The sequence below is a fragment of the Nostoc sp. CmiVER01 genome, assembly GCF_034531135.2.
In the GTDB taxonomy this organism is placed as follows: Bacteria; Cyanobacteriota; Cyanobacteriia; order Cyanobacteriales; family Nostocaceae; genus Nostoc.
Genome location: NZ_JAVRBU020000013.1, coordinates 57,672 through 115,342 on the forward strand (window position 1 = coordinate 57,672; position 57,671 = coordinate 115,342).

Consider the following 57,671-nt stretch of genomic DNA (forward strand, 5'->3'; position numbering starts at 1 on the left):
AGAGAATTGGTATAAATAGGAAGATAAAAGAATATCTTCATTACTGGTAATTTATTATCCATGCAGACTCAAAAATCATCTGTCAGTCTCATTCGGGCTACATCTTATGAACGAGAAGCTTTACAAGAATCTTTAGTTACACTGCTGGAACCTTTTGGAGGAATGGCAACATTTGTGAAAAAAGGCGATCGCGTTTTACTCAAACCGAATCTACTTACAGGATCGCGTCCTGGTAAAGAGTGTATCACCCGTGCCGAAATAGTTTACGAAGTTGCCCAGATGGTAATTGAAGTTGGCGGTAAGCCATTTTTGGGCGATAGCCCTGCTTTTGGCAGTGCCAAAGGCGTCGCAGTAGCAAATGGCTATCTGCCTATTTTAGAAGAACTCAATCTTCCCATCATCGATTTTCATGGTCAGCGTTACCAAACTGTTAGTGACAATTTTAATCATCTGCGGCTGTCTAAAGAAGCAATGGAAGCAGATGTAGTGATTAACTTACCTAAAGTAAAATCACACATGCAATTGACATTAACACTGGGTGTAAAAAATTTATTTGGTTGTGTCCCCGGCAAAATGAAAGCTTGGTGGCATATGGAAGCTGGAAAAGATGCGAATAGATTTGGTGAAATGTTAGTAGAAACTGCCAGAGCAATTAACCCTAACTTAACCATATTAGATGGCATTATCGGTCATGAAGGAAATGGCCCCAGTAATGGTGAACCTCGCCAACTGGGAATTTTAGCAGCCGCATCAGATATATTTGCCTTAGATCGGGCAATGATAGAAATCCTTAATGTTCCTCCTGAACAAGTGCCCACAGTTGCAGCTTCCCAAAGGCTAGAAGTTTGTCCAAAACTAGCTGATATAGAGTTTCCATATTTAAATCCTGACTTATTAAAAATAGAAGATTGGCGACTGCCAGAGAAGTTAATGCCCATCGATTTTGGTATGCCCCGCGTAATTAAATCTACGTTTAAGCATCTTTACACCCGATTTATCAAGGAACCAATGAGTGTTTATGGAAGGGAGTAGGGAGTGGGGGAGCAGGGGGAGAAGAACTATTAATTATTGTCCAATCCCCAATGCCCAATCCCCAATTTAATGCAAACTTCGTTACAGCAATTTGATTTATTAGCAGAGTAATCTGTAATTACCCTCCGATTGCTTAACCAGACCGTCCTATGATATTTAGTGGCGGTTTTTTTAGTTGATTAATTTGTTATTCAAAAACTTATACGGATTTATAATTTGTAAATTGGGATTAGGTATTTTGTTCAGACATGAGCAAAGTTTGCCGATAACTCCTAGACCTCTACGCCACCTTCTAAAATATTTTTATATCTATCTATATATAGATTGACAAAATTGCTGTGATATTATTTATATTCAAAAATTGAAATTATAAAATATCTGTTTAGTAGTATCACTGAATCCATTCTGCACACGCAATTGATGCATCTGTATTTATTCGGTAACTATTCTTGGTTACGAAAATTACTCCTATCCATTTCTTGTCTAGCATCAAATTTTTTGTGTATAACTACTGTATAACAATCAAAAGCATTGAATATTTCTCAGTGCAATTGCTGTTTTGTGTCCTGTATCACAAATTAGCAATTCCAGTACAATGACCTTATCAAAGGCATTTTAAGATGTTATAATGATGAAGTATCGGACAAATATGTTTTGCTAATTAATCTTTAAGCAGCGAAAAAATGTAATTTATGATGCTGTCAACTTTGGCTTTGCGTATGCGAACCATTACACCATACAGGGAAACATCTAAAAATATTAATTGCAAAATAAAACATGATTTGTTTAATTTTAATTTTGTATTAAGAACTCCATGTATAAAAAGACTATTATGACAGTTAGAGAACTGGTTTAGATTGTAAGATGCTACACATTCTACAGTTTAAAAATAGCTAACATGGCAATTAAGACTCTCAATCAGAGAGTAGACCTATACAGTGTTACGAACAAATTCAATTTTGTATGAATTCAAATAGCCAGTCTGCCAATACCGACACATATTCCCAACGTTTGGCAGACATTGTGGGAACTGCGATCGCTCTATTAACTCTCATTCTACCCGTATTTGTCATCGCCCACTATTCTTCAACTGATGTTCAAAATAACCAGCAGCCACTGGTTCAAGATTTTAAAGGAAATCAAGATTGATAAAGCTTTTCAGTAGCATTTCACCAGCAAAAAAGCTACAAAAAAGGAGAAAACTAATTTTGAGACAATCTCTCTAGATTTAAATGTAGTTCATCAAGAATAAGCTGAAATCTTTATTGTGTGACTTCGGATTTTAGTTGTCTTGACAGAGTACGGGCAGAAATAAATCCCTCCAACAGCAATTTTAAAGATGTAACAGAATAATACACTCTTGGAAAAAGCGTTGTGAAGTTTCTTCACAACGCTTTTTCCATTTCAATTAGGAATGGCAGAGATGAGGCAATACCGTTCGGTTAAAGAATTTCTTGGTTGAGGCAGGATAGGGTTGCAGGGGGCAATACGCTTGGGTTAAGAAATTTATCCGTTGAGGCAGGCAGGGGGAGCAGGGATGCAAGGGAAGCAGGGGGGGAAGAAAAAAGCTTATCTGAACTGTCAGGAGGAGATAAGAATGGCTGAACATATACCTCTTGGCTCCCCTGCCTCCCCTGCTTCCTACTCCCCGTCCCTCTGCCTCTTTCCAATGCCCAATCTCGTGAAATGAATACGTTGGGAAGAGATCCATATTGCCCTAAAATTCTACACGGGGAGAGAAACTGACTGAGTGTCCCCGTGATTTATTGTTATCAGAGGAGTTTTTTGTGGACTTATCTCGTATTCCTGCCCAACCGAAACCAGGTCTAATCAACGTTCTGATTGAAATTACTGGCAAAAGTAAAAATAAATACGAATACGACAAGGAGTTAGAAGCTTTTGCTCTAGACCGAGTACTTTATTCCTCGGTACAATATCCCTATGACTATGGCTTTGTACCCAATACTTTGGCTGATGATGGCGATCCCCTTGATGGTATGGTCATAATTGACGAGCCAACCTTTCCAGGCTGTGTGATTGCCGCACGACCCATTGGCTTTTTGGAAATGATTGACGGTGGCGATCGCGATGAAAAAATCCTTTGTGTTCCTGACAAAGATCCGCGCTACACTCAGGTCAAATCCCTGAATGACTTAGCGCCACACCGCTTAGATGAAATTGCCGAATTTTTCCGTAGTTATAAAAATTTGGAAAAAAAGGTGACTGAAATTCTCGGTTGGCAAGATGTGGACAAAGTTGCAGCTTTAGTAGAAAAGTCCGTCAAAGCTTATAGAGGATAATAGAGGAGTTAAGAGTTAGGAGTTAGGAGTTAAGAGTTATGAATTTTTATTTCTCACTCCTCACTTCTAAATCCTTACTTTAATAACTTTCACTTGTTACGGATTGTAAAATCTGTCACTAACTCAAACCCAAATGCAGCGCACTCTCCTTTTGGCAAAAATTCATAACTGCACCCTCACGGGAGCAAATATCAACTATGTGGGTAGTATCAGCATTGATGAAATGCTTTTGGAAAAAGCTGGCATCTTACCCTATGAGCAGGTGCAAGTAGTTAATAGTGCCAATGGTCAGCGCTTTATCACTTATGCAATCCCGGCTCCAGCCTATTCAGGAATAATTGAGCTAAATGGGGGTGCGGCACGTCTAGGCATTATTGGCGATCGCTTGATTATAATGACTTACGGGCAGTTTACTCCAGAAGAGTTAAAAAGTTACTCTCCTAAGGTAGTGATTGTGGACGAAAAAAATAGGCTGTTAGAAGTGCGGCACTACGATGATCTGCTCAGTAAGGTCTAATTTCAAGGAAAATGTCAAATTTTGAGTTGTCGGATTCCCAGAGCTACGCACCTGAAAAGTCATCAACCCTGCCGAGTAGCCCAGCAGGTGAATTTATCGTGCAATTTTGGGGTGTAAGAGGTTTGATTCCCACTCCAAGTAGCAATACCAGTCGTTATGGTGGTAATACCGCTTGTGTAGAAATGCATGTAGCCAGGAAACGCTTGATTTTTGATGGCGGTACTGGCTTACGCATACTGGGTAAAACTTGGCAAGAAATGCAACAGCCATTAGAAGCCCATTTATTTTTTACCAACTGCCAATCAAATAGAATTCAAGGGTTTCCCTTTTTTGCTCCAGCATTTATTGGGGAAAATTGTTTCCATATTTACGGCACAGCTGCATCAAATGGAGCCTCAATTAAACAATGTCTGTATGATCAGATGCTCCAGCCACACTTTCCTTATCCTTTACAGGTAATGCAGTCGGAATTGCAGTTTTACAATCTCACTCCAGACATTGACGTGAAGCTAGATGATGTCACTATTACAACTGCATTAATTAATCAAACTCAGAGGTCAGTTGGCTATCGAGTTACTTGGCAAGAGTATAGCGTTGCCTATGTCACAGATTTGCACCAGAATGCCGATCAAGTCGAGCGAAAGCGGATTTTACAGTTCATTCAAGGCGTTGATTTGCTAATTGCCAATGCTACTTACACTCCGCCTACATCTGACAACCATGACTCTGCTGATTTGCTTTGGCAAACTGCGGTGAATGCAGCTCTGAATGCTGGCGTTAAACGGCTAGCCATTTCTCATCATCACCCAGATGATCATGATGATTTTCTTGATCAGGTTCAAGTCGATGTTAAATCTGCTTTTCCTCAAGCAATACTAGCTCGTGAAGGTCTAATATTAGCTGTTGGTAAGTGATTTAGAGTAGTTGTAGCGATCGCCTAAGTTATCTTTAGGGTCATAGCCCTGACTTATGAATTTTATATAGAAAAATTCTGTATAATTACTCGATTTGAGGTATTTATATAGAAAGTTTCCGCATAATAAATAGTTATGCCGTCTCCGTTTCGGGTTAGGGCAGTAATTAAGAAGTTATTCATTAGTGCTAAAGTTCATTCTCCGAAGTAAAACTGTAAATTACAGCATGAGGTGGTAGGCTCCCTATGCAGAATGTTTCTTTACGCCCAGTTACCGTAGAAGATGCGACCTCAGTACAGCTTTACGCTTCGGATGCTCGGCTTGCGGCAACTTGTAATGTGCCTCACCCCTACCCGCCTAACGGTGGACAAGTATTTGTTGAAAGATGTATTCATGCTCGTGAGTCGCGCCAACGATTTCCCCATGCCATTCTTCTTGATGGGCAATTCGTGGGAGTGATCGGTCTGAATCTGCCTGACTTCAAGAATCTAAGTGCTGAAGTAGATTATTGGCTGGCAGTCCCATTTTGGGGGCAAGGAATCATGACTCAAGCTGTTGGTTTAGTTGCTAGTGTAGCGTTTCAAGACCTTGGCTTTCGTCGTTTGTTTAGTGGCTGTTGGTCTAAGAATCCAGCCTCCTGTCGCATTTTAGAGAAGAATGGTTTTACGGAAATATCGAGTGTTGTGAATGATGGTCACTTTGGACAGAAGTTTGCAGGAGAGACAATTCGTAGATTTACCCTCTCATATAACGAATGGCAAACGTATGTGATGACGGTATAACAATCGCGCTGCACCGGAACATTTCAGTATGGTCGGTTAGGATGCAAGTGTTATCTGCGTCCGGTGGGCGCGAAGTTGGGCTGCTTTAGTTACTGAGGCGAGTCAGTGGGATCGCAGTTTCTATTTAAAAAGGATATTTGAAAAGTCTAAATTGTTACTCGCCTTGGCTATTGAAAGTCGCGGCTACACGAGACTTTACCCACCTTTGTAGGTTAAAAACCTTTATAGACTACACGCGCTTTGGGCACAGCATTGCTGTGCCCTTACTATTCCACACAATTAAAATAGGCTATATTGCCCCTACGATGCATTTTGCAACTCGGCTGTGCGGACTGAAAGCTGCTGTGTCTGATTACCTCGTTGCACTTTCACCTGTAATACTTGACCAAGACGACTGTCTTCCACAACGTTCTGCAATTGTTCAGCACTGGTAATAGCTTTACCATCAACTTGAAGAATTACATCCCCGCGCCGGATACCCGCAGATGCAGCTGGAGAATTGGGGACAACTCGCATTACAAAAACACCATTAATTTCTGGTATCTGAATAGGAGAGTTGGGATCGGTATTATTTTGCTTGGCAAGATCGGGTGTCAAGGTTAGCATTTGCACGCCCAAATAGGGGTGAGCAACTTTCCCATCACGTTGCAATTGTCCTGCGATCGCTTTAGCTTTATCAATAGGAATCGCAAACCCAATACCCATCGCATCAGGGCGAATGGCTGTGTTAATGCCAATCACTTCACCTTGGCCATTCAATAACGGCCCACCAGAGTTACCAGGGTTAATGGCAGCGTCTGTCTGAATGAAATCTAAGCGTTTGTCACTAATGCCAACTTGGGCGCTGGAACGTTTCAGAGTACTGACAATTCCCAAAGTAACGGTATTATCAAATCCCAGAGGATTACCAACTGCGATCGCCCAGTCTCCTACTTGGACATTATTAGAAGAACCCAAGGGCGCGACTGGTAAATCGCCACCAGCATTAATTTTGACTACTGCCAAATCTGTAACTTCATCAATACCTTGAACTTTCCCTTCAAAGGTGCGACCATCTTTGAGTCGGACTGTTACTTTATCAGCCTTATCGACTACATGAGCATTAGTCATAACTAACCCGCTCTTGTCAATAATGAAACCTGAACCTAAACCGCGTAACTGTTCAGAAGGAACCTGCTGCGAGAAACCGTCACCAAAAAACCGACGGAAAAAAGGGTCTTCCATAAATGGATCAACCCGACGAGTAATTGTCCGCTCAGTATCAATCCGAACAACTGCTGAACCAACACGATTCACTGCTGCTGTGACAAAGCTACTGCTACCAATCGCACCAGTGGCTGGTGATTGCCGTTGGGCAATCAATTGTGAAGTATCTCCAGTAGTTACTATAGGTGCTGGTTCGGCTTGGGAGGGCAACACTTGCAATGTGCTAACGGTTAGCAGAACTCCTAGCGCGATCGCTAAAACATGAGTACTGAGTTGGCGTAAAGACCTGGGTAATTTGAGAAATCGCATAATCACAACCTGATTTATAAGCTTAATTGTTGCTTAGTCGTGACAAATCTATTTACAGTTATTTTTACAAAATTGACGTTAGCTTTTACTTCAGGTTTCGCCTGCTCTCCTCAATAATGGGGTTAGGGCATTTTGCGAACTACCTGTACTCAACTTAATAGAAAATTTAACCCAAAAGCTATTATGGACATTTACCCTTTACAAGTTCGGTTTTTACCCATCAATAAAACTTTTGGATTGCGAATCAGACAGGCTTACTCTCTGTTTTAACGGTAAAGTATAGATGAACTAACTTTTGAATAAAATTTCATTGCGACTATCTGCGCCTAGCTGGGGTAAAGAGTTGATGGCTGAATGAGGAGTAAGGGCAACAGGAACGGTTAGAGGTAGTTGTAATTGTTTTACAACACTTTGCAACAGTTGATCTTGTCCAGTCCGCAAACCCCAGACATTTGTCCCCCGGTTGATAATAGCAAACCAAACCAAACCGCGATCGCGTGTAGGCATTACTCCCGCTAAGGCGCTCACATCCCGCAGAGTGCCAGTTTTAATCACAGTAGCAAGGGGAATGTGTCTGGAGTGTACTGTCCCCCGATGATCAAATCCAGACATAGGAAATAAGTCAGCGAGATTCAATTGATGAGCCGATGCCTCAACTTGGATAGCCATTAGCATGGCACAAACAGCTCTAGGGGAAATGCGATTTTCCGGCCCTAGTCCAGAACCATTGATTAACTGAATTTCCACTTGTGGCACTCTAGCAAGGTTAGCAGCAGTTGACTGTACTACAGCTGCTCCTCCTACTGAGTCTGCCAGCATCTCTGCCATATCGTTGTTACTGTAAATATTCATTTCCTTGAGCAGTTGCTTCAAAGGCAATGAACGATGACGCAGTAACAAAATCTGTCGGGGGTTTGGTTGCGCCTCAACCTTCACCGCACCAGCAATAACAACTTGAGGCTTGGGCGTTCCCTTAGGCATGATTGAGTGTATATAGATAGCGGGGCGGCCCCAAGTCGCACGATTTAGTGTTTGCTTGAGCATCAAACCTGCTAACATCGGCTGACGTTGGAAATTCATGGCAAACCTGCCATTAATAATCAAATTTCCTTTTACCTGCTTGATGCCCATTTTATTGAGAGTATTACCAAGAGCGATCGCTTCTTCCCAAACAAACATCGGATCGCCACCACCAGTAATCACCAAATCGCCTTGCACAACCCCATTTACCACTGGCCCAGTGGCACTGATTAAGGTATCAAATTGGTAATCTGGCCCCCAGGTTTTCAAAGCAACTAATGAAGTAGCAATTTTGGTTAAAGAGGCAGCTGGCAGAGGTGTTGTACCTTGGTGATTTGCCATCAGCATCGGCCCCGACTGCATCCAAATTCCTTGACTCTGGGCCAGATTTTGCGCTATCAGTTTCGATGTTATTAGCTGTTTCAGATATTCCTGCACCGTAGTAGCCCCAGTTGGATTAGGATCGGGGGCAAGAACTAAGCCAGGGCTACTTTGCCAAGTCAAAGCGTCTAAGGCATCTAGAGGTTTGATTTGTACCCCGGCCATCTCTAGCCAGAGCGACACCAAACCTGAACCCAATAATTCCAGCATATTTTATTCCTCTGTTAAGATGTGACACAGTGTTTACTGTGCTAATATACAAGCTTTTTTGCAAGAATCAGTATTGAGTCATAATAACTGCTGTTTCTCTCATCTGTAAGTGGGGTGAATCGTATTGTTTTCGCGGCTCCTTTAACAATGCCAAAATACCCATTCCTCATAAGATAGCCGCATGGAAATAAAAAATCTCTAGCTGAGGCAATGATATGAATTAGTTTAGTTATAAGAAAATTTTATGGATAGGTATGAAGCGATCGCATCTCATGAAATAAAAATAATTCGTAATTCGTAATGACGCTGGAATACTCGATAACGTAATTCGTAATTGGGCATTACTGATTAGATGTATAAATCTGGGTGTAGAGAGGTTGCAATTGCTAGTCTCTAGAAAAGTTTTGAAATCACCCAAAATCATTTTCATGCCTGAATTCAGTAACGCTCGTAATTGAATTAGTTAAGGATTCATACCCCGACTAATTATAGACCAACGATTTTAGAATTTAGTACGGGACTCAAATCCGAAAATTACGTTAGCGCAGAACGTTCGCTTTTAGCGTTTTGAAGAGAAGAAGTCCGCAAATATAATTACGAATTACGAATTACGAATTAATTAATATTTACTTTCTTTCTGGATGTGCTGCATCCTCTGGTGAAGGAGTACCCATCCGGTTAATTGTGGCAATCATCTGATACAAACGCCCCAAGTCACGTTGATTGAAGTACAAAATGAGTCGGGGTAGTTCAACAGTTTCATCTTGTGCTTCTTGAGGTAATGCCTGACTTTTTTCAATCCGTCCTTGAATAATAATGTCGCTGAAATTAGCATTGAGTTGCTCTACCTGAGCATCTGATATATCTGTCTTCAGACGGATGACTAACTTCCCACCTACATATCGAGAAGAGTGATAAACCTGGTAAAAACGTGTAATAGCATCACAAGCCACATCCACATTATCTGTCACCGTGTAAAGACTGGGGTCTTCAGGACTGACAAGACCATTTTGCACTAGTTGCTTATCAACATATTCGCTCCAAGACCGCCAATAATCACCACCAGGGCGATCAATTAAAACTAGAGGTACAGGGCCAAATTTGCCAGTCTGGCTTAATGTCATGCATTCAAAAGCTTCATCTTGAGTGCCAAAGCCTCCCGGAAACAAGGCTACAGCATCACTTTCTTTAAGGAGAAACAGCTTGCGGGTAAAGAAATATTTGAAGTGAACTAGCTTAGGATCACCTTCTATAAAAGGGTTCGCCTCCTGTTCAAAGGGTAACTGAATATTTAATCCAAAAGAATTTTCTCGCCCAGCCCCTTCATGACCCGCCTGCATGATTCCACCGCCACCGCCGGTCATCACCATAAATCCTAATTGAGAAACAGCACGACCAAACTCAACGGCCATTTCGTATTCTGGTGTATCTGGTGCTAGACGCGCGGAACCAAAGATAGTGACTTTGCGAACGTGTCGGTAATCATAGAAAAGCTGAAAACCGCGCTCCATATCTGCTAAGGCAGCCGACAAGATTTTCCAATCAAGACGTTCAATTTCGGTATCAGCTAGACGAACAATAGTGGCAAGTGCTTGCTGAATAAATTGCCGATTTTTTAATGTCGGTAAGCGAACGATCAATTCAGCGATATCCGCCTGTAAAGACTCTAATGTGTCAAAAGACGCAGATGAGGTCATGAGAACTGCTGCAACAATGGCACTATATTTTACGTGAACTACTCACACTCTAGCAAGCGGGAATAGGCTTCTGATGTACATTTAGCATACTTAGAACTGATTTTGATGTAGTATTGGTCATTACTCAAGCTGAGATGCCCATCTTTTCACATTAGAACTCGGAAGTTCGTTTTCAAGCTTGGGTTTTACTTTCTCCCTCATCTCTCTCATCTCAATTCAATCCCAGTTCTTCCTTCAACGCCTCCGGCACATTAACTGCTGTCTCTAATCCCCGCACACCTTCCCACTGCTGCTTTTTACCCCAGGTCATTTTTTCCATGTTGGCATCGCTGAGGTCAGCCCCACCGAGAATGGCATAACTTAGATTACTGTGGCTAAGATCCGCACCATTGAGGATAGCACCACTGAGGTTACTGCCACTGAGGTTAGCATTGTTAAGGTTGGCATAGCTGAAGTCTGTACCGAACAGGATAGCGTCGGTGAGGTCAGCACCACTGAGGTCGGCTTCGCTAAGAATCACCCCACTAAGATCGGCTTCGTTGAGGATTACCCGACTCAGGTCTACACCACTAAGGTCTGCTCCTAAGAACATTGCACCGTTGAGTCTAGCGTCGTTAAGCTTGGCACCGTTAAGTTTGGCATAGCTGAGGTCAGCAGCGATGAGGATAGCATCACTAAGGTTGGTACTGAAAAGAATTGTGTCGCTAAGGTTAGTACCGTTAAGGATGGCGTGACTCAAATCAGCACCACTGAGGTCGGCACGACAGAGGTCAGCATGGTTGAGGTTGGTACTGCGGAGGTTGGCTTCACTAAGATTCGCACCAAAAAGGATAGCGTTACTTAAGTCGGCATGGCTAAAGTTAGTGCTGCTGAGGTCGGCGCGGTTGAGGTCGGCGCGGTTGAGGTCGGCGCGGCTGAGGTTGGTGCTGCTAAGGTCGGCGCGGTTGAGGTCGGCGCGGCTAAGGTTGGCACAACTAAGGTTTGCACCACTCAGGTTAGTGCTGCTGAGGTCGGCACCAGTGAGGTTTGCACCGCTTAGGTTTGCACCACTCAGGTTGGCATCGCCGAGATTAGCGCCGCTAAGATTGGCACCACTGAAGTTTACGCCAGTTAAGTTGGCATCACCAAGATAAGCAAGGCTGAGGTCAGCGCCTCTAAAGTCTGCACCAGTTAGGTTGGCATCGCCTAAATAAGCACTTTTAAAGTTGCCGCCTCTGAGAAATTGCCCGACTATACTGCTAAAATTGCCGATTTCCAAGGCATCGCTATAGTTGATGATCCGTAGTAGCTGGGATGTGAAAAAATTGTCTGTGTCTGGTTGAGCAGATGCATAGAAAGTAATTTTTTGTTTGAGTTCATCTCGCTCTTGGGCGTAGCGGTGTAACGCTAACAGTAAAATTAGTACGTTTAGCCCTGCATATATGTCAACCTGTCTCAGCCCGATCGCAATATTTTGCGCCGCTAACTTTAACATTGTTTTCTGAGGTAAGTTATCATCTGGTGTCTCATCGATGAATTTTCCCTGACACCAGCGATGATAAAAATCTTCTAGCCGCCAAAAAAGCAGTTCTGGGCGAATTTTTTGACCATTAACAGCCGATTCCATTAGTTGGTTGACTATTTCTGGTTTTAAAGCTCCATTGCCCAGTAAATCATAAATCTCTTCATGCATCTGGCGATCGCACACTCTAAAGCAGAACCCAGAAGATAATGTGTTTAATGCCCCATCGCCGATCTTATAAGTCAAACCGCTCTTTGTTATTGCCCATTTTTCTAAGCTTTCTTGCAGTCTTTGAAACCATAAATCTTCCTGTAAATTATCTTGAGCAAATTTAACGTTTTTATAAGGTTCTTTAATACTTTTTCCTTGAGGTAAAACTGCTTCGGTTTTTACAGATGTAGTCTTTGGCATCTCTTCTAACCTTATATCCCTCACATAATTTCTCAGCAGTTGCCAAACTTGAGATAAATATGTTGACATTTCTGTGTCCGTTGTTACATTTAAATTACTGTTTTGATAATTCTGAATTAAAAATTTATCTATGCTAGTTTCCTTGCCATTGTCAAAAATTAATAGTATCAATAAATACTACACGAAAAATCTTATAGGTTGGCAATTTCTCTAATGGTTTACACCAACTTCGTGGTGTTTCTGGAAGGCGGCTTCTCAGTAACACGTAGTAATCTCAAGCCTCTTCTCCTGATGAAATAAAGTATCATCAGAAAAATTATTTCAAAAATCAAGTAATTTTCTACCTTTGGCTAATTTGCTATGCTTTTTTCCCACAATATTTACAAGTCTGATGTAAAAATAATACTTACTGTTTGTGAGAGTTGCAATTGTTAGGAAAAATTCTACTGTACAACAGCATGAACATTGCGTAAAAAGAGCAACTAAAATTGAAGTCTAACTTAACAGCTTAATCTAAAGCATCTAAGAGAATCGACAAAAAGCAGGCTACATAGCTTTGCAAAAGTTAAAAATTAACTACGAAATAACTATCGGGGATACAGGGGATGAAGAACAGCTTAACTTTTTATATTATTTTGTTACATAGTTTGTTTTTAGGAATAGCAACGGCTAGTGCTAAGTCACCGTCTGTTAAGATTGATACATTGTCAGGCAATCATAAAGCTGTGCGGGTTGTAGAAACCTTAGTTACAACCAGAAGTGGAGAGAAATCTAATAGTCACTTAACAATAGAGACTCCTTCAACTAAAACCTCAGCATTATCGCTAAATAACATCAATATTGCTCAGGAAAAGAGGCTACCGTCAGGGCAAGTTTGGGTAGTTAATCAAAATAAACATGCACAGCCTCAACCATTTATTTGGGTGGTGAAAGACCTTAAAAAAGCAGGACAGCAACCATTATTGCAAGTTGCAAAACCCGCAGAAAAGCCTAAACCTAGCAAAACCCCAACAGCAAAGGATGATTTAGAGCCATTTGATGAAGTCATCAAAGACACTCAAAAGTCAGGGGGATTGTTTACTTTATATCGTAATAAAGAAAAGAATAAAATTTATTTAGAAATTAAGCCAGAGCAACTCAATAAAAATTACCTAGCTACAGCAACCCTGGAATCAGGTATTGGCGAACGGGGTATTTACAGTGGTATGCCTCTGCAAGATTTTTTGTTTTATTTCCAACGGGTAGATGATAAATTAAACTTTGTGATCCGCAATGTTAATTTTCGCACTCGTGAGGGAGATCCCCAAGTGCGATCGCTAACCCGGTCTTTTAGTGATTCTGTTCTCTACAGCATTTCCCTTAAAAGCATTCATCCACAACGCAAAACTCTTCTTATCGACTTGGGAGATTTGCTACTAACAGATTTAGGTGGATTATCTGCAAGTTTAGGAGTTCCAGCAACAACAGACCAATCTTATTTTGGTACTGCTAAAGCTTTTCCCCAAAACTTAGAAATTGAGTCAGTTTTAAATTTCTCCGGTAGCAGCGATCATGACAGTGAAGTAGCAAGCTTTGCATCGTTAGCTGACAACCGTGGTTATACCTTGCGCGTTCACTATAGTCTTTCGCAACTACCTGATAAAGATTATCGCCCGCGCCTTGCTGACGATCGCATCGGTTATTTCATCACCGCCTACCAAGATTTATCCAAAGACGATCGCGGCGATTCTTTTGTCCGCTACATCAATCGCTGGAATTTGGAAAAACAAGACCCGAAAGCAGCAATTTCTCCACCCAAAAAACCGATTGTCTTTTGGATTGATAACGCTGTTCCCTTAGAGTACCGCGATGCTATCAAAGAAGGCGTTTTAATGTGGAACAAAGCCTTTCTCAATGCTGGATTCAAGGATGCAATTGAAGTCCGCCAAATGCCAGATGATGCCACATGGGATCCAGCAGATATTCGCTACAACACCATTCGCTGGATCAACACAGTCGATGGTTATTTTGCATTGGGCCCATCTCGCGTTAACCCATTGACTGGGGAAATTCTGGATGCGGATATTCTCGTAGATGCCAGCTTTGTGCGGGAACTTAAGAGTGAGTATCACAAAATCGTTCAACCTAGCCAAACTGAAAATCGCACTACTTTATCAGCTTTGATGCAAAATCGTCTACTTTGTAGCAATGGTTTAGATGCGAAAGATAATGGTAAGCCCCAGCAGACGCAAACACAACAGGGGTTGTTAAATCGTTTATCGAAAATGGCAGGCGAGTACGATTTATGCTACGGGATGGAAGCTGCTAACCAGTTTGCCTATGGTTCACTAGCAATGTCACTGCTGCCAGATACCATGGCCACTCCAGACCATGTGAAAGAATATATCAATCAATATTTACGTTTGATTATCGCTCACGAAGTTGGACACACTCTTGGTTTACGTCATAACTTCCGTGGTAGTACAATGTTACCACCCGACGAGATGAATAATACGGAAATTACCAAAACTAAAGGTTTGACAACTTCGGTGATGGATTATATTCCGCCCAATATTGCCCCTCAAGGTACAAAACAGGGAGATTATTTTCCCAGTATGGTGGGGCCTTATGATGAATGGGCGATTAAGTATGGCTACATCCCAATTCAAACATCAACTCCCATAGCAGAAAAGCCAATTTTAGAAGAAATTGCTGCACAATCCTATAAGCCAGAGTTGAGTTATTCTACAGATGAAGATATGTATGACCTTGACCCAACAGTTGATGCTTGGGATAACAGTGGCAATGTCCTGCTTTATTCGCAGTGGCAATTGAATAATTCGCGGGTGATGTGGGAACGCCTTGATAAACGTTACCCTATGGCTGGTGATAGTTACAGCGATGTGAGCGAACGTTTTAGTACAGTATTAGGTAACTATTTTCAGCAGATATATTACACTACAAAATACATTGGCGGACAGTCTTTCTATCGCATCCATCCCAGCGAAATACCCTCTGGAGTAAGCCAACATCGATTACCATTTGAACCAGTACCAGTTGAAAAACAACGACAAGCTTTAGAAACACTGCAAAAGTATGTATTTGCAGAAGATGCCCTCAGCTTTTCACCAGAACTACTGAATAAATTAGCACCTTCCCGTTGGCGGCATTGGGGTAGTACTCCGCAAGTTGGTCGTTTGGATTTTCCAATTCATGACTTGGTGTTGTTCATGCAAGGTTCTGTGTTGCGAGATTTACTCTCAGGCGATCGCCTCTCTCGCCTCAAGGATATTGAACTGAAAACAAAGCCAGAAAATGCACTAACTTTGCCTGAACTATTTGACACTTTGCAATCAGATATCTGGACAGAAGTAATCAAACCAAAAGGTAAACCAATGAAGATTGCTAGTTTGCGGCGAGGCTTGCAACGGCAATACCTAGATATTTTGACGGGTATGGTATTGCGAAAAGAATATGTCCCAGAAGACGCCCGGACTTTGGCGTGGTATAAACTTAAACAACTAGATGAGAAACTCAAAGGAGTTAATTCAGATGATGAATATACCAAAGCGCACTTACTAGAAACGCGCGATCGCATTGAGAAAGTCTTAAATGCGCCGTTGCAAGCGAATTAAAAAAGTTGTAGAGACGCCATTAATCGCGTCTCTTTGGCAAGATCATTACCAATTAATATACATTGGCTGGCAAAATAGACAGAGGGTTTTTGGCCCTGTAATGCGTTTTGATATCAAAAACGGCAAGATTTGGATTTAGTGGAATGGTACAGAAGAGGATATCGGTAAGCAATTAGTGGCTATGGGAGTACCAAACACGATATTGTAGTTGGATTTCACCCACCTTACATCCAGCAGTATACGGATTATGCTGTAAGTTAATGACCACTCAAAATGAGGCAGCAGAAGAGAAACTTTTCTCCTGCTACCTCTGCATTATCCTAACTACTCAACGCTTTTAAAAACCGTTGCAAACTTTTAAACACATTAGGCTTTCTCGCAGGTGTCCCATCTGTTGTTTGCGGTTGTCCCTTTAAAAGGATAAGATCCAACTCATCACCCGATGGCCTTTTGGGTAATTCGGCAATTCTTTTATATTCGCCGTCGGTTTCTAGCCAAACTTCCCATTGTCCTGGGTAGGAGCGATACACGGCGGTTTCATCGTCTACAGGGCGAAGGTAATAGGCAGATTCAATAGTACTGAGAAAACGATCGCGGATTTTTCTTGCTGTATAACCAATACCTACAGTTCCAGCATCTTCTAAGCGGGGATTTAACAAGACTAAAGGGCGATCGCCTATGACTTCACATAACTTTTCCAACTGCGGTACTTCTACAGAAGTGGGCGCGATGAATAAGAAAATTTCATCCTCTGGCTGAATTTTTGTTTGCAAAGAAGCAGCCCTTCCCGTACCAATATCCAAAACTTGAAATGGTGCATCACCCCAATCGCGTCGGGCTAAAGCCGCAGCACCAGCGTCAGCAAAGAAAATCTTCAAACGGGAACCATATTCTGTAAACAGTGGCAGAAATTGTTCCGCTACCGGCATAAACTTGAGTTCTGGGAACAGGAACTCAACTTGTATACGAGTACAACCATCTGCAAGCGCAGCTTGGACAGCTACACGAGATTGAGCGATCGCATCTTCAAGAGTATTGGGAAGTTCACTCATGGTTTATTATGTGGGTTTAGCATTACTCCCATTGTTCCAGTATTAGCTCTTATTGAGTAGGCAGACGATGACAATCAACTCTAGGATATATCCCTCAAGCACAACGTGCCCTCTCGAACCAACTCGATAAAGTTTTTTCTTTCTTTGTATGAAACCATCTTGGGGTTGGGGAGAAGGTAAGAAAAGTGATTTGTATCAATCCTTTGGTGAAATGGTATGACTATCCCAAATCAAGACCCCAACAAGTTTTTAGGTTTTAACTTTGAGTTTTCAGCGAACATTGTTAGAAAAATGTAAAATTAATAAAGATTTAATAGAGTCAGGAAGATCCGCCCAAGCTGGGGTATCTCGCGGCAATAAAGATGAAGATTAAAAAAAAAGAAATATCCTGCCCCAATCGCTGACAGTTTTCCGGTACAGTGGACGGGCTGTAAGTTTAGTATGGACTACTAGCCGATCGCTTACTATTCTTCTGGCGAGTTTAACAATAGTTGCTGGTCTTTTACCGGCGGCGATATCATACATCAGTAAGTTAATTGTCGATGCAGTGGTAGTTGCATCTCAATCTAACTCACACAATGGTTTTGTCAATATTTATCCTTCCCTATCTTATGTAGGATTAGAAGCGATCGCTGTAATTTTACTAGCAGGTAGTCAACGGGGAATCACCATTTGTCAGTCATTATTGCGGGCGCTAATGGGTCAGCGAGTGAATGTACTCATCTTAGAAAAGGCGCTGACACTCGATCTTAGGCAGTTTGAAGACTCAGAATTTTATGACAAATTGACCAATGCGCGACGAGAAGCATCAGTTCGTCCCCTTTCTTTAGTAAACCGCACCTTTGGGTTAGTGCAAAATGCCCTTTCTCTTTTCACCTACGGTATTTTATTAGTAAATTTCTCAGGTTGGGCAGTGGTGGTGCTAATTTTGGCAGCTATGCCTGTATTTATTTCCGAAACAAAGTTTGCTGGAGAAGGCTTTCGCTTGTTTAGTTGGCGTGCGGCAGAAACTCGTCAACAGCACTACTTAGAAAATCTACTAGCAAGAGAAGATTTTGTCACAGAAGTCAAACTTTACCAACTGGGAGAGATGTTGCTAGAGCGTTACCGCAACCTGTTTGATCAACTCTATGGCGAAGACCGCGATTTAACTCTCCGGCGAGGATTTTGGGGGTATCTTCTAAGTTTAGTTAGTACTGGTGCTTTTTACCTAGCTTATGCTTGGATTGTACTGGAAACAGTGCAAAGTAAGATTTCCTTGGGAGATATGACAATGTATCTCACTGTGTTTCGCCAAGGACAGTCTACTTTTTCCAATGCCCTCACTTCTATTGGAGGAATGTATGAAGACAACCTATATCTATCAAATCTCTATGATTTTCTGGAAGAAGAAGTACCAAAATCTTGGGGTAAGGCAACTATTGGTTTAAATCCTCAAGATGGTATCCGTTTTGAAAACGTATCATTTACTTATCCAGGAAGTTCTAAGCCAGCATTGAGAAACATTTCGCTGCATCTCAAACCCAGAGAGAAGCTAGCAATTGTAGGTGAAAACGGTTCCGGTAAAACTACCTTAATCAAACTACTTACCCGACTCTACACCCCTGACTCTGGGCGAATTTTCTTAGATGGCTTGGATTTGCAAGAATGGGATGTGGATGTGCTGCGGCGTCGCATTGGTGTGATTTTTCAGAACTTTGTCCGCTATCAGTTTACTGTAGGGGAAAATATTGGCGTGGGCGATGTAGAACATCTCGAAAACAAAACCTTTTGGAAAACTGCTGCTGAAAAAGGGATGGCGCAATCTTTTATTGACCAATTACCCCAAAGCTTCCAGACTCAACTTGGTCGTTGGTTTAAAGGAGGACAGGAACTTTCGGGGGGACAGTGGCAGAAGATTGCTTTGTCTCGTGCTTTTATGCGATCGCAAGCAGATATCTTAGTGTTAGATGAACCAACATCAGCAATAGATGCCCAAGCTGAGTTTGAGATTTTCAATCATTTTCGCGCTATTACTAAAAATCAGATGGTACTTTTGATTTCCCATCGCTTCTCAACAGTACGAATGGCTGACAAAATTCTAGTAATAGAAAACGGGGAAGTTATAGAACAAGGAACTCACGAAGAATTATTAGAGGTTGGAGGACGTTATGCCAAATTGTTTCTGTTACAAGCAGCTGGTTATCAATAGTATGTGAAGCTTTTTTGTGAATTGAGATAGCGATGCCTACGGCGGTCTGCGCCTACGCTCACTTTATACAAAGCATATAACATCTCTATCTAATCACGTTAAACTGTTGATTAAATATGGGTCACTAGACACTCCGTATCGTTAAACATTGCTACCTGATAAAATTATGCAAATAACAAAACAGCGATACTATACCCCAGAGGAATATTTAGAGCTAGAAGAAGCTGCTGACTACAAAAGTGAATACATTGATGGGCAAATAATTCCTATGGCGGGTGGAACAATAAATCATAATCGGATAGCTGGTAATTTCTATGCTGTGTTAAACTTTGCCTTCAGACAAGAAGAATACGAAGTGTTTAACAGCGATATGCGTCTTTGGATACACCAAAAGCGTATCTACACGTATCCAGATGTGACAGTAATAGCCAGTGAACCAGAATTTTTCAACAACCGTACAGATATTATTACAAATCCCCAAGTTATTGTTGAGGTTTTGTCTAAATCTACTAAAAACTATGATCGCGAAGATAAATTTCAGGCTTACCGAACTATTTCTACTTTCCAAGAATACCTATTAATTGATCAAACACGGATTCATGTAGATCAATTTTCCAAAACTGGGAAAAAGCAATGGACGCTTCGTGAATATGATGAAGAAGATGAAGCGATCGCACTTGTAACCGTACCCTTTGAGATTTCACTACAGGATTTATATAACAAAGTTAAGTTTGAGCCTGTTGAGTCCGAAGGGGAAAGTGCTGATATTGAGGAATTGGGGTAAGTGCGATCGCTTGATTTGATTTGATTAGAGTAATGAGAAATGTGGTTATTACTTAAATTAATTTAATAATATATAATAAATTTTACTTTTGAATAAGTAGGGTTACAGTGTGGCATTGCCGATTGCTTCTAGCTAATAGGCATTGTATAACCTACTTTGACATAACACAGCAATGATGGATTGGAAGAAACTCCTGACACCAAAAAGACTTGGCAAAACTGAGGTAGAAAATCTTCAGTTTGATCGTACTCCCTTTCAGAGAGACTATGATCGCCTAGTGTTTTCCTCACCTTTTCGTCGTCTCAAAGATAAAACTCAGGTTTTTTCTTTGTCCACAAATGATTACATTCGTACTCGTCTCATTCATAGCCTTGAAGTGTCTTGCGTCGGTCGTTCCCTTGGCAGAATAGTGGGTGAGGCAATTGTAAAAAAATATGAGTTTAATCAGGATGGGTTACGTGCTTCAGACTTTGGTGATATCGTATCTGCTGCTTGTCTAGCTCATGATATTGGAAATCCACCCTTTGGTCATTCTGGAGAGGACGCTATTCGTACAGGATTTGAATCGTGGTACAACACTGTTAACCATGTAGGAGAAGAACTTCTCAGCAAGTCTCAAAAAGCTGACTTTGATTCATTTGAGGGTAATGCACAAGGCTTTCGTATTCTAACCAAGCTTGAAATGCCCCCTAGAAAAGGCGGAATGCAACTAACCTGCCCAACTTTAGCTGCTTTCACAAAGTACCCTAGAGAATCTTCTCTACCAAAATCTATTTTTAACGGTTACTCAGGTAAAAGTGTTAAAAAATATGGTTTCTTCCAGGGAGAAAAAGATTTATTTGCTGAAGTAGCAGAAACGGTTGGTCTAATTCGCCGTCATGATAATGCAGCATGGTGGTCTCGACATCCGCTTGCTTTTCTTGTTGAAGCAGCTGATGACATTTGTTACTCAATTGTTGATGTAGAAGATGGCCATCGTATGGGTTACATCCCATTTGACAAAACTAAGGAATTACTGAATGTAGTTGCAAATATTGCAAATAAAGATATTCAAGGACATGGTGAAAGCAATACAGAAATAGTTAAGCGATTGCGGGCTTTAGCTATCAATAAACTCATAAATGAGGCAAGTGATATTTTCCTAAAACATGAAGAAGATATACTTTTTGGAGAGTTTGATAAAGACTTGTTATCTCTAAGCACTTATGTAAACCACCTAGAAGAAATTGGAAAGGAAACTCGCGCGGCTGTTTTCCAACATTCTGATGTTGTTAGTATCCAGATTGCCGGGTATGAAGTTTTAGGGAAACTATTTGCTGAATTTGTTAATGCCGTCCTGCACAATAGCAAGAAAGGCAATTTGGTTTATCATATGCTTCCCAAAGAATATAACAATCCGAATTCAGACGAAGATACCTATAATAAAATTCTTAGAGTTACAGACTATATCTCCGGTATGACTGATTCTTACGCTACCAGTTTATTTCAACAATTTAGCGGTATTTCTTTGGGATAAAGTGACAGTGATCGCCCTCTCCCCACCATCCCCCACCAACTTCGATAAAATCACTATGGTGCTACTTAACCCTAAATTTGATGAAAAGCGATCACCCTCGTTTTTGTCCCTTTTGATATTTCCCTAATTAAATTAACCAAATTCTCTAACTATCGTTGCCATCGGCAGAAATAGTGAGAGTTCATTGTCTTGAAAAGGAATAAACTCATACTTAAGATAAAATTCCTTTGCTTGCAAATCGATAGCATCAACTCTCACGGCGTACATACCAATTTCTTGAGAAGCACGAACAGCACGATAGAGAGTATCAGCTAACAATTCACCTCCCAAACCTTGCCCTTTAATCGAGTTATCTACAGCTAATCTCCCAATTAGCATTGCTGGAATCGGATAAGCAGGCATTCCACGATGATAAGATTCCGGTAACGATTCATACTCAATAACGCTAGCACTGACAGTATAATAGCCATCAATCTTCAAGCTTCCTGATGCCGGAATTGCTACAAATGTTTTAGCAATTCCTTTTTTATGATTTTGGCGTGCATATTTCTTGAGATAATCATTCAAAATTGCATAACCGCAATCAAAAGAATCTCTTTGATGCTTTTTATCAATTGGTACAAAATTCCATCTTGCCTCGCTATCACTTGTCATACTTCTGTCTATATTTGTGAATAGCAGATTTAAGTTTTCCCTTCAGTTCTGGTGGATTTTCCATTACTGACATAAACAAATCTCTATCAAGATTAGACAGTACCAGCCTTTCATTTGCATCTATATCTTGCTTGGCGACTGGCAAAACATGAAAAAGTGTATAAGCACTCAAAGAAATTCCTTTGAGACTCGCAGCCCTTTCTAATAGTTCTTTTTGCTCTTGGGTAACTCGTAAATCGATGCGACAATCTTTTGCAGATGATGTTTCTGACATGGCTAATTTCCACCTTTAGCTGAGTCTCTATTTACAGCATAACTAATATTAGTGGACAATGTACACACAATGTTTGGAAACAGGATTATTTTTTCATCACCTCCAGATGAATTAAAACATTAGCGTGGAGATAGCGATCGCCCCTTCCCCACCATCCCCCAATAACTTCGATAAAATCACTATGGTGCTAGTTAACCTTCCCTAAATCTGATGAAAAGCGATCGTCTCTCTCCACCTTCTTCTCTTCAACGCCCTGAACTACTCGCGCCAGCAGGTAACTGGGAATGTGCTAAAGCTGCTGTAGAAAATGGGGCAGATGCAATTTACTTCGGTTTGGATCGCTTCAACGCCAGAATGCGGGCAGAAAATTTTACTGAGGCAGACTTACCCCAATTAATGACATTTCTGCACCGTCGTGGTGTAAAAGGTTATGTCACTGTCAATACATTAATATTTCCCAAAGAACTAGCAGAAGCACAGCAATATCTCCGCACAATTATTGCCGCAGGTGTGGATGCGGTGATTGTCCAGGATGTGGGTATATGCCGTCTCATCCGTCACCTGTCGCCCGATTTTCCGATCCACGCTTCCACCCAAATGACCATCACTAGTGCGGCTGGGGTGGAATTTGCCAAATCCCTCGGCTGTCAATTGGTGGTGTTGGCGCGTGAATGTTCTCTTCAGGAAATCAATAAAATTCAGCAGCAGATTGCCCTACAAGATACTTCGCTGCCCTTGGAAGTTTTTGTTCACGGTGCTTTGTGCGTGGCATATTCCGGTCAGTGTTTGACTAGCGAAGCTTTAGGCGGACGTTCTGCTAACCGAGGCGAATGTGCCCAAGCTTGTCGGATGCCCTACGATTTAATTGCTGATGGCGAAGTTGTGAATTTAAAAGAACGCAAATATTTACTTAGTCCTCAAGACTTAGCAGGGTTAGATGTTCTGCCAGATTTGGTCAAATCAGGAGTAACTTGTCTCAAGATTGAAGGTCGTTTGAAAGCCCCAGAGTATGTTGCCAATGTCACCCGTGTTTATCGGCAAGCTTTAGATCGGGTGATGGATGAGATCCCCTCTAAACCCCCTTCAAAAGGTGAGAACATAGCCCCCCTTCAAAAGGAGGGTTGGGGGGATCTTCCGCTTAATCAACAATGTGCAACAGATCAAGAACACTACAACCTAGAAATGGCATTTTCTCGCGGACTCTACACGGGTTGGTTTGGTGGGATTAATAATCAAGAACTAGTTCACGCCCGCTTTGGTAAAAAACGTGGGGTTTATTTGGGTGAAGTCAGCCGCATTCACAACGAACAGGTAACAGTCAAACTGGAAGCGCCTGTAAAACCTGGAGATGGAATTGTATTTGACTGCGGTCATCCAGAGGTGAAGGAAGAAGGTGGTCGGGTTTATGCTGTGGTGTCCAAAGGTAAAGAAACCATGCTGACATTTGGGCGAAATGACTTGAACCTGCGCCGAGTGCATATAGGCGATCGCATTTGGAAAACCAGCGATCCAGAACTCGATAAGCAACTACGGCAGAGTTTTGCAGGCGAGAATCCTCAATTTCAGCGTCCGATTGACTTGGAGATTTATGGAGAAGTGGGTCAGGCGTTGATTGCGATCGCCCGCGATCAATTTGGTAACATTGTCCAAGTAGAGTCTGCAATTTCCCTGGTGGAAGCGCACACCAAACCCTTAGATACAGAACGTTTACAAGAACAATTCGGTCGTCTCGGTAACACCCCTTTTCGTTTGGGAACCTTAACCAACCACCTCAGTGGTACTTTTATGCTACCAGTCAGTGAATTGAACCGGATGCGGCGGGAAATCGTAGCACAGTTAGAAGAATTGCGAAGTCAACCCAAACGTTGGCAATTACGTTCTGATATCTCTTTCCATGACCTACTACCCTCCTCATCTCCCTCATCTCTCTCCCTGCAAGAAGCTAAAGCTATATCTCCCTCACTCATCGTCTTAGTACGAAACCTCAAGCAACTCCAAGCTGCCCTGAAAGCTGGTATTGAAACACTGTACTGTGAATTTGAAGACCCCCGCGCCTACCGAGAAGCGGTGCAAATGGTACGCCAACAACAGCAAAAAAATAAAGCAGACAATTCTTCACCCCCAACTCCTTTTTGTACAGACGCGATTCATCGCGTCTCTCCTAACTCCCCACTCCCTACAATTTGGGTTGCACCTCCCCGAATTACCAAACCGGGGGAAAATTGGATTTTGCAACAAGTACGTGCCTGTGAAGCAGATGGCTATTTAATACGCAACTATGACCAATTGCAATTCTTTGGTCAAGACCGTTGTATTGGAGATTTCTCACTCAATGTTGCTAATCCTTTAACAGCAGACTACTTTCAGAAAAACTTTGGTTTAGAAAGGCTGACGGCATCCTACGACCTAAATATTAGCCAACTGCAAGACCTACTCACCAGTTGCCCACCCCAGTGGTTTGAAGTGACAATCCATCAACACATGCCGATGTTTCACATGGAATATTGTGTATTTTGTGCCTTTCTATCGACAGGTACAGACTACACTAACTGTGGACGACCTTGTGAAAAGCAGGAAGTGAAATTGCGCGATCGCGTTGGTAGCGAACATGTCCTCAAAGCCGATGTAGGTTGTCGTAATACTGTATTTAACGGCACTGCCCAAACCGGAGCCGAGTACGTGCAGCGCCTCATAGAACTGGGATTACGTCAGTTTCGCATTGAGTTTGTCAATGAGACACCAGAACAAGTGAGTAAAACAATACATTGCTACAGCCAACTACTGCAAGGCGAGATTACAGGTTCCCAACTCTGGCGCGAGTTGAAACTGCAAAATCAATTGGGCGTAACTCGTGGCCCTATGGGGGTGTCTGCATTGCGATAATAATTATTGCGAGGGAACTCCAAAAAATAAATTATCCAATTTCTGGACTTCACTACGACTTTCCCTCCCCCTGCCTCTATTCACCAATGCTGGGCAGCTTGTTTAACTATTTCCACAAGCCTCAACACGGTTGGGGATGTCTCATTGTTTCGCCAAATCATCGCAATGGCTACTTTTGGAGTAGGTTCTTGTACAGTTTTATAAACTACCCCAATCCGTTGCAAATTTTGCAAAGATGCTGGAACGATCGCCACACCCATCTCGGCTGCTACTAGGCTGACAATGGTTTGCATCTGGATAGCTTCTTGGGCAACCTTGGGACTAAACCCTGCTTGCTGACAAAGACTAATAATTAAGTCGTAAAGTCCTGGTGCTAATATTCTGGGAAATAAAATAAACGGTTCATTGGCAAGGGATGTCAAACATACATTAGATTTACTCGCTAGCCAATGTGCTTCAGGTAGTGCCACCATCAGCGACTCTTGAAAAATTGTTTCGCAGCTAAATCTATTTTCTTCAACAGGTGGACGCAATAATCCTACATCCATTCTACCTTCTCGTAACCACTCTAACTGCTGATCTGTAGTCAGTTCATGCAACTCGATGCTCACACCAGGAACGCAACTACGAAAGGTTCGCAGAATAGTTGGCAAAATATTATACGCCGCAGAGCTAACAAAGCCGACCACCAACTGTCCAATTTCGCCCCTGCTGGTTTTCCGTCCGACTTCGATTGCCTGTTGTAATTGCCTCATAATTAGCTGAACCTCATCCAGAAACACTTGCCCCGCTTCTGTTAGCTGCACATTTCGTTTCGTGCGGTGAAAGAGTTCAAAACCCAATTCCCCTTCTAGCTGGCGAATTTGTTGACTTAGGGGAGGCTGGGCAATGTGTAATCGTTCCGCCGCCCGTCCAAAGTGCAATTCTTCGGCCAAAGTGATAAAGTAGCGCAAGTGTCGTAATTCCATCTGTTACCTAAACTCATATCTTTAAAATATTAGTTAAGGTGAAAATATATATTGGACATAATTAAAAATCTTTTTTATTGTGATGATCAGGCGGTCATCAATCGACAAATCAACACACTGTAATTTCACTACTTATGAATAATCTTTCAATACCTAAAAATTCTTGGGATGCTGCTCTTTACCAAGATAAACACGCCTTTGTCTGGCAGTATGGTGAGGACTTACTAAAATTCCTTAACCCCCAGCCAAGAGAATCCATTTTGGATTTAGGTTGTGGGACTGGACAACTTACAGAAAAAATTGCCCAAGCTGGTGCTGAAGTTATGGGAGTTGATTTTGCACCTGCGATGATCGAAAAGGCAAGACAAAACTATCCCCATATCCGTTTTGATGTTGCTGATGCTAGGAATTTTCAAATAGATAAGCCATTGGATGCTGTGTTTTCCAACGCTGTACTACATTGGGTGAAAGAAGCAGATAGTGCGATCGCTTCCATACATCAATCTTTAAAACCTGGAGGCCGTTTTGTGGCAGAATTTGGTGGTAAGGGAAATGTGCAAGCGATCGCCACAGCTTTAGAAAGCGCCTTAGAAGCAATTAATATCCCCACACAAGCCTTAAATCCGTGGTATTTCCCTAGTATTGGTGAATACGCCACCTTACTAGAACAGCAAGGCTTTGATGTCATTCATGCCATGCTTTTTGCTCGTCCAACTCCTTTAGCAGAAGGAGAAGCAGGTATGGCAAACTGGATTGGGATGTTCGCTTGCACTTTTTTAGCAGGACTTTCTAGTGAGCAACAAATACAAGTAATTCGCGTCGTTGAAGAATATCTTAAGCCAACACTGTATCAGCAAGGAACTTGGATAGCAGACTATCGAAGAATTCGCATCGTTGCCATTAAACTTTAATTAAAATTTGCGAATTTTTACTATTCTCTTAATTACGTTAGCGACTCAGACGCTCCTACGTCGCTAATGCTCCACTATCGAGCGTCATTACGAATTAGTATCAGCTATGCATATACTCAAATTGTGCGTTCGCCCTTGGCGTTGGCGCAGCCATCGCCAAACATCGTTTTTATTATTACTAACCATTAGCCTTACCACTTTACTAGTCCCGCCCTCGCTAGCGCAAACCCCCCCAATCCCATCACCTTCTAATGCCCCTTTGGAACTAGACTTATTAACCAAGCCAAAAGACTATGTAATCACAGCTAACACCATAAATCTAGAACGATTAACCGTTCCTAGTTTATGGTGGGCACAACAAAACTCTGAAAGGAAGCTATTGGATAATTGGATAGCATATCCACCTTCTGGAAAAGAACCTGCAAGAGTAGACTTGATCGTGAATCAGCAAATTTGGAGCTTACTAGACTATGTAGAACGTTACGACTTTGTAAATCGCTTGGGTAGCACTGCACGGAACTTTGGTTACAACGTCCGGGTATTTAATTATCAAAAAGAACCCTTGGCAACTTATACTTGCAACTTTAGTACAAGTCCAGCTTTATGCAGTATCCAAACAACTGTTAAGAACAAGATAGGATTAGAGCGTTCTTTGTAAAAAGAAGGGAGTAGGGAGTGGGGAGTGGAGAGTGGGGATAAGAGAGCAATTAATTATTGACCAATGTCCCATGCCCAAGTCCCAATTCCCAATTAAACCTTTATTTTGGCGAATAAAGACTCGTATTGTTTTATTGCTGACGGGGGTAGGGGAAGCAAAAATTCGCTTTTATCAAAAACTTGGCGTAGGTGTAGCCCGTCGTAGACATCGCTCTCTAACAAACTCCATAATGGTTCTTGGATATCGGAAGCGACTAGATTTGTAGAAATTGGAGAATTACTTTTGGTCAACACCGAAATTTGTTTAGCTGTGCTTGGCTGCCAACAAAAGTCAATCCATTGATCTGATAAAGTACTCTTAGTAGTAATACCTGCCGGACGTACCCACAAGTCTGCCCAGATTGCTGTTCCTGACTGGGGAATAACTGCACCAAGTTGCGGATAACGTCCTAAAATTGGCAGTACATCGCTTGACCAACCAACCGCTAGCCAAGTATCTCCCATAATTAGAGGTTCTAAGTAGTTATTAGAACTGTAGAACTTTACCTGTTGGTTTAATGTCTGTAATTCCTTTTCCAAGCCTGGTAATTGGTCAAGATTCTCTGTATTATAAGATTTTCCTAGCTTCTTTAAGACCAAACCAATAACTTCTCGTGGTTGATTGAGTAGGGAAATGTGCTGCTGCAATCCATCTCGCCACAAATCACTCCAATCTTTCGGCGTCCATCCCAATTTCTGCAACTTGTCACGGTTATAAATAATCACTGTGCTACCCCACCGATAAGGCGCACCCCACACCTTCCCCTGAGTATCCAAGTTACCTTGGTCGTTGCGCGTTACCAGTTGTTTCCACCTTTCATCTAAAGCAGACCACTGCTTTAATTGGTTTCCCTGTACCTCTTGAATTGGTTGAATCAGTTTCTGCTCAATAGCTGCTTTTAACCAGTAATCTCCCAATGTCACTAGGTCTGCATCAGCTGTTTTTTGACCTTGCCTAAAGGGTATAAACCGTCTCCATCCCTGCTCATCAGTGGTTTTTGGTTTCTGCTGCCAATTTTGTAATTGCTGAAATAAACCTTGTATCTGCTCAACTGGAGCAAACTTTAACTGCACCTGTTGCTGCAAACCTTTGTGGAACTGATTAACTACCTGACCAGGTATAGAACCTTTTAATAACTGTACTTTTAGTTGCGTCTGCTTGTTTCCACCGCAGCCAAAAAGCAATTGTGAAAGTGCCAGTGTGCTTGTACCTAGCAAAAACGACCGTCGATCCATTGATTTGGGATTTGAGATTTTTGATTATACCTAATATTAAGCAAAGATTCGCCAGAGGCTGACTAACTGAAAAACTGTAGTTAGAAAATTAACGGTATTTTTATTTGCAATACTGATAAATTTGGCTATTTAAATCAAAATAGCGATTTTTTGGGCAAATAGCTACTTAAAAATAAATTTATCTTCATAATTTTCCTCATTAATACTTATAGTTAAATTTTACTCATAGTTGTAAGTAATGATTTAAATGTTACATTTGCACCAAAAATTATCAATACTTAAATAATCCATAAGTATTGTTAACGTTGAGAGTAAATTGAATAACATAAAGAAAATATACGGATGAGGGTATTAAATGGAGCCATTACAGAAGCAAATCCTGACTTTAAGCGAAAAACTGGATGCGCTCTGCCAAGTGATTGAAAAGCTTGATGGTAAAGTCGCTCAAGCTTTCTCAGAGTGTTCTTTAGCGAATACACAAGCAAACCATAATTATCAGGAAAATAGCGCGGCTGGAAGCTACCAGTTCAAAGGACGTAACAATTTAAATCCAGAAATGGAACACAAGGATGTCTTGACAGATGGTATTTATCTAGACATGCATCGTCAAGGTGGAGATAACATAACACCAGAAATTCAAATACAACGACTTACAGCACAATTAACAGCAGCATACAATCGCATTGCTGCCTTGGAAGAACAATTACTTAGAGAGAGAATTCATTAAATTTAATCTCAGTTCTACTAATTAAAAAAATGGCTAGAGAGAAGGAAGTAAAGCCTTTAAATTTAACTAAATTCTGGGGTTTAGTTGCATAGCAACTAACAAGCGGAAAGTTTTGTGGCTCTTTCTCTCTTAGCTTGACTTTATCCAAAAATTAAGAACTCGGTTTTTTTATCCAGCAAAAAACCTGGTTTTTTGGCAAATACTTTTTCCACTTTATAGATTATCGGTAAAATCTAAAAAATAAACCTACCGTCCCATAAAGATTTCAGGGTCAGTTTGAGCATCGTTAAAGCTAGGCTAGCAAAGCGCCATTTTCTGGCACTCTGAACTTTACGCTAAATCCTCTTACAAAACTTAATTAAGAATTACGAATTACGAATTATTTTAATGTTGAGCGATGGCTTTGTAAGCATATATTAAGTATTAGAAAGTAATCCAGTAATTAAATTGATAAAAAACTTAAACACACTCTTGCATATATATACGTAAGAGTATGATATATCTACGTTATAGCTTTTAGTGAGTACCTCACTATGAAACATAAAAAAAATAACCCTAAGACTGGTGTCTTTAGGATGTTATATGGTGCAAAAACCAAAGTTTTCTTATTAATCTGCGTTTTTATCATTAGTATTTTTGGCATTTTGTTATCAAATTCGTTGATGACAAGCCAGACAGCTTTTGCAAAAATTGACCTTTTACAACCTGCTCCTACTCAACCACTAGGCTATTACGACTATTTTGGTAAACTGCTGAGTCCTCAAGAAGCATCACAACTAGTTGCAAATAAGGGACTCAATCCCAATAACCCCATTTCCTATCAACGGGTGGGGGCAGTTAAAATTACTAAAGAATTAATCACCCAAGGTGAAGATATATTTTTGAACCGGAAGATTGGTGACACAATTGGTTTGCAAGGGGTATTTGGTTTTGGACTTGGCATTGCTAAAATTTTGCCAGAATTACAGACAGCAATAGTTAAGTTACAAGGTCAGCCGACAACGAACTTACAAATTATTCTTGAGAAGGATATAGCGTTAGGCAGTCGAACTTTCCCCAAAGGAACTGTTGTCAATACAGGCTTAAAAATGGAAAAGGGAGGAACTTTTCCCATTGGATTAAAAATCACATCTAAGATTGATATTAGCTGTGCTGCTTGCCATGTATCCCTTTCAAATAAGGGTGAACGTCTTTTGGGAGTACCTAATGGCGAAATTGCTACGCCTCTTCTGGTTGCTTTAGCACCAAATTCAGCCGCAGGGTTTTCACGATTAAAGTTTAATCCTCTAGATCCACAATACAAAGGCAATGGAAAAATTATTTTAGACAGTAAAGGTAAGAAAGTTGAATTACCTGATCCTGAAAAGTTTGAGAAAGCTTTCGATGATGCAGTATTAGATGTGCCTTTTGGTAATTTTGAGAGTTCATCAGATAGTATCAATAACACTACTCAAATTCCCAGTATGTTCACATTTAAGAATCATCCTTATTTCCTTGATGGACAGTTTGCTGTAGGGCCGTTTGCAGGACTCAGCGCTGTCAGCAACGGTGTTCATTCTTCAGAAATCAATCTCTCAGCAGCTGCTCAACTCAGTGCAGAAACTCTTGGTATTGATCCAGAGGTTTATATTGGTACATTTCTGCAAAACGCCGCCAATCCCAGCCTACGTTTACCAGAAGGGCCTCCGGTAAAACCCTCACAGTGGTTGCGGAAGCTTGCACCGAATTCTACACAAGCAGAATTAGAAGACCAAATTCCTGCTCCTGGCACAGGAACTTACCCAAACCTACGTCCCAGTTTGTTTACTTACAACGGTTTGGTTTTCAGTCCAAATACTGGAAAGCCTGGTGATATTGCTAGTGGCACTTTCTTATTTGCTGACAACGCTATGTCTGCTTTCCAAAATAGCTTAGTACCACCTGCTAACCAGACTTCGGAAAACTGGCAAGCGTTAAACAGCAATTCTGTTAAGCGTGGCGCAAAAGTTTTTGAGAAAGCTAATTGTGCAACTTGCCATATTCCACCATTCTTCACAGACAATAAAATTCATCCAATTGATGAAATTCGTACTAACCCCGCTCGTGCCCAATCTCGCTTGGGGCTGAGTAATTTGTTAGTACCACCCAAGCTATATACTTTCAACACTCCTGTTCCTATACCTGCTAAGGCTGAAGTGCTGGATGTACCAACGCAATGGATTTCCGATAGTCCCACAACTCTACCCAAAGGTATTTTGCCCAAAGGCGGTTATAAAACTACTTCCTTGCGTGGTCTTTATTTAAGCGCACCATATTTGCATGATGGTGGTGTAGCAGTACGAGCAAGAAGCGTGAAAGTTGACTCAAATGGAATCACGTTTGTTGACAAGACTGGCTTAGGGCTTTCTGGCACTCTTAGCCAAAGTATACCTGCCGATCCAGCTAGCAGCTTGCGTGCCTTGGTTGATCGCGATCTTCGTGCCTTAGTTGTGAAAGCCAACAAAGCTAACCCTAGTTTAGTACGTAGTAACCTTGATGGCACTGGTCATTATTTCTACGTAGATAGACAGTCTGGGTTTGATTTCAACCAGCAAACAGACCTGATTAATTTCTTGCTAGCACTTGATGACAATCCTGGAAGCTTTTAATTTTAGTTACAGCTAATATTCTATGTTAATACCAAGTCGTCTAGTGATATACCATGAACGCGACTTGGTATTACTGTAAAAGTAGGATAGCAAGCACTTTTTTTTAATGCAATTTAGATTGCAGATGCACTATGAATCTAACAGATAGATGTTGTGCGTTGTGGTGAAAATCCTTGTAGAGACGTAAAATTTTACGTCTCTACATCCAAGTCCATACCCCGATTCAGTAACGCCAGATATTTTTATAGGGCTTCTTCTGGGAAGCTAATGCTTGCTTTCGCTTCATCCACCAGCCAAAACCAAGAGCAAGAAATGAACCACTTACTGTGTAGGGTTCGGGAACAGAACGTGGCACAAAAGTAAAGCTGCCATAATCTACATCGCTTGAAAGCTCTGAATAACCTTCATTGAAACTACTATAGAATACGTTAACGTTTCCATTACCGTCTTCCCCACTTCCAGAAACCAAGTAAGAAAAACCGTTTTGGGTTAACAGGGACGTATTTGCATTTAAAAGATTATCATTGATTCCGTATGTACCTGGTGAGAGCAACCCGATGATTGTCTCAGTAATTCCTTGGGCTTTCCTTGTTCCAGTTATCCCTGTAATTGTGTAATTGTTTTTTATAGGATCTAAATCAGTGGTGGTAAGAGTGCCGCTAGCGGAAATCCCTGTACCATCTGCTTCATAACTGGGAAAAGAGTATTGAAAATCAAATAGCTGTACAGCTTGTGCCGTAGAAAATGTACTGACACCAGTAATACCTATAACAGCACTAGCAGTAGCAATACCAAGCTTTTTTACTAATTTCATTAGATAATTCTCCTGAAAAACAAGATGGTAAACAAAGTTGCATAGTTCAAATTGCTAGAAAGACGCTCTTACGCACGGACACACACATCAGGAGCTTCTGGCTTCCTAAGATCAAAAGTTCGGAAAACACCCAGATGCAATTTGAATAACGATTAGATTATTAACTGTTGATTTGGCTAAGTAAAGCTTTGCGTAAAACTGTAGTGCTTTTAAACGTAGAGAGAGGTATGAGCAAAGGAAACCTCCGCCTATAACTTTGGTGGGGCGCAGAGTCTTGCCGAATTTAATTTGCTATGAATTAATAAAATGCTGTACTTAACCGTTCAAGTTGGGCTTCAATGGCTGCCAAAAGCTGGTGTTGCTGCCAATTTTGGCTAAGATGGGCGGCTATGCAAGCGGCTCCAGCGCCCATACCTTCTTTTACAAAGCCCTGCTCATAAGCTCTGAGTTGGGGATAACGAGAATCAGCAAAGCTTAAATGAGTTGCTAATAGGGGAGGGATTCTTGCACTTTGAATTAAGCTGGCTTTTTCTAAGCTGAGGGCTAAATCAACTGTAGCGCCAGTAGGATCTTCTGCCACCCAGCGAGTTGTGCCTACAACTACTTCTTCTGGTTGCCATGATAAGGCGTAAGATTGAGCGATCGCATTTGTCAGCGCATAAACTGCCAGCATTTGCGTCCCACCAGCAAGCATTACACCACAACTTCGACTAGCAGCGATCGCCATTCCAGCTACCACCACTTGCATCGGATCACCCACAGCAGCGACGAGTTGCAAGGGGTTAACTGCGGAAGATGAGGAGGACAAAGTAAAATTTTCTCCCCCTGCTTCCTGCTCCCTACTACCCCTCATCTTCTCCAGGCCAGCTTGCACTAGCGCCCACTTTTGCGCGTGGTTACAAATAGGGTGGCTACTGTTAACTTTTCCGGCAGCATCTACACCCAAACCAGTTAAGATTGCCAGGGCGGTTGTAGTGCCTCCAACGACGCACTCACCGAGAATCACATACTTATGTTGGTTATTGGCAGCAAGGCGTTCTCCCCAAAGTAGCCCTTGTTTAAACAAGTGGTGTACAGTTGTGATTTCCATAGCAGCACCACTACTTAAACACCGAGCAGCTGTGCCGCCTAAATCAATTACTGGCACAGCCGGGGGCTGAGGTAAACCAGCATTAAACAAATGAACTGGTATCTTTAGCGACTCAAAGACAGCGCGAGAAATCAGCACAGGTGAAGCCCCGGCTGCTAATGGTGGTAGGGGATATTTGGCTTTATGTTCTGGGCCATAGTACAAAAACTCGGCATCGGCACAAGCAGTATATTTCCGATCCTCTGGAGTGTGACCGGCTGCTGAAATCCCTGGAATTAAACCAGTTTCAGTAAATCCTAAAACACAGGCAAATACGGGTAGACAGCCACGATACCGTCGTAGCCATTCTTCACCCTGTTCTTTTTGCGTATAAATACGAATTTGGGAATTGGGCATTGGGTATTAGTTAGAACTTATCATTCAACTAAATGACAAATGACAAATGACAAATGACTAATAACTATCCTTCATAATCCATAAGGACTTGCACCCAGCGTGGTGGAGGGGGAATAGGGTTGCCCAGGCGGTCAAAAAGAAACCATGCTGCTAGGTGTACCACAAAAAGGTAGATAAAGTTGTTGAGTACAATTAAAGCGATCGCTCCCACTTGGATTAAAAACACACTGGGACTCGTCAACAAACTTAAGTTAAAAAATACCCACTCTATGAACTCAGTCACCTGGGTAATTACATAAATCCATAGGTCTTCACCTGACAAAACAGACAACAACCACAGCCGAAAAAAGACCCCCAAAGTACCCAACAGTGTACCCAAGCTGATAGAAACAATCCAGGGAACACGACGACGACACCACGTAGCTCCCAAAAGCACGCCCATAAACCCGTAGGGCATGACAAACAGCAAACTGCGGGCTGGCCCCATCAATACCGTCAGCAGTAACCCGGAGGTGAGTGCTGCCATCCATGCCGCACGCCTGCCCCAACGCAGATAAACTAGAGCGATCGGTACCGGAAAAAATATCCGCAAAACTGGGCCTAAGGGAAAGTAGAAATTAATAAACCAAATCAAGCTAGCGGCACTTGCTAAAAACGCTGTTTCCACCATCCTTAAGGGGGCATCAGCCTTGAGTTGAGGAGGTATTAACTGCTGTTCTTTGTCTAACCAATGATTATGGAGAGTTTGAGACTCAGAGGATGGATCTTCCTCTGGCTCATCTGGCAAAGAATCTAAAATACTCATATCTGACAAGTTTTTAAACGATCATTCTTTCTAAGGCTGACAAATTGGGAATACAAATGGTGTCTTGATCCCGTTTAATCAAGCCTTTTTTTTCTAGCCTTGTCAACACTCTTGTCACAGTTTCCCGCGCCAGTCCGCTCAAACTACTCAATTCTCGATGAGGTAAATTGGGGATTTCGGTTCCTGTTTGCCCTTTTATTCCCTGTCCTTCTGCCAAAAATACCAACGTATCTGCCACCCGTGACTGGCTATCAGATTCCCGCAACCGCAATCGGCGATTTACTTGCCGCAAACGTCGTGCCATTAGTTGCGCCAATCGAACTCCCGCTAAGGGTTCTATCTGAAGTAACTTGACAAAATCCTGAGCAGGCATACTACCAATTACCGTTGGGGCCAAGGTAATCACATCTGTAGATCGAGGCACTTCATCTAGCGCCGCCATTTCACCGAACAATTCCCCTTTACCAAGAATATTCAGCGTTACTTCTTTTCCCTCCAGATTGTAGGTGCGAATTTTTACCCATCCGTCCAAAATAAAATACACAGAACCGCCCCAGTCATTTTCGAGCAAAATTACCTGATTGGCTGGGTGAGTGCGGGTAACAAGATGGATGAGGGCTGATTCTACAGCAGTTTCTGGCAACCCTTGAAAAAAGGGAGCCGACGACATGATCATCCAGGAATTAGCCTGTGCTTGCAAGCTATATCGATCTTCCATTACGACATCTTTATTCAAGCGGCTATATACACACAACAAACAAGAGCGCCATTTTCAGCCTAAGCTATCATTGCACAGCTCCCTTTCAAAAAGAAAACTAAACTATGCTACATAAGAAAGCGACAAGAACCTTTTTCTAAATAATCTTTACCTATAAGTTTAAACAGGGTAATAGTTTTGCAAAAAGTAGTTTATAGCCGACATTTGTATTGCTTAGGAGCTGACTGCACTGCAAACTTGATTAGTTCACAATATAGGCAAACAACATTAATGATACTAAAGGGAGTAAATTATTGCTCAGGTATTTTAGCCATTTTCAAAAATAGGCAATTTAATGGTCTGTAAAACTAAGCTTCCACACAAAGGCTGACTGAAGATTGCCACGACTCGCAGTAATCCATAACATAATGACAGTCACAAGTCCAAGCAGGGGCTTTTGCCACTCAAAACTTCTCTTATGACCGACGTTGCGCGTAGCAAGACTCCATAAGGTACGGTGATTGTAAAGTAATTGTCACATTAGTTGACATATATCTCTAAGTAAGGTGATAAAAGTGACTTCCAGTGCAGACGAAATTCAAAAGCTGATCGCAGACATTGACAACTTACTTGCCAGTGGTGGCAAGCGTATGTCTAGATTTCTGTCTGGTCAGGCGCAAGAGCCTAAAGAAGTTTTAGAACGAATTCGCAACTTCTTAGTGAGGCTAGAAGAAAAAGAAGCATTAGAGAATGGCATCCCAAATCAGTCTTCTAAAGAACCGCGTTCGGCGTTGGCAGAGCGATCGCCTTTATTAACAAAATTTATTGAGCAAGGTTATAATCAGTCACCACTACCTCGGCCCGAACCCAATCAGGAACAGAGTAGTGTTGGAGCAGAACAATTAAAAAGTGAATTTTCGAGCTTGCTCCAGCCATTGCGATCGGAATTAGAATTGCTCTTGCAAGAGCGAGCCGCTCTCCTACAGGAAATTAGGCAGTTAGAGCAAAAGCGATTGCAAAATTACTCCTTAGCGCAGCAGTTGACCAATCAGGAGCAGATGATTACCGAGTTTTTACAGGTACTCATGAGTCATCTTGTGCCAACTTTAACGCCACTGCTAGCACAGGCGCGGGAAAATTCCGCCATTTCAGGAGCAAATAGTGCAAACTCAGAACCAAGAATCTCTGCAACTCAACCGTTATTAGAATCACTAAACCCTGTGGAACGTTTAACTCACCTGTCCAGGGAGTTAGATCAACGTTTATTATCACTAGATGGGACTGTAAATGTAGTTTTTGAAGCACTACAACGCAACATTAATACTTATCACGAGTCGCTGTCGCAAGCATTGGCAAGAATGCATAGTCAGGGGATGCAAGGCGAACAGTTGATGGCCAGCTTTCTCAATAATTTGACCCAGCATTTGCAGCAATCCCCTAGTTCCCAACCATCTTTCCTTAAGGTCGAATCTGATACACCAGGATCATTAACTGATGCCACCAAGATTTCTGCTGGAGTTGCACCCCAACCCTTAGAACTTATACAGCCAGAAACATCTTCACTCACAATTGATTCTAAGCAACAGGACACTAACATTACAGAAGATTTAGATGCAGCGCTGTTGCAGCTTGGTATAGACTCGTCTCAATCTTTCCAGCAGACTGAATTACCGCAAGATATTTCCGCGTTAATTGGTGATGAAGTAGACCAACTTTACACCAGCTTGTTTGGTACTGGTGATGTTAATAATGCAAGTCTTGAAGTTTCCACAGCCTTAGAATCAACGTTGAACATCGCTGAGGGCGGATCTGTTCCTCCAAGTGTGAATTCTGAGGCTGTAACAGCAGATACGGATTTGTTTGATCTGGGTAACGTTAACCCAGAAACAACCCAACAAACTCCAGTAGAAACTACAGCATTATCAGATTCACATGAAGAACTATTTTTTGAAGAAGATACAGATATAGAGCTTGTTAGTTTCTCTACTCCACAATCAGTTTCCGCAATTGACAGCTTGGAGATCGGCAATCAGCCAGCTAGCGCTGATACAATTAATAATCTAACTGAGCTATTGCCTGATACAGGTAATGAGCAGGAACTGCTGGAAGTGTCATTTTTTGAGGATAATGGCACAACTACAGCACCAATTACTCCCGAAGTAAAAGAAATTGCGGAAACTGCGATAGCCAAACCGGAAGTATTAATTAACGATAATCAGCCAGAACTGTCTTCAGATGACTACATTGCTGCCTCGCCACAAGAAAACTTGCTTTGTGTTGAGTCAAATCAGGCTCCAGCCGTACTTGATATTTCTTTAGATGATGAACAGTTACAACAATTAGATCAAGATTTAGCTAATTTTGATCTACAGCTAAATTCGGAGTCGCAGCCAGCTACCAACTTGGATATTTTTTCAGAACTACTTGATGAAAATCTACACATAATTCCCATAACTTCTCCTGAGCCGCCAACAGAAAATCTCCAAATAGTAGAAAATACCTCAGCAGTTCCCCAGGTAGAAACTGAACAAGAAAAGGAAGTCACTACCCCTGTTGAAGAAAGCTCTTTACCTCCAAGTTCCAACTCCATCAACAATCCAGAATCGCTAAATGTTTTAGAATCAGTCTGGTATTTAGGAATTGATTTAGGTACAACAGGAATTTCTGCGGCATTATTAAATCGCTCTACTTTTGTTGTACATCCTATTTACTGGTCAGCAGAAAATCCACCGGGAACAACTTCTTTTCAGCAATCATTTCGTTTACCAACAGAGGTTTATTTGCCTACAGCTTCTGTACCCCACGGAGAAAACGAAAGTATCGAAGTACATGAACGAACTGTAGCTGCTGTTGCCCAAGATAAAGTAACTGATCGTGCCAACACTCCTGCAACACGGACGACAGATGCGACGCAAAATAATCTCTACTCGGCACAGTTGAAGCCTTATTTACAAGTAGCTATTCCCTACAAGAGTGAACGGCAGAAATGGGAACCTGTTTTGCAATTAAATGAATTTTCCGCAGGCCCTTTAATTTGGGTTGTGCGATCGCTCTCTAAGCTACTATTAACCCTCAAATCTGAAAAAACTAGTACCACCCCTAGTTTAATAGCTGCTGCTATGGGGATCAGCGAACAAGATTTCTCCAAAATTATTAATAATATTGCAGGTGTAATTTGCACCTGTCCATCTAATTGGTCGGAACAATACCGCTTTAACGTGCGGTCAGCTTTACTTACCAGTAAACTCATCCAACATCCACAGCAAGTCTTTTTTGTCGAAGAAGCGATCGCTAGTTTACTCCCAGAACTCGATGCTGCTAACGGTGAGCAAGTAAAATTAAGTAAACATCAAGGTTCTCATCCGGCAAAAACCAGCGAAGATCCCATTGTTGGGGATACCCTTGTGATTAACATTGGGGCAACTGCCACAGAAATGTTGCTGGTCAATCTCCCAGAGACATTACAGCAATTGACATACAATGATTTCATGCTCCACAGTTTTGCTTATGCTGGTAAGGGAATTGAACAAGATATAATCTGTCAGCTACTATTGCCACCTAAATCTCGACAATCACGAAAAGAAACCCGAAGCGATGCCTACGACGGGCTACGCAAAACTACCACCAATAATCCTTGGCAGTGGCAATCGTCAATTCCCGGTTTAGACCAAATGCGCTGGCAGAGTTTAGGGTTAGAAGAATTAGAACTACCCAGAGTCGGAGAGCCAGATATCACCGCTCGGATTCGCCTCCAGCAGCGTCTAGAAAGTTCCTTGCTGGGACAGGGAGTATTAGATGCCGCACTAGCTCTAAAGCTGATTTTGCAACATCAAGAATCTTTTACCTTAGAATTGGCTGATCAGCAGTGGATTTTGCTGCGACGAGATTTAGAAAGCCAGGTATTTATCCCTTTTGTGCGTCGCCTGAACCGAGAACTTAACAAGTTGTTGGTAGCTCGTGGCATCCCCACAGAATCCATTAATCAAGCTATCCTAACTGGTGGGGTGGCTTGTGTTGGGACGGTGAATCGTTGGCTACGGCAAAAACTTCCTAGCGCTAAGATTATTCAAGATTTATATCTTGGCGAAAACGGCGCTCCTAATTGCAGCCGGGTTGCTCATGGTTTAGCGATGCTGCCTTTGCATCCCCAGATATTAGATATACCCAGGCAACAATACACTGATTATTTCCTATTTACAGAATTACTGCGGTTGCTACCAGACCGATCTTTATCTTTCGGTGAAGTTATCCAGTTATTTGAGGGTCGTGGAATTAATACTCGCACTTGTCAGCAACGTCTGCTGGCTTTTTTGGAGGGTGAACTGCCTTCGGGTTTGATACCTTCAGTTACAGATTCGGCTTGGCTGACTCAGAGTTCGCAAGAAAATCCTGATTATCAGGCGATCGCTACAGCACCACTTTTTGAAAAACAAGGGAGTCTCACATATCGTCCCAATTTCCAACAACTGTTGTCTTTGCGTCGCTATCTAGATGCAATCAAGGCTAGTAATCAGCAATCACTGGAGGAAGCATACTTAGCAAATTTCGCTTTAGAGGTTAATCATTGACATTAGTAAGTAAGTCGGTGCGAATAAATTGAACTATTTTAAGTAATGCAAAATTATTGTAATCAATTTCGTAGTAAGAGCTTCAGTCCTTCTTTTAGGACTAAAGTCTTTACTACAAACCTTTAATTATTTACACCGTTTTACTTACATCACAGATGAACCTATCCCATTAATAATATATGTACTACAAAGCTTAAGCTTATTGAGAACTAAAAACGAAAAATCAAGGTTTTTAAGCACATTTTACGAAAAGAAGTAGAGATTATTAGAAGTGTAGGATAGGTTCATGTGTCTTTTTGAGTCGGTCACATCCCGATTAGCTTTCAACTTTCAACACTGTAATGCTTTGGATGTAGTATATCCATAACACTAGCTTTTTTAGCTTATGGGATGATACTGTAATTTTACAAATTCCTACCTTAATTAAAAGATTCTGTAAACTTTAGGTTTTCTGTTTTTATATTACTTAATTTTTGTGTATGTTAACACTCAGTAGTATTGACAAAATCAATAAAAATCATCTAGTAATTATTTTTATGTCTACACTACTGATTCAAAAAGTCCTGTTGTAGATAAGTTTAGTCGTTGTGAATCATCTTTATCTTTATTCAGTTAATTGCTCGCAACAGCCTTTCCACCCGTCAACCTTAAGCGTGAGAAAACGATTAATTGACATTGTTGGAGCCATTATAGGGCTGATAATTACGTTTATTGTAGCAATTCCTGTAACAATTGTTACTTTTATAGATGCTCCAAGCCCAATATTTTATTCCCAAATTCGCTGTGGTTTAAACGGAAAAACTTTCCGCATTTGGAAATTCCGTTCCATGATCGTCGATGCCGATAAACTCAAGCATTTGGTTGAAAACCAAGCCAAGGGTCACATCTTTAAATCTTTTGACGATCCTCGCATTACTCCTGTGGGTAAATTTTTGCGGCGTACTAGTTTAGACGAGTTGCCTCAATTTTGGAATGTTCTGGTAGGGGACATGAGTTTAGTTGGTACTCGTCCACCGACTCCTGATGAAGTCAGCAATTACGATCCACATCACTGGGATAGATTGCGAGTTAAACCAGGTATTACAGGAGAATGGCAAGCTAATGGGCGCTCCAGCATTACAGACTTTGAAACCATTGTCAAGATGGATCTAGACTATCAACGTAAGTGGTCTGTAACTTATGACCTGAGTCTGATTATTAAAACTATTGGGGTAGTCTTGAAAAAGACTGGGGCTTATTGAATTAGTCATTAGTCATTAATTTTTTCCCAGGTTCGTGCATCTCCACTTTCTTCTTCAACCCTTGACCCCGCTACCAGTTTCTGTGGGTACAATGTAACGCTGTAAAAATAAAAATAGTAATAATACTGGGGCGATCGCAATTACTGAACCAGCAGCTACTAACCGCCAGTCAAGGGAAAATGTACCTGCTAGCTTTGCCACTCCTAACGGAAGAGTGTATAAATTTTCATCTTGGATGACAATTAAAGGCCATAAAAAGTCACTCCAAGCACCAATGAATACAAAAATGGCTAAAGTTACTAATGCTGGGCGAACTGCTGGTAACATTACATGCCACCACAAACCTAACTCCGAACTTCCATCCATTCGAGCCGCTTCTTCTATCTCTTTGGGGACACTCATGAAAGCTTGGCGCAGCAGAAAAATCCCAAAGGCAGAAGCTAAACTCGGAAAAATCATTCCTAAATAACTATTTCTCAAACCCAACTGGACTGTCAAAATATAAAGGGGAATCATCACGATTTGGAAGGGAATCATAATCGTAGAGACGATCGCTACAAAAATCCAGTCTCGCCCGACAAATGATAATCTTGCCAACGGATAGGCAGCTAAAGCGCAAAACAGCAGATTTAAGCCCACAGTCAGCACTGATACCAAAGTACTGTTATACAGGTATTGTCCAAAAGGTAAAGAGTTCCACACACTGAAGAAGTTATCTAGTGTAGGTGAGGCAGGCAATAACTGTGGCGGCGACTGCAAAATATTTTCTGTAGGCGATTTTAAGGCAGTACTAATTAGCCACAGTAAAGGAAAGAGCATCACCAGTGCGATCGCTCCCAATAGCGCATACATTAACAGAATCTGCGATCGTGATTTTTTCCAGTTCAGCATTTGATTAATAAATTTCCAAGCTTTATAAATATTTATGACAGCTTTCTTTATAAGACTCTTGCTTGCTTTCCATCTGTTGTACTTGCTCAAATATTTGGTGGATGTTCGCCCATTATTACCCACATTTTCCGCACACGATTTAATTGCAAACTGACTATTAAAGCTTCAGCAGTGCGACAGTAAGCACAACAATCAGCAAAATAATTACGAATTTCCTTTTTTAATTCAACAGGAATGTAAACACTCATGCTAATTGCTGTTTATTTTGAAAAATATCTAAGGTATATCTAGCTCTAGTTTTAAGAATATTTAATTGGTCAATCTGTGCCAATAATCTGTCTAAGGTTTCAGTTTCGTCATCTGACAAATCATTGCCAGAATTTTTAACTAATAATTCCTGTAACTGTCTATGAGCTTTTGGAGATAAATAACTTTCTGCTAAAGCTTGCAATTCATCTATATTTAAACCAATCAATAATTCCGAATCTACAGATAAGTTAGTTAGTTGTTGGTAAGTTTCTAAATCTAATAGTACTCCAACTTTTTTCCCCTCTGCATTAGTGACATACTGAACTGAGTCAGACATGGCTTTACTTGAGAATTTGGCTAATTTTATCGTAACTTATCATCAAAAATCTGGTCAAAGCAATTCATATAATTCTCTTGGTGTGATTCTAGATGTAATTCTGGTTCGTGCTAAGGTTTTAAATCTAGGTTTATGAAATGTAATGCACCATACTATGTATATGTAGAGACGTAAAGTTGTACGTCTCTACATATACATAGTTTTGGCTACACAACTCATAATCTTTATACATCAAATCAGCAACACCAAAAAATGTATCTAATCAAGTAGGCTTGTAACCTATGATCCTACAGTTTTAAATTATAGTGATTAATCTTCAATCGCTACATAAGGTTGTGGTTCCCGCGAACGTTGGGCAATTTGTTCTCGTCGATACTTTGCAAGTTCGCTGTAAAGCCTCTTACGAGAGAGATTGACACTTCCAACAGGCTCATGGTCTAGCAGTGTATGCCAAGGGGAAAACAATATACCCTCATCTAAACGTTTACGTTCTTCAAAGTTAAATTTCTGGCTGGGAATGCGGACAGTTGCAACCTTAATAAATGGTGAATCTGCCTCTTGCCATTCCTGAACGTGGTCTTCAATCGGTGTTTTGTCATCATCTACATAAAACTGAATTAAAAAATCAAAAGACGCTTCTCTACCTTCTTCAGTCAAATATTTTACCAGCGTTTCTCGAAGGTAATTTTCTGATTCTGGAAGTGTTTCTGGTGGTTGTTCAGGCTGTTGAGATTTGACAGATAATTTTACAATCCGCTCACCAAATTTAAACGGAGCCATGCTCCAATATTGAATCAAAAGCGGATTTCCTACCTTCTGACTACCAATTTTTTGCAAGATAGCAAAGACGTAAGCAAGTTCCTCCATCCGTTCTGGGCTGAGTTGTCCACTACCTGCTTTTGAAAGATCAGCGTAATCACGAACGTCTTTGGCCAAAAAAGTAGGATAATTGTTGAGTATAAAATCTTGAGTTTTTTCTTCATCATCCAGCACTTTTTGCCCGTCCACATTCATCACTTTGATGGCGATACCGCGAACATCAGGTTGGCTATCGGAGTGAAATTTACCACGTTTTTCAGGCGAACCACCACTAGAGAACCGAATCCATGCAGGATAGGTTTGAGGCGTTTTGAATAAACCTACTTTCAGGTCTTCAGGAAGATTGGGTTCAATAATGAACTCTCCCCAAAGGAGTCCATGACTTTTGCTATGAATTTGGCGGAGGTCTGGACCTGTTTTTTGTTGAGATTGGAGACTACTTGCAATAATTTCGTCAATTATTGCTTCTTGCTCAGTGGTAGATGACGTTGGGTTAGTCATAAAACATTTGATAATGTGTCCTCATTATCCTGAATCCTGGAACCTTTATGAGTCAATCCGGTTTCCGTACAAATAACTTGTAGTGGTTTATCCCAAGGCTCACTAAGTATTTCGGACAAATAGGCAAACTCAAAGACAATTCCCATAGTCGGCTTTGTCTGCCACTGCGGTAAACTGAGCAAGCGATCGTAATATCCGCCGCCATAGCCCAGGCGATATCCTTGATAGTCGCAAGCGACACTGGGGACAAGAATCAAATCCACTTCAGCCGCATCTAATAGGGGAGCGTCGGCGTGTGGTTCAGTAATGCCATAAGCGCCACTTTGGATAGAATCACTCGGTGTCCAAAGATGCCAAGATAGGGATTTTTTATCAATGCAGCGAGGAAATCCCCAACGGTATTTCGTATTTGCAAATAGTGGACTGAGATCGGGTTCTTGGCGGAAGCTGAAATAAGCAAGTATTGTTTTTGCTTGGGTAAACAAAGTAGAGTTTTGTAAATGAAAGCATAAGCGATCGCTTTTTTCTCTCCACTCTCGAACAGACATTGATTGACGGGTTTTAAGTAGAGTGCGCCGTAGTTCTGCTTTATTTAATTGATGATTAACTTTGTCCATAAAAATAGCGTCAAATAAATAAGCTGGGCATCGCCCAGCTTAAGTACTCTACACTCAGCAGTACATTGTTATACAGCGTGTTGACGATACCACTCAATGGTATTCTTTAGCCCTTGCTCAAAGCCCACCTGAGCCGTGAAATTAAAGGCAAGATTCGCCCGTTCAGTATCTAAACAACGGCGGGGTTGACCATTAGGCTTGTCAGTTTGCCAAACAATTTCACCCTTAAACTCCATTAATTCGCAGATTAGAGTTACTAAATCAAAGATGGAGATTTCATAACCTGTTCCCAAGTTAACTGGTTCTGATTCGTTATAGAATTGAGTTCCCATAACAATCCCCCGCGCGGCATCTTCTGAATACAGAAACTCACGGGTGGGACTGCCATCACCCCAAACTGGGAGTTGCTTTTCTGCCTTAATTTGGGCTTCGTGAACTTTGCGAACTAATGCTGGAATAACGTGAGAACTTCCTGTGTCAAAGTTATCTTCTGGGCCATATAAATTCACTGGCAGGAGATAAATTCCATTAAAACCATACTGCTGGCGGTAAGATTGCAATTGGACTAAAAGGGCTTTTTTAGCAATTCCGTAGGGGGCGTTTGTTTCCTCTGGGTAGCCATTCCAAAGATCATCTTCTTTGAATGGTACCGGGGTAAATTTAGGATAGGCGCAGATTGTGCCAACACAAACAAACTTTTCTACTCCAGCTTGATATGCAGCGTGAATTAGCTGCGTTCCCATAATCAAGTTATCGTAGAACAACTCTGCGGGTTTTTCACGGTTCAGGCCGATACCCCCAACATGAGCTGCTAGATGGATAATTATGTCTTGCTGGTCAACTGCGCGTTGGCTGTTTTCCCAAACCCGCAAATCACAATCGCGCGATCGCGTTACTGTAATCTTCTCACGAGCAGCGCCTGCTTTACACAGTTGATCTATCACCTGACGACCTAGAAACCCCGACCCACCAGTGACAAGAATGCGTTTATTTTTTAATTCTAAGCCGGTCATATTTTTATCCTCTGTGGTGCTAATCAGAAGTGCAAAGCGCCCAGTTGTTGACGAATAGTTGCAATATCTAATGGAAATTGCGAACCATTTCCATTGGGTGAAGTGTAACCCAATGCTTGTAAATCTGCTTCTACCATTAAGGAAACTAATTCTTGAAAGGTTACTGATGGTGTCCAGCCCAAGTTTTGGCGTGCTTTGGTAGAATCTCCAATCAACAACTCTACTTCCGATGGACGGAGGTAACGCTCATCAAACTCTACATAATCTTCCCAATTGAGATTTACGTAATTAAATGCCAGTTCCAAAAACTCGCGCACCGAGTGGGTTTCACCAGTAGCAATTACATAATCGTCTGGCTGGTCTTTCTGCAACATCAACCACATTGCTTTAACGTAATCCTTCGCATAGCCCCAATCTCGCTTGGCGTCTAGATTACCCATGTAAAGTTTTTTCTGCTTACCAGCAACAATACTAGCTACTGCTCTAGTAATTTTGCGGGTTACAAAGGTTTCACCTCGTCGTGGTGACTCGTGGTTAAAAAGTATGCCATTACAAGCAAACAAATTATAAGACTCACGATAATTTACAGTTTGCCAGTGGGCGTAAACTTTCGCACAGGCATAGGGACTGCGGGGATAAAAGGGCGTTGTTTCAGTTTGAGGTATTGCTTGTACTAAACCGTACATTTCTGAAGAACCCGCCTGGTAGAATCGCACCTGAATTCCGGTACGGTGTTGATAGTCCCGAATTGCTTCCAACAGACGTAACGTTCCCATTCCGACAGCATCCACCGTGTATTCTGGTGAATCAAAGCTTACTCTGACATGGGATTGAGCGCCCAGATTGTAAATCTCTACTGGCTGGACTTCTTCTAAAATACGTCGCAGCGTTGTACCATCTGTCAAGTCACCATAGTGAAGAAACAACCGCACTCCCTCTTTGTGGGGGTCTTCGTAAATGTGATCGATGCGGTCTGTGTTAAAGGTAGAAGTCCGGCGAATAATGCCATGAACCTCATAACCTTGTTCCAGCAAAAATTCACTTAGATATGAACCATCTTGACCAGTAATACCAGTAATCAACGCTCGTTTCTGTTGCGTCATGCTTAATTATCCCTTATTATCTTCGATTAAAAAGTTACAGCCAATCTGATACAACCTAGCAGCTAATTGCTCAATTGCCTAATGGTAAACCTACGAGTTATTGTTGTTCAGAGACTTTCTCCCTAAATAGATATACTTAATAAAAAGTAATTTAACACGTAAGTTCAACCTAGATATATCAAGATTGTTTAAATATATATATTTCTTTTCTCAGATAAATCAAGATTCTTTTTGTATACGTTCTTTGTTTGTGAAAATTTTATAATGTAATAGGTTTTATGAAGACTGAATAAAATAAATATTTTAAATTAGATTTTTGCTAAAAATCAGAATAAGAGCAAATCACAGATAAACACTCAAAAAAGTCTAAGTTAAGTAGAAACGGATAAATTATAAATAAACAATAACAATCATTTAGTCTTAGATAAAAATTGGTATTTAGGGGCATTAACTGCCCCACAGAATTGATCCTAAGTAATTACTCAGTATGCCCCGTTATTTTTGGGCAGAATGACCACATCAACAGTTTTCAAGATGATCCATAAATCAAGCCAGAGATTCCTAAACCTAGCATAATGCAGGTCTATTTGGACTCGCCGAGGATAGGGAATATCATTACGCCCAGACACCTGCCACAAACCTGTAATTCCTGGACGGATTGTTAAAATCTCATCAATGTAAGAACCGTATTTTGGCAATTCTTCTGCTACCAAGGGTCGGGGGCCAACTACACTCATGTCCCCTTTTAAAACGTTCCAGAACTGGGGAAATTCGTCTAAGCTAGTAATTCGCAAAAATCGACCAATTTTGGTAATCCGGGGGTCTTTTTTCAGCTTAAAACTGCTTTCAAATTCTTGTCGCAATTCGGGCGATGTTTCCATCATTTGCATGAGGATTTCGTCAGCATTGCTTACCATTGTTCGGAATTTAATACAATTAAACGTTTTGTAATTTTTCCCTACCCGTTCTTGGACATAAAAAATTGGGCCTTCTGAGCTGAAAGCAATCAGCAAGGCCAAAATTAAGTAAACGGGCAAGAACAAAATTAACACCGACAGCGAAAACACTATATCAAACAGTCGTTTGGCAAACTCTCCGTTTAAACCCTGAAAAGATAAACCTTTTGGTTTAACTTTTGGTGTTTTCGTTTTTTGACCGCGTTTTAAGAAACGCGTAGACGTTCTGGTGTCTTGCCTTACGCCTCGTTTGCCGGAGAGGAGTGAGCTCTGGGCAGTCATCATACTCCTTAATAATCCACACCACACATAGTCCCAATATTAAAGCCAAAATGAGGTGCTTCTGGGGAAAATTGCCAAAAGCCTAAAAAAATAAGACGTTATTCAAGACCATCATTGCAAAAATGGTCTTTTTTCGTTACATTTGTTTACAAAATCTAGATAACGATCTGCAAAAATTTGCGGTGAGAACTGCGCGGCGTGCGATCGCATATACTCGGAACTGAATGAACCCTCATACACTTCAAACTTTTCTACTGCCTCCACCAAAGCCGCCTCTGTTTGCGTCCTGAAGAATATACCTGTCCCTGTATCCGCATCAGAGCGAATATCTCGCACTGTTTCTAAAGCACCCCCTGCACCATAGGCAATGACTGGCGTGCCACAGGCTTGTGATTCCACTAAAGCGATACCAAAATCTTCACAAGCTGCATATACAAACGCCTTAGCCCTAGACATATATTTTTTTACCACATTATCAGGTTGCCATCCTAATATTTGGACATTAGAGTTTGCCATTTCACGAATCTTGTTCATTTCATCTCCTGTACCAATGACTACTAATGGTCGTTTGAGTTGATTAAAAGCTTTGACAATCAACGATATTTGCTTGTAACTCACTAAGCGGGAAACAGTTAGGTAAAAGTCGTCTTTTTCAGACAGAAATGGAAATTGAGCAATATTCACTGGTGGGTAAATGACTGTTGCTTCTCGTCGATAGCAACGCCAAATCCGTCGAGCTGTATGCTGCGAGTTGGCAATGAAGTAATCAACTCGATTGGCACTTAATACATCCCACTGACGCAAATTATGTAATAAATATCGCGTCACCCATCCAGGAAAACCACTACCTAGTTTGCTGTGGCGCAGGTAATCAAAAGTCAAGTCCCAGGCATAGCGCATAGGGCTGTGACAGTAGCAAATATGCGTTTGTTCTGAAGTAGTAAGGATTCCTTTGGCAACGGCATGGGATGATGAAAGAATTACATCATAATGCCGTAAATCAAGTTGTTCAATTGCCAAAGGCCACAAAGGCAAGTATTTTTGTATACCGTTGCGAGCAGATGGAAAGTTCTGGAGAAACGTCTTGCCAATTTGACGTTTATATAAATAACTTTCAGGATTACTAGATTCAAAATCTATGAGAGCATACAAATCAGCATCAATATGATTCAAAATTTCTCGGACAACGAGTTCTGAACCACCTGTGGCTTTAGGTGTCAGCCACTCATGAACTAGAGCATATTTCAAGGGCACAGCTAACTTGAATAAATTGAAATTACAAAGGGCAACTTGATGACGTTAACTGAAAAGTCTTCCCCTGTGATTAATTAACGGGAAACGCCCCAGATTAGCACACAAGACGCAATTTTACGTTAGAGGTTCCAGATGGATGCTGCAACCTGATAATCTCAGAGTGGGGAATGGGCATTGGGCATGGGGCATGGGGCATGGGGCATGGGGCATTGGGCATTGGGGAAACATTTACTACAATTTCACCTCTGCTCCCGTGCTCCCCTGCCTCTTCATCCTCCTCATCTCCCCTAATCCCTAGTCCCTTAACAACAACTGATATAGAAATGGTGAATTTATGCGAATTTTAATTATGGGTGGTACTCGGTTCATTGGTGTCTATTTGACTCAACTATTAGTAGAACAAGGACATCAAGTGGTGCTGTTCAATCGGGGAAATCGGCCAGCACCTGCTTTAGAGGGAGTAGGACAAATTATAGGCGATCGCACTGATGCTACTCAATTCAAGGCAAAGTTATCACAAGAAAACTTTGATGTCATTTTTGACAATAATGGGCGAGAACTTACTGATACTCAACCACTAGCAGAGATTTTTCAAGACCGAGTGCAACATTTTGTCTATATGAGTTCTGCGGGGGTATATCTCAAATCTGACCAATTGCCCCACGTAGAAGGTGATCCAGTAGATCCTAAAAGTCGCCACAAGGGTAAACATGAAACAGAAGCTTATCTGACTCAATTGGGATTACCTTTTACTTCCATTCGTCCTACTTATATTTACGGGCCTCGCAATTATAATGAGTTGGAAGGCTGGTTTTTTGATAGAATTGTGCGCGATCGCCCCATTCCTATCCCCGGAAATGGCTTGCATATTACCCAGCTAGGTCATGTAAAAGACTTGGCACAAGGAATGACTAAGGTTTTGGGCAATGAACAAGCCATAGGACAGATTTATAATATCTCTGGCGATCGCTTTGTCACTTTTGATGGTTTAGCCCGTGCTAGTGCTGTAGCGGCTGGCAAATCACCCGATGCTGTGAAAATCGTCCATTACGACCCGAAAAAGTTTGACTTTGGCAAACGCAAAGCTTTTCCGATGCGAGTGCAGCATTTCTTTGCTTCGGTGAACAAAGCACAAACAGAATTAAATTGGCATCCTGAATATGATTTAATTTCTGGGTTACAAGATTCTCTGGAAAATGATTATTTAGCTAATGCAAAAGATAAGGCTGATGTTGATTTTTCCGTAGATGAAGAGATTTTACAAGCTGTGTGAGTAAAGATGTTTAGGGGCACATTGCTGTGTGTCCCTACTGATGCGATCGCATCTTCACAACTCATCAGGGTTAACGCCTAACTCTCGCAGTTGTGCTGCTAATCTGTTAGCACGTTGACTTTCTCGTTCTAGCGGCGTGGGAAGCCAATTCCCTAATGCATCATACCAACGTAGCCATAATCGCTCAATTCCTTGGTAAGAACCTTGCCAAAGTCCTAAGCCCAGTTCCAAACCTGGCATCCACAGCCGTGGGGTAGTCAAGTCCAATTCGCTGTAACTATCTGCAACTAATTGGAATGCTTGGAGTTTGTCAGTGTAGCGGTCAAACACAATGTAGTAAGGAACTCGCAAAATCCGTTCATAAACTTCCCATTTAGTCGGCGGTTGGTCAATTTCCCGCAGAGTTTGTCCTAAGTCTTCTTTTTCAGTGCCAGGAGAAAGCAATTCTACCACTACAAAAGGAGCAACCCCTTCTTGCCAAATGACATAACTCAGACGCAAGTTTTGCTGGTCGTAGAAACGCGAAACTCCGACAGCAGCAAACCAGTCTGGGCGTTTGTACCACAGTGTATGCCGGAGGTCATAATAAAGGTTTAAGTCAGTGCCAACAAATACCTCCTCTGCTGGATAGTTAGGTGGACAAAAGGTTTCGCGCAGAAGTTGGGGTTGAAAAAGGTGAAATTCGTCAGGCAAACCAGAGTCCTCCGGGTATTCACTGGGAAGATCATACATTGTAGGTAGGACTTCTTTGGGGGAGAGAGGCGGGTCTGTTTGGTACATAAGGGGAATCTTGACCGACTAATTTTAAGTTAACGGATCACGATAAAGGTTTGACCAAAGTTAAAAGAAAATATTTATTCTTATACCTGGGAAAGATGCAATTTATCGCGTCTTTAGCTTTTACTGGAACAGGAATTTGGAAATGGTATACAAACCCTGAACTTGAATAAAAAGGAAGAAGTGGTATAAATGTGTCGTAAATGTTTTACCCAATAAAAGCAACCATTTAAATATATGCTTTGAAGATTTAATATTTAAATTAACTGTTTATGGCACAATATCCACTCTCCAATGTTCTAGGAGCCAGGGCCCGCTTGGGTGAAAGCCCAATCTGGGATTCAACCAAAAACCTACTGTACTGGATCGATATTTATAATCATCGGGTGCATCAGTTCAATCCCGCTACGGGAGAAAACTGCTTTTTCGATGTGGGAGATGTTGTAGGTGCGATCGCAACAGCAGGTGCAGATAGATTAATAATGGCACAGCGTCATCACCTAGCATTCCTCAACACCCAGACAGGTGAAGTTACCCCCATTTTAGAAATTGAAGGGCATCTACCAGATAATCGTTTCAATGATGGTAAATGTGACTCTCAAGGACGTTTTTGGTTTGGCTCAATGTGTTCTTTAGAAAAACCACAGTCTAGCCTCTATCGCTATGATAATGATGGTTCATTGCATGTAATGGAAACAGGATTGACTATTTCTAATGGTTTAGGTTGGAGTCCAGATCAAAAGACATTTTACTTAACAGATTCTCCTCAGCAAAAAATATATGCTTATGACTTTAATTCAATAACAGGAAATATTAGTAATCGTCGAATTTTTATTGATTTAACTCATGAATCTTTCCATCCTGATGGTTTGGCAATAGACAGTGAAGGACATATTTGGTCAGCTATGTGGAATGGATGGTGTGTGATTCGGTTCAATCCCAAGGGTGAAGAGATATTGCGAATAAAGCTACCTGTGCAAGTGCCAACTAGCTGTACTTTTGGCGGCGAAGATTTGCAAACACTCTACATAACTACTGCTTCAGTTGGACTCAGCCAAGCAGAGATCGAAAAAAGTTTCTACTCTGGTGATTTGTTTGCCCTCCAAACTGATGTTGCTGGATTACCTAATTATAATTTTTCTAAATTATAGAAATTTCCAGGTAATTAAATGATTGTCCTATGTTTTATTGTCTCCAAAGCGCCACTTTCTGTTTAAGTTCTTTCATATCTAAAGAATCGCTAGCAAAAGCTTTTCGTAAAAGTGAATGAGGAATAAATTGATCATACTTTTGAATTTCCGGTGCTTCTGAAGTACTGAGTAAATCTTCTGAGATAATTCTTTTATCACACAATGAAGCAATTTCGTGATAAAGATATTTAAATTTATCTTTGCCTAATTTAATTATTAAATAATAAGGATTTACTCCGCTAATACTTGTAATTTCCAAAGATTCTCGACAGTAGGAATTGAGTAATTTTTCTAAAGTGCGATAAGCAACCGTACCCATCCAGGGAAAAATGCAGCATTTACCTTTTTCTAATTGCAATATATTTTGTTTATCTAATCCTACCTGCTGCACCAATTGGCGAACTTGAAGTAAACGTTGCAAAGCATTTTTTTGCAAATAGCTGTACTCAACATTTTCAAATAGAACCTGTTGCATTCTTTGTAAAACTTTGGTGTGAATAGTACCACCACTACCACGCCAATAAATAGTAGCTTTACCCTCGGCTTGTTTAACAAAAATAGTTTTCTTTTTAAAGTCAACTTCTATGACTTCCCAAGTTCTCCCAGCTAAAGCAAATTGATTTCCAACAGCAGGCGGCGTGACGATACTGCCAATTTGCGTTGCACCTTGCTTAACAATATATTCTTGCTGTTCAGCAAAGACAGCATAAAACTGGAATTTTCTCACAATCTTTTCTCCTGCTAAACCCAGGATTAATTTACCTTGCTCAGTATGCTGAATATGACCAATATCAATTAAATAGCGGAGCAATAGTTGAAAATCTTCTTTTAAAATAGTAGCAAAAGGTGGCAAGCTAAAAATTTGTTTAGCTAAGGCATTAGGTGAAATTCCCTCTGCTGCTGTTAAAATACTCATTGTTTGGTGATAAAGCAAACTCCAAGGATATTTAATCGGTCTGATGGGTTCAATCCATTTTTCCTCTAAATAAAGTTGAATGATAGCAATAGACTGCAAAAGTTGCCAAGGTATTTGCTCCGGTAAAGAAGCTTCTGATAATGGTTTATTTTCAGCACAGATAAAGCGCATATCGGCAGCTTCACCTCTTCTACCACTACGTCCTAAGCGCTGTAAAAAGCTAGCTACAGACAAGGGTGATTCTAGCTGAATAACTCGCTCTAAATGACCGATATCTATGCCTAATTCTAAAGTCAGAGTGGCGGCGGTAACTGCTGGATTGTTAGGTTCACGCATCGCATTTTCAGCAGTTTGCCGTAAGCTAGCAGATATACTCCCATGATGCACATGATATATATCTGGTAGCTTTTGTTCTGTGGCTATTTTTCGCAAAGATGCTATTACAGATTCAGTTTGCGTGCGATTGTTAGCAAATATCAGACATTTCCTAGATTGGCTGAGGTTAAAAATATATTTTTCATAAGCTGTTGCCTCTGATTCATCTACTTCATCAGTAATATAAAAATGTTCTACAGCTAGTTTGATTTGGCGTTTTATGCCGTCAGTCTGGGGTGTAATAACTGGCTTACCTGTTCCTGAACGCAACCACTCTTCAGCTATTGAGTAATCACCAAGAGTTGCCGACAAACCAATACGGCGCGGTTGCTTTTGCGTCAACTTTGCTAAACGTTGTAATTGGCAAATAATTTGACAACCGCGATCGCTTCCCATAAAAGCGTGAATCTCGTCAATGATGACAAATCTTAAATCACCAAATAAGCGAAGGAGGTCGTTATTTTTGTTTATTAACAAGCTTTCTAAAGATTCTGGTGTAATTTGTAGAATACCTTGAGGGTTTTTTAAGAGTTTGTTTTTTCGAGTTTGAGAAACATCACCGTGCCAATGCCAAACTGGAATATCTGCTTCTTTGAGTAAGTCATTGAGGCGCTCAAATTGATCGTTAATTAAAGCTTTGATTGGGCTAATATATAATGCGCCAATGGTGGTAGCAGGGTTGGTATGTAATAAAGTCAAAATTGGCAGAAAGGCTGCTTCTGTTTTACCCGCAGCAGTTGCAGCAGTAACTAGCAAATGAGCATCGGTGTCAAATATAACTTGACAAGCGGCAATTTGAACTGGTCGTAATTCAGTCCACTGGTGATGATAAATATATTCTTGGATGAAGGGTGCAAGTCGGTTAAAGGCATCGCTCATGTTTTTTATGAATAATAATTAGTAATAGGAAGTTACACCAATCCTAAATCAGATATGAAAACTTCTCTTTCTTTTCTTGGCGGTCTTCTCTTCGAGAGGCTGCGCCAAGGCGGCTTCTCTGCAAGACGCTACGCGATGGCGGTTCGTTAATTTTACAAATAATTAGGACTGTTATAGATAAATCTCTGAATTAAATAGGTTTTTGAAAAAATTGCCGATTTTCCTCCTGTTGACTCAAGACAGATTAACATCCATAACTCAAACTGAAGTAATAGGAACAAGTATATAAATCAGGTTAAACCTATGAACAAATATAAGGAAACATTACGAGTCATCCTTGCTATATGCATTATTGTGGTTGGAGTGACACACTTTCTTGTCCCAGGAGAATATGTCAAAATTGTGCCGCCACAACTACCTTACCCTTTAGGATTAGTTTATCTCAGTGGTTTTTATGAAATTTTGGGTGGTATCGGTTTATTAGTCCCGCCTGTCAGTCAGGCTGCTGCTTGGGGACTTCTTGCTCTTTTTATTGCTGTTTACCCTGCCAATATTTATATGGCGGTTAACCTTATTAAGATTGAACATATACCAAATTCACCTTGGGTACACGTAGTCAGGCTTCCCTTTCAAGCAGTTTTAATTGCTTGGGCTTGGTGGTACACGAAATCTTATGATGGGGAAAAACAAGCTTCTATTATTCCCAAGTCGCTCATTCCTGAAGAATTAGAATTGAAATGAGGGCGTTTTTTATATTTGAATTATGCGCGTTACAACTTTGTTTGGCATAACACTCTCGTTAGCAATAAGCATTGGAGGAGTTGCTGTTCCGGTGACTCAAGGGGTGCAGCTTAGAGATGGTACAGTCTACTTTGTCGAACCGCCGAAACTTGTTAAAGCGATAACTATTTACAAAGAAGTGAATGTTTGGGGCGGAACTTATTATTTTACTATTAACGTGCCGGAGAATGCTGGAGAATCGCTCCAGAAGGTAACGATCGCACAGAAGGAGGGAGCAGAAAACATCGACTACAAGCTTAAGGATACCCGCGCATTTCTCGGAACTCGCGATCAAAAAGAATCTCGGCTAACTCTAGGCGCAGTCACAGCAGAACGCAAAACACGAACTGTTACTGTGAACTTTGATCCGCCTGTAACTCCGGGACAGACAGTTACAATTGCCCTCCGCCCTGTAAGTAATCCTAGCATTTCTGGTGTCTACTTATTGGGTGTCACTGCGTTCCCAGTAGGTGAGCAATCCCACGGACAATTTCTCGGCTTTGGACGGTTTCAGTTTTACAGCAATAGAAGTAGCTGGTGGTTTCCATAAGTAGCACTATGTCAATGCTATGAACAACACAAGTTTATGTAATAAGTACAGCTTAATCTTATTGAGAACCAATACGGCAAGTGAGCGATCGCAGAATTTTGGGATAACTCTATATCAAAGTAGAATTAGTGAGCGTATAAGGAAAGCGTTTTTATGAGCATTCCACTTGTAGACCAGCCCACAGAAGAAAAACTGGTAACTCTCAAGGATGTTTCTTGGGAGCAATTCAAAGGGATTGAGGCACAACTTCAGGAAAATCGCAATGTCAGACTATCTTATTTGTCAGGAATTCTAGAAATTATGTCCCCCATTGGAGATAAGCATGAGAAAGTGAAAAGTACTGTTGGCTTGCTACTAGAAGCTTACATGAAAAAGTTGAGCATCCGGTTTTACAGACGTGGTGGTTTCACTTTGGAAGAACCTGGGTATGCTTCTGGCACACCAGATGAGTCTTACAGTATTGGAACAGAAAGAGAAGTTCCTGATATTGTGATTGAAATTATTGTTACTAGTGGAAGCATTAGCAGGAAGGAGTTATACAAGCCTAAAAAAGTGCCGGAAGTTTGGTTTTGGAAATCTAATCAAATAAAAATATTCCATCTTAGCGAGAGTGGCGAGTATGAAGAAGTAAACCGGAGTGGGTTTTTTCCAAATTTAGACCCCGCTTTAATGCTGAGTTATATCGCAATGCCTGACCAGTACGATGCTATTATTGAATTTGAGCAAGCACTCCAAAATCAATAAATTTTTATCCCCAGATTATTTGTAGATTTAAAATAAATCCTGGTAAAATATCTTCTCCTGATAATTCTTGGGTAGATGCTAATATTTCTACTGGTTTACCAATCCGATAGATTTCTACCTGACGCATTTTCGGATTAATTA

The 57,671-nt window shown here is 41.2% G+C and carries 49 protein-coding genes (1 of these 49 only partly in view); 24 read left to right on the forward strand and 25 right to left on the reverse strand.

Going from position 1 to position 57,671, the window contains the following annotated elements; translation table 11 throughout:
- Positions 1 to 60 precede the first annotated feature (60 nt).
- The 6 genes from RMZ43_RS22635 to RMZ43_RS22660 all read left to right on the forward strand — a co-directional run bounded on the left by RMZ43_RS22635 (position 61) and on the right by RMZ43_RS22660 (position 5,545).
- Positions 61 to 1,032 (forward strand): DUF362 domain-containing protein, encoded by a 972-nt coding sequence (locus RMZ43_RS22635; RefSeq protein ID WP_322653052.1) that lies wholly within the window; start codon positions 61 to 63, stop codon positions 1,030 to 1,032.
- 963 nt (positions 1,033 to 1,995) lie between these two features.
- Positions 1,996 to 2,181, forward strand: a complete 186-nt coding sequence (locus tag RMZ43_RS22640) for a hypothetical protein (RefSeq protein WP_322649248.1) — start codon at positions 1,996 to 1,998, stop codon at positions 2,179 to 2,181.
- A 638-nt stretch (positions 2,182 to 2,819) separates the two neighbouring features.
- Entirely contained in the window at positions 2,820 to 3,332 is a 513-nt protein-coding gene (locus RMZ43_RS22645) for an inorganic diphosphatase (protein ID WP_100901064.1), read from the forward strand.
- A gap of 133 nt (positions 3,333 to 3,465) precedes the next feature.
- Positions 3,466 to 3,849: an aspartate 1-decarboxylase gene (gene panD / locus RMZ43_RS22650; RefSeq protein WP_322653051.1), complete on the forward strand. Its 384-nt coding sequence runs from the start codon at positions 3,466 to 3,468 to the stop codon at positions 3,847 to 3,849.
- A gap of 11 nt (positions 3,850 to 3,860) precedes the next feature.
- A complete protein-coding gene (locus RMZ43_RS22655) occupies positions 3,861 to 4,763 on the forward strand; it encodes an MBL fold metallo-hydrolase (RefSeq protein WP_322653050.1) in 903 nt (300 codons plus the stop codon).
- 245 nt (positions 4,764 to 5,008) lie between these two features.
- A complete protein-coding gene (locus RMZ43_RS22660) occupies positions 5,009 to 5,545 on the forward strand; it encodes a GNAT family N-acetyltransferase (RefSeq protein WP_322653049.1) in 537 nt (178 codons plus the stop codon).
- Positions 5,546 to 5,845: 300 nt separating this feature from the next.
- On the opposite strand, the gene RMZ43_RS22665 is transcribed toward RMZ43_RS22660, so the two are convergent.
- From RMZ43_RS22665 to RMZ43_RS22680, 4 genes are all read right to left on the reverse strand, one after another.
- Positions 5,846 to 7,060, reverse strand: a complete 1,215-nt coding sequence (locus tag RMZ43_RS22665) for an HhoA/HhoB/HtrA family serine endopeptidase (protein ID WP_322653048.1) — start codon at positions 7,058 to 7,060, stop codon at positions 5,846 to 5,848.
- Between the two features lie 288 nt (positions 7,061 to 7,348).
- Positions 7,349 to 8,671 carry a D-alanyl-D-alanine carboxypeptidase gene (locus tag RMZ43_RS22670; protein WP_322649243.1) on the reverse strand — a complete coding sequence of 441 codons (1,323 nt, stop codon included), beginning with the start codon at positions 8,669 to 8,671 and terminating at the stop codon, positions 7,349 to 7,351.
- Positions 8,672 to 9,297: 626 nt separating this feature from the next.
- On the reverse strand, positions 9,298 to 10,368 hold the full coding sequence (locus RMZ43_RS22675; RefSeq protein WP_322653047.1) for a TIGR00730 family Rossman fold protein: 1,071 nt from the start codon (positions 10,366 to 10,368) through the stop codon (positions 9,298 to 9,300).
- A 211-nt stretch (positions 10,369 to 10,579) separates the two neighbouring features.
- Positions 10,580 to 12,349: a pentapeptide repeat-containing protein gene (locus RMZ43_RS22680; RefSeq protein ID WP_322653046.1), complete on the reverse strand. Its 1,770-nt coding sequence runs from the start codon at positions 12,347 to 12,349 to the stop codon at positions 10,580 to 10,582.
- 536 nt (positions 12,350 to 12,885) lie between these two features.
- On the opposite strand from RMZ43_RS22680, the gene RMZ43_RS22685 reads away from it, so the two are divergent.
- The 3 genes from RMZ43_RS22685 (at position 12,886) to RMZ43_RS22695 (ending at position 16,155) form a co-directional block, all read left to right on the forward strand.
- Positions 12,886 to 15,894, forward strand: a complete 3,009-nt coding sequence (locus RMZ43_RS22685; RefSeq protein ID WP_322653045.1) for a zinc-dependent metalloprotease — start codon at positions 12,886 to 12,888, stop codon at positions 15,892 to 15,894.
- Positions 15,872 to 16,033 (forward strand): element excision factor XisI family protein, encoded by a 162-nt coding sequence (locus RMZ43_RS22690; protein WP_322649239.1) that lies wholly within the window; start codon positions 15,872 to 15,874, stop codon positions 16,031 to 16,033. The genes RMZ43_RS22685 and RMZ43_RS22690 overlap by 23 nt, the downstream gene beginning before the upstream one ends.
- Positions 16,034 to 16,095: 62 nt before the next feature.
- A complete protein-coding gene (locus tag RMZ43_RS22695) occupies positions 16,096 to 16,155 on the forward strand; it encodes a hypothetical protein (RefSeq protein ID WP_428850923.1) in 60 nt (19 codons plus the stop codon).
- A gap of 59 nt (positions 16,156 to 16,214) precedes the next feature.
- On the opposite strand, the gene RMZ43_RS22700 is transcribed toward RMZ43_RS22695, so the two are convergent.
- Positions 16,215 to 16,946, reverse strand: coding sequence for a DUF1995 family protein (locus RMZ43_RS22700; protein WP_322653044.1), 732 nt, complete (start codon positions 16,944 to 16,946; stop codon positions 16,215 to 16,217).
- A 385-nt stretch (positions 16,947 to 17,331) separates the two neighbouring features.
- Here RMZ43_RS22700 and RMZ43_RS22705 point away from each other — a divergent pair, with 385 nt between their 5' ends.
- The 3 genes from RMZ43_RS22705 (at position 17,332) to RMZ43_RS22715 (ending at position 21,437) form a co-directional block, all read left to right on the forward strand.
- Complete coding sequence (locus RMZ43_RS22705) at positions 17,332 to 19,137, forward strand: ABC transporter ATP-binding protein (protein WP_322653065.1); 1,806 nt, start codon at positions 17,332 to 17,334, stop codon at positions 19,135 to 19,137.
- A 166-nt stretch (positions 19,138 to 19,303) separates the two neighbouring features.
- Positions 19,304 to 19,921: a Uma2 family endonuclease gene (locus RMZ43_RS22710; protein WP_322653043.1), complete on the forward strand. Its 618-nt coding sequence runs from the start codon at positions 19,304 to 19,306 to the stop codon at positions 19,919 to 19,921.
- 172 nt (positions 19,922 to 20,093) lie between these two features.
- Positions 20,094 to 21,437 carry a deoxyguanosinetriphosphate triphosphohydrolase gene (locus RMZ43_RS22715; RefSeq protein ID WP_322649236.1) on the forward strand — a complete coding sequence of 448 codons (1,344 nt, stop codon included), beginning with the start codon at positions 20,094 to 20,096 and terminating at the stop codon, positions 21,435 to 21,437.
- Between the two features lie 132 nt (positions 21,438 to 21,569).
- On the opposite strand, the gene RMZ43_RS22720 is transcribed toward RMZ43_RS22715, so the two are convergent.
- Both RMZ43_RS22720 and RMZ43_RS22725 read right to left on the reverse strand, forming a co-directional pair.
- Entirely contained in the window at positions 21,570 to 22,091 is a 522-nt protein-coding gene (locus tag RMZ43_RS22720) for a GNAT family N-acetyltransferase (RefSeq protein WP_322653042.1), read from the reverse strand.
- Positions 22,081 to 22,365, reverse strand: a complete 285-nt coding sequence (locus RMZ43_RS22725) for a DUF1778 domain-containing protein (protein WP_229496161.1) — start codon at positions 22,363 to 22,365, stop codon at positions 22,081 to 22,083. Before RMZ43_RS22725 ends, RMZ43_RS22720 begins: the two co-directional genes overlap by 11 nt.
- A 210-nt stretch (positions 22,366 to 22,575) precedes the next feature.
- On the opposite strand from RMZ43_RS22725, the gene RMZ43_RS22730 reads away from it, so the two are divergent.
- A complete protein-coding gene (locus RMZ43_RS22730; protein WP_322649234.1) occupies positions 22,576 to 25,248 on the forward strand; it encodes a U32 family peptidase in 2,673 nt (890 codons plus the stop codon).
- A gap of 80 nt (positions 25,249 to 25,328) precedes the next feature.
- On the opposite strand, the gene RMZ43_RS22735 is transcribed toward RMZ43_RS22730, so the two are convergent.
- Entirely contained in the window at positions 25,329 to 26,216 is an 888-nt protein-coding gene (locus RMZ43_RS22735) for a LysR family transcriptional regulator (RefSeq protein ID WP_322649233.1), read from the reverse strand.
- 134 nt (positions 26,217 to 26,350) lie between these two features.
- On the opposite strand from RMZ43_RS22735, the gene RMZ43_RS22740 reads away from it, so the two are divergent.
- Positions 26,351 to 27,127, forward strand: coding sequence for a methyltransferase domain-containing protein (locus RMZ43_RS22740; RefSeq protein WP_322649232.1), 777 nt, complete (start codon positions 26,351 to 26,353; stop codon positions 27,125 to 27,127).
- A 106-nt stretch (positions 27,128 to 27,233) separates the two neighbouring features.
- The gene (locus RMZ43_RS22745) at positions 27,234 to 27,785 is read left to right on the forward strand and encodes a hypothetical protein (RefSeq protein ID WP_322649231.1); all 552 of its coding nucleotides are present in this window, start codon (positions 27,234 to 27,236) and stop codon (positions 27,783 to 27,785) included.
- A 92-nt stretch (positions 27,786 to 27,877) separates the two neighbouring features.
- Here RMZ43_RS22745 and RMZ43_RS22750 read toward each other — a convergent pair whose 3' ends face one another.
- Positions 27,878 to 29,059 carry an extracellular solute-binding protein gene (locus RMZ43_RS22750; RefSeq protein WP_322653041.1) on the reverse strand — a complete coding sequence of 394 codons (1,182 nt, stop codon included), beginning with the start codon at positions 29,057 to 29,059 and terminating at the stop codon, positions 27,878 to 27,880.
- A gap of 355 nt (positions 29,060 to 29,414) precedes the next feature.
- On the opposite strand from RMZ43_RS22750, the gene RMZ43_RS22755 reads away from it, so the two are divergent.
- Together RMZ43_RS22755 and RMZ43_RS22760 are read left to right on the forward strand one after the other, a co-directional pair.
- Positions 29,415 to 29,786 (forward strand): hypothetical protein, encoded by a 372-nt coding sequence (locus RMZ43_RS22755; protein ID WP_322649229.1) that lies wholly within the window; start codon positions 29,415 to 29,417, stop codon positions 29,784 to 29,786.
- Positions 29,787 to 30,319: 533 nt separating this feature from the next.
- A complete protein-coding gene (locus RMZ43_RS22760; RefSeq protein ID WP_322653040.1) occupies positions 30,320 to 32,413 on the forward strand; it encodes a di-heme oxidoredictase family protein in 2,094 nt (697 codons plus the stop codon).
- A gap of 223 nt (positions 32,414 to 32,636) precedes the next feature.
- Here RMZ43_RS22760 and RMZ43_RS22765 read toward each other — a convergent pair whose 3' ends face one another.
- The 4 genes from RMZ43_RS22765 to RMZ43_RS22780 form a co-directional block, all read right to left on the reverse strand.
- A complete protein-coding gene (locus RMZ43_RS22765; protein WP_322653039.1) occupies positions 32,637 to 33,227 on the reverse strand; it encodes a PEP-CTERM sorting domain-containing protein in 591 nt (196 codons plus the stop codon).
- Between the two features lie 298 nt (positions 33,228 to 33,525).
- Entirely contained in the window at positions 33,526 to 34,713 is a 1,188-nt protein-coding gene (gene cobT / locus RMZ43_RS22770) for a nicotinate mononucleotide-dependent phosphoribosyltransferase CobT (protein ID WP_322653038.1), read from the reverse strand.
- A gap of 64 nt (positions 34,714 to 34,777) precedes the next feature.
- On the reverse strand, positions 34,778 to 35,518 hold the full coding sequence (locus RMZ43_RS22775; RefSeq protein WP_322649225.1) for a DUF2232 domain-containing protein: 741 nt from the start codon (positions 35,516 to 35,518) through the stop codon (positions 34,778 to 34,780).
- A gap of 13 nt (positions 35,519 to 35,531) precedes the next feature.
- Positions 35,532 to 36,236, reverse strand: coding sequence for a Crp/Fnr family transcriptional regulator (locus tag RMZ43_RS22780; protein WP_322653037.1), 705 nt, complete (start codon positions 36,234 to 36,236; stop codon positions 35,532 to 35,534).
- 554 nt (positions 36,237 to 36,790) lie between these two features.
- Between RMZ43_RS22780 and RMZ43_RS22785 the strand changes: the two genes are divergently transcribed.
- Together RMZ43_RS22785 and RMZ43_RS22790 are read left to right on the forward strand one after the other, a co-directional pair.
- Positions 36,791 to 40,783, forward strand: a complete 3,993-nt coding sequence (locus RMZ43_RS22785) for a hypothetical protein (protein ID WP_322653036.1) — start codon at positions 36,791 to 36,793, stop codon at positions 40,781 to 40,783.
- Positions 40,784 to 41,370: 587 nt separating this feature from the next.
- Positions 41,371 to 42,024, forward strand: coding sequence for a sugar transferase (locus RMZ43_RS22790; protein WP_416212427.1), 654 nt, complete (start codon positions 41,371 to 41,373; stop codon positions 42,022 to 42,024).
- Between the two features lie 54 nt (positions 42,025 to 42,078).
- Here the strand turns inward: RMZ43_RS22790 and RMZ43_RS22795 are convergent, their stop codons facing one another.
- From RMZ43_RS22795 to RMZ43_RS22835, 9 genes are all read right to left on the reverse strand, one after another.
- Positions 42,079 to 42,915: a carbohydrate ABC transporter permease gene (locus RMZ43_RS22795; protein ID WP_322649222.1), complete on the reverse strand. Its 837-nt coding sequence runs from the start codon at positions 42,913 to 42,915 to the stop codon at positions 42,079 to 42,081.
- Positions 42,916 to 43,001: 86 nt separating this feature from the next.
- On the reverse strand, positions 43,002 to 43,163 hold the full coding sequence (locus RMZ43_RS22800) for a hypothetical protein (protein WP_322653035.1): 162 nt from the start codon (positions 43,161 to 43,163) through the stop codon (positions 43,002 to 43,004).
- Positions 43,160 to 43,501, reverse strand: coding sequence for a hypothetical protein (locus RMZ43_RS22805; RefSeq protein ID WP_322649220.1), 342 nt, complete (start codon positions 43,499 to 43,501; stop codon positions 43,160 to 43,162). Before RMZ43_RS22805 ends, RMZ43_RS22800 begins: the two co-directional genes overlap by 4 nt.
- Before the next feature lie 309 nt (positions 43,502 to 43,810).
- Complete coding sequence (locus RMZ43_RS22810; RefSeq protein WP_322649219.1) at positions 43,811 to 44,821, reverse strand: catalase family protein; 1,011 nt, start codon at positions 44,819 to 44,821, stop codon at positions 43,811 to 43,813.
- Positions 44,818 to 45,438, reverse strand: a complete 621-nt coding sequence (locus tag RMZ43_RS22815; RefSeq protein ID WP_322653034.1) for a 5-formyltetrahydrofolate cyclo-ligase — start codon at positions 45,436 to 45,438, stop codon at positions 44,818 to 44,820. The genes RMZ43_RS22810 and RMZ43_RS22815 overlap by 4 nt, the downstream gene beginning before the upstream one ends.
- Positions 45,439 to 45,506: 68 nt before the next feature.
- Positions 45,507 to 46,451 (reverse strand): GDP-L-fucose synthase family protein, encoded by a 945-nt coding sequence (locus RMZ43_RS22820; protein ID WP_322653033.1) that lies wholly within the window; start codon positions 46,449 to 46,451, stop codon positions 45,507 to 45,509.
- 23 nt (positions 46,452 to 46,474) lie between these two features.
- A complete protein-coding gene (gmd, locus tag RMZ43_RS22825; RefSeq protein ID WP_322649216.1) occupies positions 46,475 to 47,554 on the reverse strand; it encodes a GDP-mannose 4,6-dehydratase in 1,080 nt (359 codons plus the stop codon).
- Positions 47,555 to 48,036: 482 nt separating this feature from the next.
- Entirely contained in the window at positions 48,037 to 48,792 is a 756-nt protein-coding gene (locus RMZ43_RS22830; protein WP_322649298.1) for a sugar transferase, read from the reverse strand.
- 111 nt (positions 48,793 to 48,903) lie between these two features.
- Positions 48,904 to 50,046: a glycosyltransferase gene (locus RMZ43_RS22835; protein WP_322653032.1), complete on the reverse strand. Its 1,143-nt coding sequence runs from the start codon at positions 50,044 to 50,046 to the stop codon at positions 48,904 to 48,906.
- A gap of 334 nt (positions 50,047 to 50,380) precedes the next feature.
- Between RMZ43_RS22835 and RMZ43_RS22840 the strand changes: the two genes are divergently transcribed.
- Positions 50,381 to 51,319, forward strand: coding sequence for an NAD-dependent epimerase/dehydratase family protein (locus tag RMZ43_RS22840; RefSeq protein WP_322653031.1), 939 nt, complete (start codon positions 50,381 to 50,383; stop codon positions 51,317 to 51,319).
- A 54-nt stretch (positions 51,320 to 51,373) separates the two neighbouring features.
- Here the strand turns inward: RMZ43_RS22840 and RMZ43_RS22845 are convergent, their stop codons facing one another.
- Complete coding sequence (locus tag RMZ43_RS22845; protein WP_322653030.1) at positions 51,374 to 52,099, reverse strand: Uma2 family endonuclease; 726 nt, start codon at positions 52,097 to 52,099, stop codon at positions 51,374 to 51,376.
- 269 nt (positions 52,100 to 52,368) lie between these two features.
- Between RMZ43_RS22845 and RMZ43_RS22850 the strand changes: the two genes are divergently transcribed.
- A complete protein-coding gene (locus RMZ43_RS22850) occupies positions 52,369 to 53,247 on the forward strand; it encodes an SMP-30/gluconolactonase/LRE family protein (protein ID WP_322653029.1) in 879 nt (292 codons plus the stop codon).
- Positions 53,248 to 53,281: 34 nt separating this feature from the next.
- Here the strand turns inward: RMZ43_RS22850 and RMZ43_RS22855 are convergent, their stop codons facing one another.
- Positions 53,282 to 55,456 carry a DEAD/DEAH box helicase gene (locus RMZ43_RS22855; RefSeq protein ID WP_322653028.1) on the reverse strand — a complete coding sequence of 725 codons (2,175 nt, stop codon included), beginning with the start codon at positions 55,454 to 55,456 and terminating at the stop codon, positions 53,282 to 53,284.
- A 303-nt stretch (positions 55,457 to 55,759) separates the two neighbouring features.
- Here RMZ43_RS22855 and RMZ43_RS22860 point away from each other — a divergent pair, with 303 nt between their 5' ends.
- From RMZ43_RS22860 to RMZ43_RS22870, 3 genes are all read left to right on the forward strand, one after another.
- Complete coding sequence (locus RMZ43_RS22860; protein ID WP_322653027.1) at positions 55,760 to 56,197, forward strand: DoxX family protein; 438 nt, start codon at positions 55,760 to 55,762, stop codon at positions 56,195 to 56,197.
- Between the two features lie 22 nt (positions 56,198 to 56,219).
- On the forward strand, positions 56,220 to 56,786 hold the full coding sequence (locus tag RMZ43_RS22865) for a DUF2808 domain-containing protein (protein WP_322653026.1): 567 nt from the start codon (positions 56,220 to 56,222) through the stop codon (positions 56,784 to 56,786).
- A gap of 153 nt (positions 56,787 to 56,939) precedes the next feature.
- Positions 56,940 to 57,530 carry a Uma2 family endonuclease gene (locus RMZ43_RS22870; protein ID WP_322653025.1) on the forward strand — a complete coding sequence of 197 codons (591 nt, stop codon included), beginning with the start codon at positions 56,940 to 56,942 and terminating at the stop codon, positions 57,528 to 57,530.
- 4 nt (positions 57,531 to 57,534) lie between these two features.
- Here RMZ43_RS22870 and RMZ43_RS22875 read toward each other — a convergent pair whose 3' ends face one another.
- Positions 57,535 to 57,671: the end of a Uma2 family endonuclease gene (locus RMZ43_RS22875; RefSeq protein ID WP_322653024.1), read on the reverse strand. Its footprint extends 442 nt past the window's final position; only the last 137 of its 579 coding nucleotides appear in the window; its start codon lies beyond the right edge, outside the window — the gene reads right to left on this strand; the stop codon is at positions 57,535 to 57,537.

Excerpts from the sequence above, each read along its gene's own strand:
- RMZ43_RS22635 (WP_322653052.1), top strand. The coding sequence starts at position 61 with ATGCAGACTCAAAAATCATCTGTCAGTCTCATTCGGGCTACATCTTAT.
- RMZ43_RS22640 (WP_322649248.1), top strand. The coding sequence starts at position 1,996 with ATGAATTCAAATAGCCAGTCTGCCAATACCGACACATATTCCCAACGT.
- panD (WP_322653051.1), top strand. The coding sequence starts at position 3,466 with ATGCAGCGCACTCTCCTTTTGGCAAAAATTCATAACTGCACCCTCACG.
- RMZ43_RS22655 (WP_322653050.1), top strand. The coding sequence starts at position 3,861 with ATGTCAAATTTTGAGTTGTCGGATTCCCAGAGCTACGCACCTGAAAAG.
- RMZ43_RS22660 (WP_322653049.1), top strand. The coding sequence starts at position 5,009 with ATGCAGAATGTTTCTTTACGCCCAGTTACCGTAGAAGATGCGACCTCA.
- RMZ43_RS22665 (WP_322653048.1), bottom strand. The coding sequence starts at position 7,060 with ATGCGATTTCTCAAATTACCCAGGTCTTTACGCCAACTCAGTACTCAT.
- RMZ43_RS22670 (WP_322649243.1), bottom strand. The coding sequence starts at position 8,671 with ATGCTGGAATTATTGGGTTCAGGTTTGGTGTCGCTCTGGCTAGAGATG.
- RMZ43_RS22675 (WP_322653047.1), bottom strand. The coding sequence starts at position 10,368 with ATGACCTCATCTGCGTCTTTTGACACATTAGAGTCTTTACAGGCGGAT.
- RMZ43_RS22680 (WP_322653046.1), bottom strand. The coding sequence starts at position 12,349 with ATGTCAACATATTTATCTCAAGTTTGGCAACTGCTGAGAAATTATGTG.
- RMZ43_RS22685 (WP_322653045.1), top strand. The coding sequence starts at position 12,886 with ATGAAGAACAGCTTAACTTTTTATATTATTTTGTTACATAGTTTGTTT.
- RMZ43_RS22690 (WP_322649239.1), top strand. The coding sequence starts at position 15,872 with ATGCGCCGTTGCAAGCGAATTAAAAAAGTTGTAGAGACGCCATTAATC.
- RMZ43_RS22700 (WP_322653044.1), bottom strand. The coding sequence starts at position 16,946 with ATGAGTGAACTTCCCAATACTCTTGAAGATGCGATCGCTCAATCTCGT.
- RMZ43_RS22710 (WP_322653043.1), top strand. The coding sequence starts at position 19,304 with ATGCAAATAACAAAACAGCGATACTATACCCCAGAGGAATATTTAGAG.
- RMZ43_RS22715 (WP_322649236.1), top strand. The coding sequence starts at position 20,094 with ATGATGGATTGGAAGAAACTCCTGACACCAAAAAGACTTGGCAAAACT.
- RMZ43_RS22720 (WP_322653042.1), bottom strand. The coding sequence starts at position 22,091 with ATGACAAGTGATAGCGAGGCAAGATGGAATTTTGTACCAATTGATAAA.
- RMZ43_RS22725 (WP_229496161.1), bottom strand. The coding sequence starts at position 22,365 with ATGTCAGAAACATCATCTGCAAAAGATTGTCGCATCGATTTACGAGTT.
- RMZ43_RS22730 (WP_322649234.1), top strand. The coding sequence starts at position 22,576 with ATGAAAAGCGATCGTCTCTCTCCACCTTCTTCTCTTCAACGCCCTGAA.
- RMZ43_RS22735 (WP_322649233.1), bottom strand. The coding sequence starts at position 26,216 with ATGGAATTACGACACTTGCGCTACTTTATCACTTTGGCCGAAGAATTG.
- RMZ43_RS22740 (WP_322649232.1), top strand. The coding sequence starts at position 26,351 with ATGAATAATCTTTCAATACCTAAAAATTCTTGGGATGCTGCTCTTTAC.
- RMZ43_RS22745 (WP_322649231.1), top strand. The coding sequence starts at position 27,234 with ATGCATATACTCAAATTGTGCGTTCGCCCTTGGCGTTGGCGCAGCCAT.
- RMZ43_RS22750 (WP_322653041.1), bottom strand. The coding sequence starts at position 29,059 with ATGGATCGACGGTCGTTTTTGCTAGGTACAAGCACACTGGCACTTTCA.
- RMZ43_RS22755 (WP_322649229.1), top strand. The coding sequence starts at position 29,415 with ATGGAGCCATTACAGAAGCAAATCCTGACTTTAAGCGAAAAACTGGAT.
- RMZ43_RS22760 (WP_322653040.1), top strand. The coding sequence starts at position 30,320 with ATGAAACATAAAAAAAATAACCCTAAGACTGGTGTCTTTAGGATGTTA.
- RMZ43_RS22765 (WP_322653039.1), bottom strand. The coding sequence starts at position 33,227 with ATGAAATTAGTAAAAAAGCTTGGTATTGCTACTGCTAGTGCTGTTATA.
- cobT (WP_322653038.1), bottom strand. The coding sequence starts at position 34,713 with ATGCCCAATTCCCAAATTCGTATTTATACGCAAAAAGAACAGGGTGAA.
- RMZ43_RS22775 (WP_322649225.1), bottom strand. The coding sequence starts at position 35,518 with ATGAGTATTTTAGATTCTTTGCCAGATGAGCCAGAGGAAGATCCATCC.
- RMZ43_RS22780 (WP_322653037.1), bottom strand. The coding sequence starts at position 36,236 with ATGGAAGATCGATATAGCTTGCAAGCACAGGCTAATTCCTGGATGATC.
- RMZ43_RS22795 (WP_322649222.1), bottom strand. The coding sequence starts at position 42,915 with ATGCTGAACTGGAAAAAATCACGATCGCAGATTCTGTTAATGTATGCG.
- RMZ43_RS22800 (WP_322653035.1), bottom strand. The coding sequence starts at position 43,163 with ATGAGTGTTTACATTCCTGTTGAATTAAAAAAGGAAATTCGTAATTAT.
- RMZ43_RS22805 (WP_322649220.1), bottom strand. The coding sequence starts at position 43,501 with ATGTCTGACTCAGTTCAGTATGTCACTAATGCAGAGGGGAAAAAAGTT.
- RMZ43_RS22810 (WP_322649219.1), bottom strand. The coding sequence starts at position 44,821 with ATGACTAACCCAACGTCATCTACCACTGAGCAAGAAGCAATAATTGAC.
- RMZ43_RS22815 (WP_322653034.1), bottom strand. The coding sequence starts at position 45,438 with ATGGACAAAGTTAATCATCAATTAAATAAAGCAGAACTACGGCGCACT.
- RMZ43_RS22820 (WP_322653033.1), bottom strand. The coding sequence starts at position 46,451 with ATGACCGGCTTAGAATTAAAAAATAAACGCATTCTTGTCACTGGTGGG.
- gmd (WP_322649216.1), bottom strand. The coding sequence starts at position 47,554 with ATGACGCAACAGAAACGAGCGTTGATTACTGGTATTACTGGTCAAGAT.
- RMZ43_RS22830 (WP_322649298.1), bottom strand. The coding sequence starts at position 48,792 with ATGACTGCCCAGAGCTCACTCCTCTCCGGCAAACGAGGCGTAAGGCAA.
- RMZ43_RS22840 (WP_322653031.1), top strand. The coding sequence starts at position 50,381 with ATGCGAATTTTAATTATGGGTGGTACTCGGTTCATTGGTGTCTATTTG.
- RMZ43_RS22845 (WP_322653030.1), bottom strand. The coding sequence starts at position 52,099 with ATGTACCAAACAGACCCGCCTCTCTCCCCCAAAGAAGTCCTACCTACA.
- RMZ43_RS22850 (WP_322653029.1), top strand. The coding sequence starts at position 52,369 with ATGGCACAATATCCACTCTCCAATGTTCTAGGAGCCAGGGCCCGCTTG.
- RMZ43_RS22855 (WP_322653028.1), bottom strand. The coding sequence starts at position 55,456 with ATGAGCGATGCCTTTAACCGACTTGCACCCTTCATCCAAGAATATATT.
- RMZ43_RS22860 (WP_322653027.1), top strand. The coding sequence starts at position 55,760 with ATGAACAAATATAAGGAAACATTACGAGTCATCCTTGCTATATGCATT.
- RMZ43_RS22865 (WP_322653026.1), top strand. The coding sequence starts at position 56,220 with ATGCGCGTTACAACTTTGTTTGGCATAACACTCTCGTTAGCAATAAGC.
- RMZ43_RS22870 (WP_322653025.1), top strand. The coding sequence starts at position 56,940 with ATGAGCATTCCACTTGTAGACCAGCCCACAGAAGAAAAACTGGTAACT.